Origin of the sequence: Modestobacter sp. NPDC049651, from assembly GCF_040659695.1 — a bacterium.
Classification (GTDB): domain Bacteria; phylum Actinomycetota; class Actinomycetes; order Mycobacteriales; family Geodermatophilaceae; genus Modestobacter.
Map to the genome: position 1 here is coordinate 113,537 of NZ_JBFAOG010000007.1, position 55,757 is coordinate 169,293.

A 55,757-nucleotide genomic window follows, 5' to 3' on the forward strand; every position below is an offset into this window, starting at 1 on the left:
AGCGGCATGCTGATGGCGATCCGGTTGTCCAGCACGCGGGCGACCTTGCCCATGTCCTCCACGCTGCCGGCCTCGGCCTGCACGATGCTCGCCTCGGTGACCACCGACAGCCGCTGCTCGACCGGGATCTGCAGCTCGTCGAGGGTGTGCACGGCGCGGCCGACCATGTCCTTGAGCATGTCGACCGGCTGCTCACCGGGCTCGAAGTCGTAGGTCGCCGGGAACAGGAAGCCCTCGACCAGGCCGTTGGCGTAGGGCGGCAGGCCGATCGCGGCGGTGTTCTGCGCGGCGGCCTGCAGGTCGGCCAGCGGGGTGCCGGTCTTGTCGGCCAGCAGCTGCAGCGTCTGCGCAGCGGTGAGGCCCTCCCGGACGGTCACCCGGGCGGTGATCCGGGCAGCCGGGTCCAGCAGCAGGTCCAGCGCCGCCTGCCCCGACATCTGCTGGCGCAGCCGGTAGGTGCCCGGCTGCACGCCGGTGGCGGCCGCGTTGGTCTTCGCCGCGTCGAGGAACGGGCTGGTGGAGGCGATGACGTCGGCCTCGACCATGGACGACGCGATCGCGCGCAGCGACTCGCCCTCGGTGACCTTCACGTCGACCTGGCCGGTGCCGCTGCCGGTGTAGTCCTCGGCGCCGGTGCCGAGCAGGTCCAGCAGACGCTGCCCGCCGACGACGATGCCGCCGGCGACGGCGGCCACCACGAGCAGCACGATCACCAGGGCCAGCGGACGGCGCTTGCGGCGACCGCCCCCGCTGCGGCCGCCACCACGGCGGCGACGGCCTCCGCCACCACCCCCGCCGGAGCCGGAGCCGGTGTGGTGGTCGTCGGGGTGCTCGTCGTCGACGATGACCTCCAGGCCACCGGTCTCGTCGAAGACCGGGTGCACCCGGCCGGTGTCGTCCCGGTCGGGCTCGTAGCCGTGGCGGTGGTGCTCGTCGCCCCAGCCGTCGTCCTCGTGCTCGGCGCCGTGGTGCCGGGCGTCGGCGGTGGACCAGTCGTCATCGGACCGGTCGTCGTCCGCCCACTCGTCGGCAGGGGCGTGCGCCCCGTCGTCGTAGCGGTCGTCGCCGTGCACGTCGTAGTGGTACCCGGTCGCGGCGGCGAAGGCACCACGCTCGACCACGGGACCGGTGGCGGTCTCGTCGTCGGCCGGGGCGGGTAGCGCGCGGGCGACGGGGGTCTGCGCGGCCAGCGCGGAGGTGACCGGCGCGTCGAACCCGGTGCGCGGCCGCGGGGTCACCGGCGGCGGGACGGGGAGCGGCCGGCCGGCGTGGGCGGGCTGGGCGGCGTGGGCGGGCTGGGCGGCGTGGGCGGGCTGGGCGGCGCGGCCCACGGGCACAGCCGGCGCCGCGAAGCTCGACGGCGCGCCGGGCCGGGCGCCGGGCACACCGGGGCGCAGCGCGCGGGAGGCGGCGGTGGGCAGGGCGCCGGTGGGCAGGGCGCCGGTGGCCGGTGCGGCGAGGTCCGGGCGAGCGGCCGGCAGCGCCCCGGTGGCCAGGTCGGTCAGCTCGCGGTCGACGAGGGCGTCGCCGGTGCGGGCGGGGTCGGTGAGCGCCAGGGCCAGCCCGTCGACGCCGGGCAGCCCTGCCTCGGGGGCGCGCCGGTGCCGGCGCGGCGAGGAGCCGTCGGTGTCGTCGCGCTCGAGGGTGGTGCCGCGGCCGCGGGCCAGGTCGGCGAGCAGCTCGGCGGCGGGCCGGCCGGCGCCGGGGCCGGCCACGGCGTGCCGGCCGGCGCTGCGGGACTCGGTCGGACCGGTCACGTGAGGCCCCCTCCGTCGTTCTGCACTGGGTCACGCCTGGCGCTGCTGTTCCGGGCGGTGTCGAGGTACGTCTGCAGGATGACCACGGCGGCCGCCTGGTCGATCACCGAGCGCTGCCGGCGGGCATCGATGCCGCCGGCGCGGAGGTGACTGGCTGCGGTCACGGTGGAGAGCCTTTCGTCGACCATGTGCACGGGGACCTCCCCGATGCGTCTTGCCAGTTCCTGAGCGTAGGTGGTGGCATCTTGCGCCGAACGGCCCGACGCTCCAGAGAGATGTCTCGGCAATCCCACCACCACCTCGACCACCTCGTGTGTCACAACCAGTGACGCGAGGTGGTCCAGGTCCCGCTTGTCCTTGGCTCGGCGCACCGTCTCCAGCGGGCTCGCGATCAGCCCGGTGGGGTCACTCAGCGCGACGCCCACCCGCACGGTGCCGACGTCCACGCCGAGCCGTCGTCCCCGCTGGAACGACGGCTGGGCCGCGGTCATGCCGACTCCTCCGGCGTGTCGCCGCTCTCGGGCCGGGCCGGCCGCCGCGCCGGCGGCGGCACTGGCGGGTACTGGCGCAGCTGCAGCCGGCCGGTCTCGTCCGGCGCGGGCTCGGGGGCCTCCTCCGGAGCGGCAGCCGGCAGCGGTGGCAGCGGGAAGGGCACCGCCTCGGTGCGGTGCACGCCGTCGGGCAGGTCCCCGCCGTCCCGCCGCAGCGGCGGGACGGCGGGCCGCTGCTCGACCCGCCGCTCTCCGTCCGCCCCGGTACCGGCGCCGCTGCCGCTCACGCCAGTGCCGCCCCGATCGCGGTCTCCGCGGCCGAGAGCGCCGCCGGGATGCCCGCCGGGTCGGTACCACCGCCCTGGGCGACGTCCGGCTTGCCGCCGCCGCGGCCACCGACGTGCCCGGTGGCCAGGGTGACCAGCTCGCCGGCCTTCAGCCCGCGCTGCACCGCCCCCGGGTTGAGGGCGGCGACGACCGCCACCTTGCCGTCGGCGGCCGAGGCCAGCACCACGGCGGCCGGCTTGTCGCCCAGCCGCCCCCGGACGTCGAGCGCCAGGCCGCGCAGGTCACCACCGCCCAACCCCGCCGGGGAGCCGGTGACGACGGCGACGCCCGCGACGTCCTTCGCGGCCGCGGCGAGGTCACCGGCGGCGGCGAGCGTCTGCTTCGAGCGCAGGTCCGCGATCTCCTTGTCGGCGTCCCGCAGCCGGGACAGCATGCCGCTGACCCGGTCGGCGATGCCGTCCTGCGGGGTCTTGAGCAGGTCGGCGAGCTGGCGGACCAGGTCGCGCTCGCGGGCCAGGTAGCGGAAGCCCTCCAACCCGACGGCCGCCTCGACGCGGCGGGCGCCGGAGCCGACCGAGCTCTCGCCGGTCAGCGCGAGGGTGCCGATCTGGGCGCTGCCGTGCACGTGGGTGCCACCGCAGAGCTCGCGCGACCAGGGGCCGCCGATCTCCACGACGCGTACCTGCTCGCCGTAGGTCTCGCCGAACAGCGCCAGGGCGCCGAAGTCGCGGGCCTCGGGCAGCGTCATGTACAACGCCCGCACGGCGTGGTCGGCGCGGACCGCGGCGTTGGCGACGTCCTCGATGTCGGTGCGCTGCTGCGGCGAGAGCGCGCCCTGCCAGGCGAAGTCCAGCCGCAGGTAGCCGGGGCGGTTGTACGAGCCGGACTGCAGCGCCTGCGGGCCGAGCACCTGGCGCAGCGCGGCGTGCACCACGTGGGTGCCCGAGTGCGCCTGGCAGGCCGACAGCCGCCACTCGCGGTCCACCTGCGCGGACAGCTCGACGCCGGCCCGCAGCTCGCCCTCGGTCACCCGCACCTGGTGCACGACCAGGCCCTTCACCGGGCGCTGCACGTCGACGACCTCGGCGCGGCCGCCGTCCCAGGTCAGCTCGCCGGCGTCGGCCACCTGGCCACCGGACTCGGCGTAGAACGGCGTCCGGTCCAGCACCACGCGGGTGACGCCACCGGGGCCGACCACCTGCTCGCCGTCCTCGGTCTCGCCCTCGTCGACCACGCCGAGCACCCGGGAGTCGGTGCGCAGCGTCGAGTAGGCCCGCCAGTCGGTGGGACCGAACTCGCTGAGCAGCCGGCGGTAGGCCAGCACGTCGACCGAGCCGGTGCGCTTGGCCCGGGCGTCGGCGCGGGCGCGCTCGCGCTGCTCCTTCATCAGGGCCCGGAAGCCCTCCTCGTCGACGGTCACGCCCTGCTCGGCGGCCATCTCCAGGGTGACGTCGATCGGGAAGCCGTAGGTGTCGTGCAGGCTGAACGCCTGCTCGCCCGACAGCGCCGCCGTCCCGGCCTGCCGCGCCTGGCCGACCGCGGTGTCGAACAGCGCGGTGCCGGCGGCGAGGGTGCGCCGGAACGCGTCCTCCTCGGCGTAGGCGATGCCGGAGATGCGGGCGAAGTCCTCGGCGACCTCCGGGTAGCTGGCGCTCATCGCGTCGCGGGAGACCGGCAGCAGCTCGGGCAGCGCGGCCTCGTCGACGCCGAGCAGCTTCATCGACCGGACGGCGCGGCGCAGCAGCCGGCGGAGGATGTAGCCGCGGCCCTCGTTGCCCGGGGTGACGCCGTCGCTGATGAGCATGAGCCCGCTGCGCACGTGGTCGGCGACCACGCGCAGCCGGACGTCGGCCTCGTGGTCCTTGCCGTAGGTGACCCCGGCGAGCTCGGCGGCCCGGCGCAGCACCGGGGCGACCTCGTCGATCTCGTACATGTTGTCGACGCCCTGCAGCAGGTAGGCCACCCGCTCCAGCCCCATGCCGGTGTCGATGTTCTTGTTGGGCAGCTCGCCGAGGATCGGGAAGTCCTTGCCCTCGCCCGGGCCGCGCTCGTACTGCATGAAGACCAGGTTCCAGATCTCCAGGAACCGGTCGCCGGCCTCGTCGACGGCCGGGCCGCCGTCCGGGCCGAACGCGGGGCCGCGGTCGAAGAAGATCTCCGAGCACGGGCCGGCCGGGCCCTGCGCGCCGGTCGACCAGTAGTTGGAGTCCTTGCCCAGCCGCTGGATCCGCTCCTTGGGCAGGCCGGCGATGCGGTGCCAGGCGTCGGCCGCCTCGTCGTCGTCCAGGTAGACCGTCGCCCAGATGCGCTCGGGGTCGAACCCGAGGCCGCCGTCCTCGACCTTCCCGGTGATGAGCTCCCAGGCGAACTGGATCGCCTCGGCCTTGAAGTAGTCGCCGAAGGAGAAGTTGCCGTTCATCTGGAAGAACGTGCCGTGCCGGGTGGTCTTGCCCACCTCCTCGATGTCGAGGGTGCGCACGCACTTCTGCACGCTGGTGGCCCGCGGGAACGGCGCGGGCTCGCGGCCGGTCAGGTACGGGATGAACGGGACCATCCCGGCCACGGTGAACAGCAGCGAGGGGTCGGGCGACACCAGCGAGGCGCTGGGCACCACGGTGTGGCCGCGCTTCTCGAAGTGCTCGAGGAACCTGCGGCGGATCTCGGCGGTCTGCATGGGGTGCTCTCCTGCGGGGCGCGGCCGGCGCCGGGGGTCCGGCGCCGGCCACGGGGAACGGATGGGGTGGTGCGGGCCGTCAGCGGTCGGCGGCGTGCGCGCCGCGGCGGGTGGGCAGCTGGGCGGCGCCACCCTCCGGCAGCGGGGCGTCGAGGCCGGTGCCGCTGCGCAGCTCCTCCTCGCGGTCGGCCATCGCCGAGCGCACGTCGGCGCCGAAGTCGCCGATCGCCGCGGCCAGGTCGCGCAGGCCGTCGGCGATGCTGCCGGCCATGCTCTGCGGGGTCAGCTTCTCCGCGGTCGCGGTGAGCTTGCGGACGACGAGGACGCCGATCGTGACGCCCATCCCGAGCCAGAACAACCGTCGCATCAGGCGGCCCGCCCCGACCGGCGCGCGCGCCGCTCGTCCTTGGCCGTGCGCTGGGCGTCGGCGAGCGCCTGGCCCTCGCGCTTCTTCTTGGCCGCGCTGCGGACGCCGTAGCTGAACGCGGCGACCTTGATCAGCGGGCTGCCGAGGGTGGCGGCGAACACGCTGGTCAGGGCGGCGACGTTGCTCGAGACGTTGGCGGCGTTGCCCGTGATGTCGTCGACCCGCTCGAGGTTGGAGTTCACGTGGGCGACGGTCGTCTGGGCCTGACCGAGGATCGGCATGGCCTGCTCCCGGGCCTGCCGGATGGTCAGCGTGGTCTCGTCGAGCGTGCGTCCCAGCTTCAGCAGCGGGACGGCGAGCAGCAGCACCAGCAGCGCCACGGCGATGGCTGCGACCAGCCCGGCGATCTCTCCTGCGGACACGTCGTGGGTCCCCTTCGTCGTTCGTGCCTGCGCCGGTGGGGATGCCACCGGTCGGACAACCCTAGCTGGGGGGCCTCTGTTCAGCCGCGACGACGGATGATCGCCCGCAGCCTGGCCAGCCGCGGGCCGATCTGCGCCTCCACCCCGCGGGCGGTGGGGCGGTAGTAGTCGCGGCCGACCAGGGCGTCCGGCGGGTACTGCTGCGGCACCACGCCGTCGGGGTGGTCGTGGGGGTAGCGGTAGGTCTTCCCGTGCCCGAGCTTCTTCGCGCCGGCGTAGTGCGCGTCGCGCAGCCCGGGGGGCACGGGACCGGCCAGCCCCGCCCGGACGTCGGCCACCGACTCGCCGATCGCGACGGTCAGCGCGTTGGACTTGGGCGCCGTGGCCAGGTGCGCGACGGCCTGCGCCAGCGGGAAGTGGCCCTCGGGCATGCCGATGAACGCGACCGCGTCGGCGGCGGCGACCGCGGTCTGCAGCGCGGTGGGGTCGGCCATGCCGATGTCCTCGCTGGCGGAGATGACCAGCCGGCGGGCGATGAACCGGGGGTCCTCCCCCGCCTCGACCATCCGGGCCAGGTAGTGCATCGCCGCGTCCACGTCGCTGCCGCGGATCGACTTGATCAGCGCGCTGGCCACGTCGTAGTGCTGGTCGCCCTGCCGGTCGTAGCGGACCGCGGCCTGCGCGACCGCCGTCTCCAGCGTCCGCAGGTCGATCTCGGTCGCCCCGGCGGCGATCGCCGCCCCGGCACCGGACTCCAGCGCGGTCAGCGACTTGCGCCCGTCGCCGCCGGCGATGCGGACCAGGTGCTCCTCGGCCTCGGCGCTCAGCGTCACCGCGCCGTCCAGGCCCCGGTCGCTGGTCAGCGCGCGGCGGAGCAGGGTGCGCACGTCGTCGTCGCCCAGCGGCTGCAGCTGGAGCACCAGGCTGCGCGAGAGCAGCGGGCTGACGACGGAGAAGAACGGGTTCTCGGTGGTCGCGGCGATGAGGCTGACGATCCGGTCCTCGACCGCGGACAGCAGCGAGTCCTGCTGGGTCTTGGAGAACCGGTGGACCTCGTCGATGAACAGCACGGTGCGGCGGCCGGCCATGGTCAGCTCGCGCTTGGCGGCGCTGATGACGGCGCGGACCTCCTTCACCCCGGCGTCCAGCGCGGACAGCTGCACGAACTGCCGCTTGGTCGCCAGCGAGATGACGTGCGCGAGGGTGGTCTTGCCGGTGCCGGGCGGGCCGTAGAGCACCACCGACATCGGCTCGTCGGCCTCCACCAGCCGGCGCAGCGGCGAGCGGTCGCCGAGCAGGTGCTGCTGGCCGACCACCTCGTCCAGCGACCGCGGGCGCATGCGCACGGCCAGCGGCGCACCCGGGTCGGGGGCGGCCGCCTGCTCCTCCGGTGCGTCGAACAGCGTGCTCACGGTTCCGACGCTACCCGCGGGGAAGGACAGTCCCATGCAGCAGCGACGCATCGGCAACCGGACCGTCAGTGCCGTGGGGCTCGGGGCGATGCCCCTGTCGACCAAGGACCCGCGGCCCTCCCCCGAGGACGCCGTGGCGGTCGTGCACGCGGCGCTGGACGCCGGCGTGACGCTGGTCGACACCGCCGACGCCTACGCCCGCGACGAGGCGGAGTTCGGCCACAACGAGGAACTGGTGGCCCGCGCGCTGCGGGAGTACGGCCCCGGTGCGGACGACGTCCTGGTGGCGACCAAGGGCGGGCACACCCGGAGTGGCACCGACTGGCCGCTGAACGGGGACCCGGCCTACCTGCGGCGCGCCTGCGAGGCGTCGCTGCGCCGGCTGGGCGTGGACGCGATCGGGCTCTACCAGCTGCACCGGCCCGACCCGGCGACGCCGTGGGAGGACTCGATGGGCGCGCTGCGCGCGCTGGCCGACGACGGGCTGGTGCAGCAGGTGGGTGTCTCCAACGCGGACGTCGCCCAGATCGACGCGGCCCGGGCGATCATCGGCGACGCGTTCGTCAGCGTGCAGAACCAGTTCTCCCCCGGCTACCGGTCCTCGGCCGGGGAGCTCGCGCACTGCACCGAGCACGGGCTGGCGTTCCTGCCGTGGAGCCCGTTCGGCGGGGTGGGCGCGGCCAAGGAGCTCGGCTCGTCGGCGGCCGCGTTCGGAGAGGTCGCCGAGGAGCTCGGGGTCTCGGTGTTCCAGGTGACGATCGCCTGGCACCTCGCCCAGTCCGACGCCGTCGTGCCGATCCCCGGCGCCTCCCGGCCGGCCTCGATCACCGACAGCGCGGCCGGCGTCCACGTCGAGCTCTCCCCCGACCAGCTCGCCCGCCTCTCCGCCTCCTGACGCGGTCGCTCGTCACGTCTGCGGTGGTCGATCGGTGCAGTGACTGCATCCACAGCCGCCGCGCACGTCCACAGATCGAAGCCGGCCCTGTCGCCGGGTCGGGTGCGCGCACGACCGTCGTCCCGTGGACGGGACGCCGATCGGCAGCAGCTACACGTGGGCCCGGGCGCGCGCCGCCGGGATGAGCCGCCGCCAGGTGGAGCGCGACGGCCGCCGGCTCGGTCACGGCCTCTACCTGTCCAGTGCGGCCGAACCGTCGCTGCCCGAGCTCTGCGCGGCCTGGGCGCGCGTCCTGCCGCCGGCCGCGGCCTTCGGCGGGACGACAGCGGCCGTGCTGCTCGGCGCCCCCCTGGCCGCGCCGCCCCGGTTGACGGTCGTCCTGCCCCCGGGCGTGGTCGTGCCCGCGCGCGCCCAGCTGATCCGGCACGTGCGCACGACGACCGCTGACGACGTCACCGACCTGGACGGGATCCGGGTCACCGCGGGCGCGCAGACCTTCCTCGACCTGGCCGCGCGGCTGCCGGCGCAGGAGCTGGTCGCCGTGGGCGATGCGCTCTACCGCCGGGAGCACCTCGACCACGATCGCCTGACGGCGCGGCTGGCCCGCGCCGGGCGGGTGCGCGGCGTCGTCCTCGCCCGGGCGTGCGCACCGCTGCTCGTCCGGACGTCGCACTCACGACCGGAGAGCCTGCTGCGCTACTGGCTGGTCGCCAGCGACCTCCCCGACCCTGAACCCCAGGTCGAGGTCCGTGGTCGTCATGGACGGGTGATGGTGCACGGCGACCTCGGTTACAGCCGCTGGAAGATCGCGCTGGAGTACGAGGGGCAGCAGCACGCCACCGACCGGGACCAGTTCCGCCGGGACATCGACCGGTACTCGCTGACCGCGCTCGACGGCTGGCTGGTGCTGCGCTTCGCCGACCACCACCTGGGCGGGCCGGAGACCGTGGTCGAGCGCACGCGCCGCGCGCTGCTCAGCCGCGGCTGGCAGCCCGGGCGGAGATGATCATGGGCACCTCGCCAGCGACACACCGCGCGGTGGCGTGTCATCGGGCAAGGCGCCCATGATCAACGGGAGAGGGGACTCAGGCGGTGGGCTCCGCCTGCTCCGGCTTCGCGTCGATGCCGGCCTCCTTGCGCTGCGCCTCGGTGATCGGCGTCGGGGCGCCGGTCAGCGGGTCGAAGCCGGCGCCGGTCTTCGGGAACGCGATGACCTCGCGGATCGAGTCGACACCGGCCAGCAGCGCGGTGAGCCGGTCCCAGCCGATCGCGGCACCCGCGTGCGGCGGCGGGCCGTAGTCGAACGCCTCGAGGAAGAAGCCGAACCGCTCCCGGGCCTCCTCCTTCGACATCCCGATCGCCTCGAACACCCGCTCCTGCAGCGCCGCGTCGGCGATGCGGACCGAGCCGCTCATCAGCTCGTTGCCGTTGCACACCAGGTCGTAGGCGTCCGACAGCGCGGCGCCCTTGTCCTGCTCGAACGTCTCCCGCCACTCCGGCGTGGGCGAGGTGAACGGGTGGTGCATGAACGTCCAGTCGCCGTCCTCGGTCTCCTCGAACATCGGGAAGTCCACGACGAACAGGAACGACCAGGAGCCGGGCTCGATGAGCTCCAGCCGGCGGGCCACCTCGTTGCGCGCGGCGCCCAGCAGCTCCTGCGAGGGCCGGCGGGCGCCGGCGGCGAAGAAGACGCAGTCGCCGGGCGAGGCACCCACGGCTTCGACCAGGCCGGCGCGCTCGGTCTCGGAGATGTTCTTCGCGACCGGGCCGCCGAGCTCGCCGTCCGCACCGATCGTGACGTAGGCCAGGCCCTTGGCGCCGCGCGAGCGGGCCCAGTCCTGCCAGGCGTCGAAGGCGCGGCGCGGCTGCGAGCCACCGCCGGGCATCACGATGGCGCCGACGTAGGGCGCCTGGAACACCCGGAACGGGGTCTCGGCGAAGTAGCTGGTCAGCTCGGTGAGCTCGACCCCGAAGCGCAGGTCGGGCTTGTCGGAGCCGAACCGGTCCATCGCCTCGCGGTAGGTCATCCGCGGGATCTCGGGGACGTCGTAGGAGGCGAGCTCCGACCACAGCGCGCGGATGACCGACTCCGCGACGGTCAGGACGTCGTCCCGCTCGACGAAGCTCATCTCGAAGTCGAGCTGGGTGAACTCCGGCTGCCGGTCGGCGCGGAAGTCCTCGTCCCGGAAGCAGCGGGCGATCTGGTAGTACCGCTCCAGGCCGCCGATCATCAGCAGCTGCTTGAACAGCTGCGGCGACTGCGGCAGCGCGTACCAGTGGCCGGGCTGCAGCCGCACCGGGACGACGAAGTCGCGCGCGCCCTCGGGGGTCGAGCGGGTCAGCGACGGCGTCTCCACCTCGGTGAACCCCTGCCCGGCCATGACGCCGCGGGCTATCCGGTTGATCTCGCTGCGCAGCCGCAGCGCCGCCGCCGGGCCCTGCCGGCGCAGGTCGAGGTAGCGGTACTTGTAGCGGACGTCGTCCCCGGCGGCCTGCGCGGTCTCGATCGGGAACGGCAGCGGCGCGGACGCCGACAGCACCCGCAGCTCGCTGGCGACGACCTCGATGTCGCCGGTGGGCAGCTCGGGGTTCTCGTTGCCCGCCGGGCGCTGCTGCACCTCGCCGGTCACGAGCACGCAGTACTCGTTGCGCAGCGCGTGCGCCTCCTCCTCGCGGACGACGACCTGGGCGTAGCCCGAGGCGTCGCGCAGGTCGAGGAAGACGACCCCGCCGTGGTCGCGCCGGCGGGCGATCCAGCCGGCGAGGGTGACCGTGGAGCCGGCGTCGGTCGCGCGCAGCGTGCCGGCGTCGTGGGTGCGGAGCAAGAGAGTGCCTTTCTCAGGTACGGAGCAGGAGGGGTGTCACCAGCGGTCGTGCACGTGCGGGCGGATGCGCTCGTCGTACACGCGCTCGAGGTCGGCGAGCTGGCTGTCGGACAGCGGCGGGAGCGAGGCGGCGGAGACGTTGCCGCGCACCTGCTCGACGCTGCGGGCACCGGGGATGACGGTGGTGACGCCGGCCTGGTCGATGACCCAGCGCAGCGCGAACGCCGCGGTCGGGGTGTCCCCGCCGATCTCGGCGACCTCTCGGGCGGCGGCGACGCCGACCTCGAACGGGACGCCGGAGAACGTCTCGCCGACGTCGAAGGCGTCGCCGTTGCGGTTGTAGTTCCGGTGGTCGTCCTCCGGGAACGTGGTGTCGGTGGAGTACTTGCCCGACAGCAGCCCGCTGGCCAGCGGCACCCGGGCGAGGACGCCGACCTGCGCGCGCTGGGCGGCGGGCAGCAGCTGCTCGAGCGGCTTGCGCCGGAAGATGTTGAGGATGACCTGGATGGTCTGCACGCCGGGGTGCTGCAGCGCGGTCAGGCCCTCGGCGACGGTCTCCACCGAGACGCCGTAGGCGGCGATCGCCTGCTCGGCCACCAGCTGGTCGAGGGTGTCGTAGACCCGCTCGTCGGAGTAGACGGTCGGCGGCGGGCAGTGCAGCTGCACCAGGTCGAGGGTCTCGACGCCGAGGTTGCGGCGGGACCGGTCGACCCACGCCCGCAGGTTCTCCGGCGTGTACTGCTCGGCGGTGAACGGGTCGGCGCGGCGGCCGGCCTTGGTGGCCACGAACGGCCGTTCCGACCGGGGCGCCAGCGCCTTGCGGATCCGCTCCTCCGACCGGCCGTCGCCGTACACGTCGGCGGTGTCGAGCAGGGTGACCCCGGCGTCCAGCGCGGCGTCGAGCACGGCGGCGGCGTCGTCCTCGCCGACGTCACCCCAGTCGCCGCCGAGCTGCCAGGTGCCCAGACCGATGACGGAGACGTCGGCGCCGGTGCGGCCCAGCGGCCGCTGCTCGAGAGAAGTCACGCGACCACCGTCGCACGGACCCGGTCGAACAGCTCACCCAGGGGCACGGCGACCTGCTCGTGGGTGCGCAGGTCGCGCAGCTGGCCGACGCCCTCGGCGAGGTCCCGCTCGCCGATGACGACCGCGTGCGTCGCACCGGACCGGTCGGCGGCCTTCATCGCGCCCTTGAGCCCGCGGTCGCCGTACACGGTGTCGGCGGAGACGCCGGCCTCGCGCAGCTGCCCGACCAGCCGGACGGCGTACCGCTTGGCCTCGGCCCCCAGCGGGACGACGAACGCCTGCACGCCCGGCGCGACGCCGAGGTCCAGCCCCTCCGCCTGCACCGCCAGCAGGGTGCGGTCGACGCCGACGGCGTAGCCGATGCCCGACAGGTCCGGGCCGCCCAGCGCCGCGGACAGCCCGTCGTAGCGGCCGCCGCCGCCGATCGCCGACTGCGCGCCGAGGCCGGAGTGCACGAACTCGAACGTCGTCTTCGTGTAGTAGTCCAGGCCGCGCACCAGCCGCGGCGCCTCGGTCCACTGCACGCCGAGGTCGGCGAGGTGCTCCCGCACGGCGTCGTAGTGCGCCTTGGTGGTGTCCGACAGGTGGTCGACCATCAGCGGGGCGTCGGTGAGCTGCGCCTGCACCTCGGGCCGCTTGTCGTCGAGCACCCGCAGCGGGTTGATCTCGGCGCGGCGGCGGGTCTCCTCGTCGAGGTCCAGCTTCGCCAGGAACTCGACCAGCAGCTCGCGGTACTGCGGCCGGCAGGTGCTGTCACCGAGCGAGGTGAGCAGCAGCTCGAAGTCGCGCAGCCCCAGGTCGCGGAAGCCCTGCACGGCCAGCGCGACGACCTCGGCGTCCAGCGCCGGGTCGTCGACGCCGAGCGCCTCGCAGTCCACCTGGGTGAAGTGCCGGTACCGGCCGGCCTGCGGACGCTCGTAGCGGAACGCCGAGCCGACCGCCCACAGCTTGACCGGCAGCGCGCCGGAGTACAGCCGGTGCTCGATGAACGAGCGCATCAGCCCGGCGGTGAGCTCCGGGCGCAGCGTGATCGACCGGCCGCCGCGGTCGGTGAACGTGTACATCTCCTTGGAGACGACGTCGGTCGACTCGCCCACGCCGCGGGCGAACACGGCGGTGTCCTCGAACGTCGGCGTCTCGATGTAGCCGTACCCGGCCCGGCGCAGCGGCGCGGTGAGGGTGTCGCGGACGGCGAGGAACCGGGCCGAGTCCGGGGGCAGCGTGTCGAACGTGCCCTTGGGGGCGCTGAGGGTGCTCACAGTGTCATGACTCGCTTCGCTCGCAGGTTCGTTCCGCTCCTCGCTCGCTGGCGCTCGCTGCGGTGCTCGCTCACAGGCCTCTGCTCTTCGGGGCGCTGGCGGCTTCGGCCAGGTACGGGTTGGTGGCGCGCTCGCGCCCGATCGTGGTGGCCGGCCCGTGGCCCGGGAGGACGACCGTGGCGTCGTCCAGCGGCAGGACGACGTCCTGCAGGGAGCGGAGCATGTCGTCCCACGAGCCGCCGGGCAGGTCGACCCGGCCCACGGAGCCCGCGAACAGCACGTCGCCGGCGAGCAGCCCGGGGGCCTCCTCCAGGTCCAGCGAGAAGACCACCGAGCCCTGGGTGTGCCCCGGCGCGTGCCGGACGGTCAGGTCCACGCCGGCCAGCGAGATCGTCGCGCCGTCGGCCAGCGGCAGCACGTCGGCGGGGTCGGGCAGCCGCGCGCCGGTGATCAGCGGGGCCAGCTGCGGGCCGTGCCAGGCGATCGGGTCGGCGAGCATGCCGGAGTCGGCCGGGTGCAGGTAGGCGGTGATGTCGTAGCCGTCGCACACCGGCAGCACCGAGAAGGTGTGGTCGAGGTGCCCGTGGGTGAGCACGACGGCGACCGGCTTGAGCCCGTCGGCGGCGAGCATCTCGGCCAGCGGCTCGACCGCGTCCATCCCGGGGTCGACCACCACGCACTCGGCGCGGGGCCCGGCGGCCACCGCGTAGCAGTTCGTGCCGAACGCGCCGGCGGGGAACGAGCGGATGAGCACCCGTGCAGGTTACGCGGGCACGATCCGCCCCGGCCGCGCGTCTCAGGGTCCGGACAGGCTGCCCACCTAGACTGCCGTCCGACCAGCAGGGGCCCGCCCGCCCCCGAGCAGCCGCACGCGAGGAGCCCGACGAGAAGTGCCCACGAACAAGCAGCGCCGCGAGGCCGCTCAGCGACGCCTGCAGCGACAGCTCCAGCGACGGGAGGAGCTGGCCCACAAGCGCCGGCGCAACCTCCTCGTCGTCCTCACCGTCCTGGCGGTCGTCGTGGTCGCCGGCGGCATCTCGCTGGCCGCCGGTCTCGGCGGCGACGACGACGGCACGACCGCGTCGGCCGACCCGAGCAGCAGCAGCGCCCCCGCGTCCGGCGCGGCCGCGACGAAGACCAACGCCGACGGCACCGTGGCCTGCGACTACGTCGCCGACACCTCGGGCAACACCAACCTCAAGGACGTCGGGACCCCGCCGAACGCGGCGAACACCCCGACCACCGGCACGGACACGTTGAAGATGAGCACCAGCCAGGGCGACCTGACGCTGACGCTGAACCGGGAGACCGCGCCGTGCGCGGCCGCCAGCTTCACGTTCCTGGCGCAGCAGAAGTTCTTCGACGGCAGCCCCTGCCACCGCGAGGTCAACGAGCCCACGTTCGGCGTGCTGCAGTGCGGCGACCCGACCGGCAGCGGTTCCGGCGGCCCGACCTACAAGTTCGGCCAGGAGGTCAGCGCGGACACGAAGTACCCGCGCGGCACCATCGCGATGGCCAACAGCGGTCAGCCGAACTCCACCGGCAGCCAGTTCTTCCTCTGCTTCACCGACACCCAGCTGTCCCCGGACTACACCGCGGTCGGCACCGTCGACGAGGCGGGCCTGGCCGTGCTGGACACGATCGCGGCCGCCGGCAACGACGGCAAGTTCGACCCCAGCCCCGGCGGTGGCGCCCCGAAGACCCCGGTCACCATCACCTCGATGACCGTCGTCCAGTAACCCCCGGCCACACGCAGAACGGCCCGGCTCCCCAGGGAGCCGGGCCGTTCTACGCTGCACGACCTACGCGGTGACGCGCTCCACGTCGAAGACGCCATCGATGTTGCGCACCGTCTGCAGCACGGCACCCAGGTGCGCGGGGTCGGCCAGCTCGAAGGTGAAGCGGCTGATCGCCACCCGGTCCCGGCTGGTCTGCACCGACGCGGACAGGATGTTGACCCGCTCGTCGGCCAGCGCCTTGGTGACGTCGGACAGCAGCCGGTGCCGGTCCAGCGCCTCGACCTGGATGGCGACGAGGAACACCGCCCCCGGCTGCGAGGCCCACTCGACCTCGACCAGCCGCTCGGGCTTGCTCTGCAGGTCCGCGGCGTTGGTGCAGTCGGTGCGGTGCACGCTCACCCCGCCACCGCGGGTGACGAAGCCGAGGATGTCGTCGCCGGGCACCGGCGTGCAGCACTTGGCCAGCTTCGCCCAGACGTCGGTCATCCCGTGGACGACGATGCCCGGGTCGCCGCTCGCGCTGCGGACGACGGTGCGCCGGGTCGGGATGGCGGTCTCGGCGATGTCCTCCGCCGCGCCCTCGGAGCCGCCCAGCGCGGTGAGCAGCTTCTCGACGACCGAGGCCGCCGACAGCTGGTTCTCCCCCACCGCGGCGTACAGCGCGCTGACGTCGGTGAAGTGCAGGTCGGCGGCGAGGGTGGCCAGCGCGTCCCCGCCCATCAGCCGCTGCAGCGGCAGGCCGGCCTTGCGCATCGCCTTGGTGAGCGCGTCCTTGCCCGCCTCGACGGCGTCCTCGCGGCGCTCCTTGGTGAACCACTGGCGGATCTTGGTGCGCGCCCGCGAGGAACCGACGAAGCTCAGCCAGTCCTTCGACGGGCCGGCCGTGGGCGACCGGGAGGTGAAGACCTCCACCACGTCGCCGTTGGTCAGCTTGCTGTCCAGGGACACCAGGTTGCCGTTGACCCGGGCGCCGATGCAGCGGTGCCCGACCTCGGTGTGCACCGCGTAGGCGAAGTCGACCGGCGTCGCCTCGCCCGGCAGGCTGATCACGTCGCCCTTGGGCGTGAAGACGAAGACCTCCTGCGGACCGAGGTCGTAGCGCAGCGTCTCCAGGAACTCGCCGGGCTCCTGCGCCTCGCGCTGCCAGTCCAGCAGCTGCCGCAGCCACAGCATGTCGTCGGGGCTGCCGGGCTTCACCGGGCTGGACACGCCGTTGCGCAGCTTGTCCTTGTACTTCCAGTGCGCGGCGATGCCGTACTCGGCGGTGCGGTGCATGTCGTGCGTGCGGATCTGCAGCTCGACCGGCTTGCCCTGCGGCCCGATCACCGTGGTGTGCAGCGACTGGTACATGTTGAACTTCGGCATCGCGACGAAGTCCTTGAACCGGCCGGGCACCGGCTGCCAGTGGGCGTGCATGATGCCCAGCGCCGCGTAGCAGTCGCGCACCGAGTCGACCAGGATGCGGATCCCCACCAGGTCGTAGATGTCGGTGAAGTCGCGGCCGCGCACGATCATCTTCTGGTAGATCGAGTAGTAGTGCTTGGGCCGGCCGGTGACGACCGCCTCGATCTTCGCCGACTTGAGCTGCTCGGTGACCGAGGTGGTCACCTCCGCCAGGAAGCTGTCCCGGGACGGCGCCCGCTCGGCCACCAGCCGCACGATCTCGTCGTACCGCTTGGGGTACAGCGTGGCGAACGCGAGGTCCTCGAGCTCCCACTTGATCGTGTTCATGCCCAGCCGGTGGGCCAGCGGGGCCAGGATCTCCAGCGTCTCGCGCGCCTTCTTCTCCTGCTTCTCCGGCGGGAGGAAGCGCAGCGTGCGCATGTTGTGCAGCCGGTCGGCGAGCTTGATGACCAGCACCCGCGGGTCGCGGGACATCGCCACGATCATCTTGCGGATCGTCTCGGCCTGCGCGCCGTCGCCGAACTTGACCTTGTCCAGCTTGGTGACGCCGTCGACCAGGTGCGCGACCTCCGGGCCGAAGTCGGCGGTGATCGTCTCCAGCGTGACGCCGGTGTCCTCGACCGTGTCGTGCAGCAGCGCCGCGACCAGCGTCGTGGTGTCCATGCCCAGGCCCGCCAGGACGGTCGCGACCGCGAGCGGGTGGGTGATGTAGGGGTCGCCGCTCTTCCGCTTTTGCGGGGCGTGCGCCTCCTCGGCCAGGTCGTAGGCGCGCTGCAGCAGCGCCAGGTCGGCCTTGGGGTGGTTCTGCCGGTGCAGTGCTGCGAGCGGCTCGAGCACCGGCCGGATGCCGGTGGAGCGCTGCCCGGCCACGATCCGGCGGGCCAGCCGGTCGCGCACCCGGCGGCGCGGTACGGCCTCGTGCTCCGACGGCGGCTCGGGCGCGACGTCGTCCGGACGGCGGACCGCCGGCCGCTCGGGCAGCGGGGCACGCGCCGGGGCGTCGGCGGCAGACCCCTGCGCCGGGACCTCCTGGACGACGGGCGCGCCGGAGCCCTGCGGGGTGACGACGTCTGAGGCCACGGCGACTCCTGCTCTGTCGAGGAGGTCAGGTTCCCTCCATGCTAGTCGCGCCGCGGCACCGCGTGCCGGGCGTGCCACCCGCAGGGGTGTCCCGGTCAGGCCTCCGGCACCCCGGACCGCAGCTCGTCCAGCCACACCCGCGCCGAGGCGTCCGACGGCGCCCGCCAGTCGCCGCGCGGCGACAGCGAGCCGCCCGCGGAGACCTTCGGCCCGTTGGGCATCGCCGAGCGCTTGAACTGGCTGAACGCGAAGTAGCGCTGGCAGAACACCTCCAGCCAGTGCCGGATGTCGCCCAGCCCGTAGGCGGCCCGGCGGTCGGCGGGGAACCCCGGCGGCCACTCCCCCGCCTCGGCGTCCGCCCAGGCGTGCAGCGCGAGGAAGGCGATCTTCGACGGCCGCATCCCGTGGCGCAGCACGTGGAAGAGGGTGAAGTCCTGCAGCGCGTAGGGACCGACCTTCGCCTCCGTGCTCTGCACCGGCTCGCCCGTGTTCGCCGGCACCAGCTCCGGGCTGATCTCGGCGCCGAGGATGCGCTCCAGGGTGGCCAGCACGTCGGCGTCGAACTGCCGGGAGGAGACCACCCAGCGGATGAGGTGCTGGATGAGCGTCTTGGGCACCCCGCCGTTGACGTTGTAGTGCGACATCTGGTCGCCGACGCCGTAGGTCGACCAGCCCAGCGCGATCTCCGACAGGTCACCGGTGCCCAGCACGATGCCGCCGCGCTGGTTGGCCAGCCGGAACAGGTAGTCGGTGCGCAGCCCGGCCTGCACGTTCTCGAACGTCACGTCGTAGACCGGCTCGCCGCGGCCGGCGGGGTGGCCCATGTCGGTGAGCAGCCGGGTGGCCGCCGGGCGGATGTCGATCTCCTCGAACGTCACCCCGAGCGCGGTGGCCAGCGCGACGGCGTTGGCCTTGCTCTCGGTGCCGGTGGCGAAGCCGGGCATGGTGAACGCCAGGATGTCGCTGCGCGGCCGGCCGGCCCGGTCCATCGCCTGGGCGGCGACGATCAGCGCGTGGGTGGAGTCCAGCCCACCCGAGACGCCGATCACGATCGTCGGCCAGCCGATGGCCCGCAGCCGCTGCTCCAGCCCGACGACCTGGATGTTGTAGGCCTCGTAGCAGTCCTGGGCCAGCCGCGCGGGGTCGGCGGGCACGAACGGGAAGCGGGCGATCCGCCGGCGCAGCCCGATGTCGCCGGTCGGGGGTGCGAGCCGGAACTCGACCCGCCGGTGGTGCAGCCGGCCGGCCAGCGCGCGCCGGTTGTCGTCGAAGGTGCCCATCCGGGCGCGCTCGCCGCGCAGCAGGTCCAGGTCGACGTCGGCCACCGACCGGCGCGCGCCGTCCGGGAAGCGGTCGGTCTCGGCGAGCAGCACCCCGTTCTCGTAGACCATCGTCTGCCCGTCCCAGGACAGGTCGGTGGTCGACTCGCCCTCGCCGGCCGCCGCGTACACGTAGGCCGCCAGGCAGCGGATCGACGTCGCCTGGGCCAGCGTCCTGCGCTGGTCGGCGCGGCCGACGGTGATCGGGCTGCCGGACAGGTTGGCCAGCACCGTGGCGCCGGCGAGCGCGGCCTCGGCGCTGGGCTGCACCGGCACCCACATGTCCTCGCAGATCTCCACGGCGAGCACGAGGCCGGGCACGTCGACGGCGTCGAACAGCAGGTCGGGGCCGAACGGGGCCGTCTGGCCGGCGACGGTGTGCGTCTCCCCCGCCGCGTCGACACCGGCGGCCAGCTGCCGCGCCTCGTAGAACTCGCGGTAGGTGGGCAGGTAGGACTTCGGGACGACGCCGAGCACGGTGCCGCGGTGGACGACGACCGCGGTGTTGTAGACCCGGTTGCGGTGCCGCAGCGGCGCGCCGACCACGAGCACCGTGGACAGCTCCGCGGAGCCGGCGACGACGTCGGCGACCGCGGCCTCGACCGCGTCGAGCAGCGGGTCCTGCAGCAGCAGATCCTCGATCGAGTACCCCGACAGGCACAGCTCCGGGTACACGGCCACGGCCACGCCGTCGGCGGCGCACTCCCGGGCCTGGGCGAGCACCGCCTCCGCGTTGGCCCGCGGATCGGCGATCGCCACCGGGAGGGTGACGGCCGCGACCCGGGCGAACCCGTGGCGGTAGGCCGAGCGGAACTCGTCGATCGTCGGGGCGGACACCCGACGATCATGTCATCCGGGCGCGCGGGCCTCAGGTCGTCCAGAGGGCGTGCACCGGGTGCGGCGCCACCCGCTGCCGGCCGCCGAGCGCCGACAGCTCGATGACCACCGACACCCCGGCCACGATCCCGCCGAGCCGCTCGACCAGCGCGATCGCCGCCTCGAGCGTGCCGCCGGTGGCCAGCACGTCGTCGACGAGCAGCACCCGCTGCCCGGGACGCACCGAGTCGGTGTGCAGCTCGAGGGTAGCCGTCCCGTACTCCAGCGTGTACTCGGCGGCCACCCGCTCGCGCGGCAGCTTGCCGGCCTTGCGCACCGGCACGACGCCGGTGCCGGCGGTGAGCGCGACCGCCGCGGCCAGCAGGAACCCGCGCGCCTCGACGCCGGCGACGACGTCGAAGTCGCGGGGGATGCCGCTGCCGCCGAGCGCGGCGACCCGGGGGTCCTCCGCGCCCGGGGCGGCGGCGAGCGCGTCGACCATCCGCCGGAAGGCCGTGCCATCGGCGAACACCGGCGTCAGGTCGCGGAAGACGACCCCGGGCTCGGGGAAGTCCGGCACGTCGACCGCGATCGACGCGATGAGCTCCTCGACCGGCACCTCCGGGGCGTCCGGCTCGGCGACCGGCGGATGCGCGGTCACCGGCGCTTCCTGCCCGCGGGCCGGTTGGGTCGCTGGCCCGGGCGCGGCGCGGCGGTGGCACCGCTGGGCCGCACCGTCGCCGGGGACTCCACCTGGACGTCGGCCGCCGGGCGCTCGGCCAGCGCCGTCGAGGACCGCTGCGCCGACGCGGCGCGGGACCGCCGGGCGCTGGCCACCGGGCCCTCGGCGCGGCGCGGGCTCCCGGTCGCGGCCTGGCGGGCCTCGGCGGCGCGGCGGGCGAGCACCCGCTTGCGCAGCGCCTGCTGTTCCGGCTCGCGCTCCTTGAGCTCGGCCAGCACCGGCGTGGCCAGGAAGATCGAGCTGTAGGTGCCGGCGGCGAGACCGACGAACAGCACCAGGGCGAGGTCCTTGAGCGTGCCGACGCCCATCAGCCCGGCGCCGACGAACAGCAGCCCGCCCACCGGCAGCAGCGCGATGACCGAGGTGTTGATCGAGCGCATCAGGGTCTGGTTGACCGCGAGGTTGGCCGCCTCGCTGTAGGTGCTGCGCGCGCCGTTCTTCAGGCCCTTGGTGTTCTCCTCCACCTTGTCGAACACCACGACGGTGTCGTAGAGCGAGAAGCCGAGGATGGTCAGCAGGCCGATGACGGTCGAGGGGGTGACCTCGAATCCGATGAGCGCGTAGATGCCGGCGGTGACGATGATGTCGTGCAGCAGGGCGACGATCGCGGCGATCGCCATCTTCGGCTGGAAGCGGATGGCGAGGAACAGCACCACGGCGACCAGGAAGACCACCAGGGCGACCAGCGCCTTGTTGGTGACGTCCTTGCCCCAGTCGGCGCTGACGTTGTCCTGGCTGACCTGGTCCTGGTCGACCCCTGCGGCGTCGGCGATCGCGGCCTCGACCTTGTCGGCCTCGCCGGTGCTCAGGTCGCCGGTGCGCACCAGCACCGAGTTGCCGCCGACCACCTGCACGCTGGCCACGTCGGCCCCGGCGTCCTCGGCGGCGCTGCGCACGTCGCTGATCTCCGCCGAGGTGCCGGGCACCCGGAAGCTGTTGCCGCCGGCGAAGTCGATGCCGAAGTTGAAGCCGCGGAAGACCATCGACAGCACGCAGACCAGCACGATGACGCCGACGATCTTGAACCACATGCTGCGGCGGCCGACGACGTCCAGCCCGGCCTCGCCGTTGTACAGCCGGTGGGCCAGCGAGACCTTCGGCTGCGGGCGGGCGACCGCGCCCTCGGCGGGCAGGCCGGCCTCGGCCAGCGCCTCGTCGTTCGCGCTGTCGCCGGCGGCCTCGGTGCGCACCGAGGCCTCGTCCTCGACGACCTCGTCGGCCGGGCCGCCGGTGGGCACCGGCTGCTCGTCGGGCGTGCGGGGGGTGCCGGTCATCGGGTGCTCCCGTTCGGAGTGCCGGCGCCGACGAGCTCGCGCCCGCCTGCGGCCGGTGCGGCCGGCTTGCGGCCGCGGTGGTCGACGCGCCCGAGGCCGGACCAGCGGTTGGAGCCGAAGCTCTTCGACCGGCTGAGCACGGCCAGCAGCGGGTGGGTGAAGAGGAAGACGATGATCAGGTCGAGCACCGTCGACAGGCCCAGCGTGAACGCGAAGCCCTTCACGTCACCGATGGCCAGCAGGTAGAGGATCGCCGCGGCCAGGAAGCTCACCGCATCGGCGGACAGGATGGTCCGCCGGGCGCGCACCCAGGCCCGAGGCACGGCGCTGCGCAGCGTCCGGCCCTCGCGGATCTCGTCCTTGAGGCGTTCGAAGTAGACGACGAACGAGTCGGCGGTGATGCCGATCGAGACGATGAACCCGGCGACGCCGGCGAGGCTCAGCGCGAAGCCGATCTGCCGGCCCAGGATCACCAGGCTGGCGTACACCAGCAGCGCGGAGGCGACCAGGCTGACGATCAGCACCACACCGAGCAGCCGGTAGTAGATCAGCGCGTAGACGAACACCAGCGCGATGCCGATGGCGCCGGCGATGAGGCCGGCCTTCAGCTGCTCGGCGCCGAGCTCGGTCGACACCGACTGCGCGTTGGCCTGGCTGAACGTCAGCGGCAGCGCACCGTACTTGAGCTGGTTGGCCAGCTCCTGCGCCTCGGTCTGGCTGAAGTTGCCGGTGATCTCGGTCGAGCCGCCGTTGATCGCCCCGTTGATGGTCGGGGCGGAGACGACCCGGCCGTCGAGGGTGATGCCCACGGCCTTGCCGACGTTGGCGGCGGTGAACGTCGCCCACGCGCTCGAGCCCTTGCCGTTGAGGTCCAGGGTGACGATCCACTCGCCGGTGCCCTGGCGGGTGCCGGCGGCGGCGTCGGTGACCTGGGTGCCCTCGACCACGGCGGGGCCGAGCAGGTACTTGGCCGTGCCGTCGTCCGAGCAGGCGGCGATGTAGTCCTGCGACCGGTCGACCGCGGTGCTGTCCGACGTGCCGTCGGTGGTGCAGGTCAGCGTCGCGTAGGTCGCGGCGGCCTGCTCCTGGGTGACGGCGGGCGCCTGGGGGTCGGGCACCGTCTCGGCCGCCGAGCCGGTGGCGACGGCGGAGCCGCTGGCCGGCGCGCCCGACGACGCCGCGGCCGAGCCGGTCGGCGCAGCCGAGCTGGGGGCCGCGGAGCCGCTGGGGGCCGCCGAGCTCGGCGAGGCGCCGGCGGAGCTGTCGGCCGGGGCCGGGGTGGCCGCCTCGGGGCCCTGGACGACGGGGCGGAAGCGCAGCTGCGCGGTCGCCCCGAGCTCGCGGGCCCGGTCACCGTTCTCGCCCGGCACCGAGATGACGATGTTGCTGCTGCCCTCGGTCACCACCTCGGCCTCGGAGACGCCCAGGCCGTTGACCCGCTGCTCGATGATGCGGCGGGCCAGCTCCAGGTCCTCCTGCGACGGCGCCTTCCCGTCGGGCGTGCGGGCGGTGAGGGTCACCGTCGTCCCGCCCTGCAGGTCGAGGCCGAGCTGCGGGGTGCGGGAGTCCCCGGTGAGGAAGACCAGCGCGTACAGGCCGGCAAGGATGACGATCAGCGCGGCGAAGTACCGCCGCGCGCGCAGCTGTCGGGCAGCCATGACTCTCCGGGACCTCAGCCTCTCCGCGCCGTCAGCGGGTGCTGTCGGGGGTGTCGCCGGTGCCGTCGAAGCCGGTGGTGCCGGTCGCGCCACCGGTCTCGGTGGGCGACTCGGCGGCGGCCTCGGCCGGCACGACCTCACGGACGGCGGCGAGCAGCCAGGTGGTGACCACGCCGGGGGCGATCTCGAGGTCGACGCTGGTGTCGGTCACCGAGACGACGGAGGCGTACATCCCGCTGGTGGTCATGACCCGGGTACCGGGGAGCATCGACTCGCGCATCGCCTGCTGCTTCGCGGCCATGTTCTTGCGCTGCCGCTGGGGCAGCACGACGAAGACGACCAGCGCGAGCGCGATCAGGATGAGCAGGGGCAGCGATTCCACGACGAGTGAGCCTCTCTTCCGCGCAGTGGCGCGCGGTGGGTGCGGTCCGGGTCGGACCGCTCGGGTACATCGGCACCGACGCTGGCACGCGTGGGGCCGCTCCGGGGCGTGGCGCGACCCCGACGCAGCCGAGTTGCGCGCCAGCGCCCCGCAGTCTAGGCGTCGAACAGCGTCTGTGACGAAGACCCGGGGGGTGTGGCGTCACCCGTTCCCCCACCGAGGGGGAGGCCGCCGTGCGGCAGCGGGTGGCCCAGGTGGCGGAACGCGGCCTCGGTGGCGACCCGGCCGCGCGGGGTCCGGGCCAGCAGCCCGGCGCGCACGAGGAACGGCTCGCAGACCTCCTCGACGGTGTGCGGCTCCTCCCCCACCGCGACCGCCAGCGTCGCGACGCCGACGGGGCCGCCGCCGAACTTCGTCACCAGCGCGTCGAGCACCGAGCGGTCCAGCCGGTCCAGGCCCAGCTCGTCGACGTCGTACAGCGCCAGCGCCGCGCGGGCGACGTCCCGGGTGACCCGGCCGTCGGCGCGCACCTCGGCGTAGTCGCGCACCCGGCGCAGCAGCCGGTTGGCGATCCGCGGCGTGCCGCGGGACCGGCCGGCGATCTCCGCGGAGCCCTCGTCGGTCAGCTCGACCCCCAGCAGGTCGGCGCTGCGGGCGATGACCCGCTGCAGCTCCGCCGGCTCGTAGAACTCCATCTGGCCGACGAAGCCGAACCGGTCGCGCAGCGGGCCGGTGAGCAGCCCGGCCCGGGTGGTCGCGCCGACCAGGGTGAACGGGTTGATCTCCAGCGGGATGGCGGTGGCGCCGGGGCCCTTGCCGACGACGACGTCGACCCGGAAGTCCTCCATCGCCATGTACAGCAGTTCCTCGGCGGGGCGGGCGATCCGGTGGATCTCGTCGATGAACAGCACGTCGCCGGGGGCGAGGTTGGACAGCATCGCGGCGAGGTCGCCGGACCGCTCGATCGCCGGACCGCTGGTGATCTTGACCGCGGTGCCCAGCTCCGAGCCGATGATCAGCGCGAGGCTGGTCTTGCCCAGCCCGGGCGGGCCCGACAGCAGCACGTGGTCCGGCGGCCGGCCGCGCCGCTTGGCGCCCTCGAGCACGAGGTCCAGCTGGCGGGCCACCTTCGGCTGGCCGATGAAGTCGGCCAGCGAGTGCGGGCGGAGCGCCGACTCGACGACCCGCTCCTCGTCCCCGGCGGCGGCCGAGACGGAGAAGTCCCGCTGGTAGCCGTCGGCCGGCTCCGCCGACAGCCCGCGGTCGAAGGGCGCGCTCACGAGCGGCTCCTCACGACCGGCCCAGCATCTGCAGCGCCTGCCGGAGCAGGACGGCCACCTGGACGCCGCCGTCCGCGGCCTGCTCCTCGGCCACCGGCTCCAGCGCCGCGACCGCGGTGTCGGCCTCCCGGCCGCTCCAGCCCAGACCCACCAGCGCGGCGGCCAGCTGGTCGCGCCACGGCGCCACCGGGGTGAGCGGCGGCAGCCCCGCGGCGGCCGGCCCGTCGAGCTGGGTGTCGGTGGCGGTGACGCCCAGCCGGTCGCGCAGCTCCAGCACCAGGCGCTCGGCACCCTTCTTGCCGATGCCGGGCACCTGCATGAGCGCCTTGAGGTCGCCGGTCGAGACGGCGCGGCGCACCTCGCGGGGCGGGTGGATCGCCAGCACCGCCTGGGCGAGCCGCGGGCCGACGCCGTTGGCGGTCTGCAGCAGCTCGAACAGCTGCCGCTCGTCGTCGTCGGCGAAGCCGTACAGGGTCAGCGAGTCCTCGCGGACGACGAGGCTGGTGGCCAGCCGCGCCTGCTCCCCCACCTGCAGCCGCGCGATGGTTCCCGGCGTGCACTGGACGGCGAGGCCGACCCCGCCGACCTCGACCACGGCGCCGTCCGGGCTGACGGCGGCCACCCGGCCGTTGACGCTGGCGATCATCGCGGCGCCACCCCGGTCCAGCGGGGCAGCGTGCGCTGCGCGGGCATGGGCGCGCCGATGCCGCCGGCGAGCGCCGCGGTCCGCAGCCGCTGCTGCGCGGGGGCGCGCCAGGTGTGGCAGATGGCCAGCGCCAGCGCGTCGGCGGCGTCGGCCGGCTTGGGCGGGGTGGTGAGCCCCAGCACCCGGGTGACCATCAGGGTGACCTGCTCCTTGTCCGCACGGCCGCTGCCGGAGATGGCGGCCTTGACCTCGCTCGGGGTGTGCCAGGCGACCGGCACGTCGGCCTGGGCGGCGGCCAGCGCGGCGACGCCGGCGGCCTGGGCGGTGCCCATCGCCGTCCCCTTGTTGTTCTGGGTGAACACCCGCTCGATGGCGACCGCGGCCGGCCGGTGCTCGCGCAGCAGCGCGGTGACCGCGGTGTGCACCTCCAGCAGCCGCAGCTCCAGGTCGAGGTCCTGGTGGGTGCGGATCACCCCGACGCCCAGCGCCGTGGGCCGGCCACCGGGGCGCCCCTCGACCACACCCCACCCGCACCGGGTGAGGCCCGGGTCGATGCCGAGCACCCGCATGGTCACGCTCCTACCATCGCACGAACACCTGTTCGACGGAACGCTAGCCCGGCGAGTCGGGCACCCGGGCCCGCGACACGCGCGCCGGTGGCTCAGCCCACCCCGATGGCGATCACGGGCGACGCCGAGGGCGCCAGCCAGCGCAGCAGGGCGGTCAGGTCGGCCCGGCCGATCGCGACGCAACCGGCGGTCGGGGCGCCGTTGCTGACGTGCAGGAAGAACGCCGACCCGGCGCCCGGCCGGCCGCCGCGGTTGTAGTCGATCACCACCGCGTTGTCGTAGACGCCGTCGGGGCGCAGCAGGTTCTCCCCGGCCCGCTCGTCGAAGTCGCAGCTGCCCGGCACGCACTGCGCGTACCGGTTGTACCGCGGGCTGGCGACGTCGGAGACCCACCAGTCGTCGCCGTCGACCACCCGGTACGGCAGCGCGGTGCCCGGGTCGCCGCGGCCGAAGGCCTCGGTGAGGGAGAAGGTGCCGGCCGGGGTGCGGCTGGTCGACTCGCTGGCCTGGCCCACGCCGGCGGCGCCCACCGTCGCGGTCACCGGGCCGAGGACGGCCACCCACCCGTCGCCGCGCCGCTCCCAGGCGGTGAGCTTCGCGCTGGTGGCCCGGGCGGACGCCGCGACCACCGTGACCACCTGGCTGCCGGGCGGCCGCACGCCCAGCGGCAGGACCGGGGGCGGCGCCGGGGCGGGAGAGGGCGCGACCGCGGCGACGGCAGCCGCGGGGCTGCGGGCCGGCGCCGTGCTGGGCGCGGGGCGGGTGCTCGCGGCGGCCGGGCGCGGGGCGCTGGTCGTCGGGGACGCGGTGGGGCCGGGCGCCGGCGTCACCCCGGCCCGGTGCGCGACCGGCTCGGTGGGCACGGCGGCCAGCGCGGCCTCCTCGGCCGCGGACAGCGGGGCGAGGGTGATCGGCGCCTGCGCCACGCCGGCGTCGGCGACGGGGGTGGTCCAGGCCGCGCTCACGTGGCCGGGCAGCTGGGTGGCCACCAGCGGCAGCCCGCCGGCCACGAGCAGCAGCGGCAGGACCGGCAGCAGCAGGCGGGCGCGCCCGCGCGTGCTCCGCATCCAGCCACCCCCGTGGACCGCGCCGGGCGGGGTGCCCGGCCGGGCGAGGTTAGGCAGCCGGGAGCGCCGGCCGGGGAAGGTCCGCTCCCTCCCGGGACTGCTGGGACGGGCGGGACGACGGTCCGGCGCGCCGCCACGGAACGCAACGGCCCGGATCGCTCAGTGAGCGTCCGGGCCGTCCGGGGCTCCTTCCTCAGGCGTCGGCGGCGACCTTCTCCATGACGTCGTCGGGGACGTCGTAGTTCGCGTAGACGTTCTGCACGTCGTCGAGGTCCTCGAGGGCGTCGATGAGCCGGAAGACCTTGCCCGCGCCGTCCTCGTCGAGCTCCACCTGCACGCTGGGCACGAAGCCCATGTCGGCGGAGTCGTAGTCGATGCCGGCGTCCTGCAGGGCGGTGCGGACGGCGACCAGGTCACCGGGCTCGCAGACCACCTCGAAGGTGTCGCCGAGGTCGCGGACCTCCTCCGCGCCGGCGTCGAGGACGGCCATCAGCACGTCGTCCTCGGTGTTGCCGGCCGACGGGACCACCACGACCCCCTTGCGGGAGAACAGGTAGGACACCGAGCCCGGGTCGGCCATCGAGCCGCCGTTGCGGGTCATGGCGGTGCGGACCTCCATGGCCGAGCGGTTCTTGTTGTCGGTGAGGCACTCGATGAGCACCGCGACACCGCCGGCGGCGTAGCCCTCGTAGGTGATGCCCTGGTAGTCGACACCGCCGGCCTCGGCCCCGGAGCCGCGCTTGACCGCGCGGTCGATGTTGTCGTTGGGCACCGAGCTCTTCTTCGCCTTCTGGATGGCGTCGTAGAGCGTGGGGTTGCCGGACGGGTCACCCCCGCCGGTGCGGGCCGCGACCTCGATGTTCTTGATCAGCTTGGCGAAGAGCTTGCCGCGCTTGGCGTCGATCCCGGCCTTCTTGTGCTTGGTCGTCGCCCACTTGGAATGGCCGCTCACGGTGCTCCTCCTCGACTGCCGACGCCCACGACGGCGTCGTCCGAACTCTGGTCCCGGGCACGGGCTGCTCGCACCAGTTCCACGAACATCGCGTGCACGCGCGGGTCCCCCGTGAGCTCCGGGTGGAAGCTGGTGGCCACCAGGCGACCCTGGCGGACGGCGACGATCTTACCGTCGGCCGGACCGCCCACGACCCGGCCGAGGACCTCGACGTCCGCGCCGGCCGCCTCGACCCACGGCGCGCGGATGAAGACCGCGTGCACCGGGCCGCCGGCGACCCCGGTGAGCTCGACGTCGGACTCGAACGAGTCGACCTGCCGGCCGAACGCGTTGCGGCGCACCGTGACGTCCAGCCCGCCGATGGTCCGCTGGCCCGCGGGGGCGTCCAGCACCCGGTCGGCCAGCATGATCATCCCCGCGCAGGAGCCGTACACCGGCAGCCCGCCGCGGACGGCGGCGCGCAGCGGCTCGAGCAGCCCTGACCGGGCGGCGAGGTTGGCCATCGTCGTCGACTCACCGCCGGGGACGACCAGGCCGTCGACGGCGGCGAGCTCCGCGGGACGCCGGACGGGGACCGCCTCCGCGCCGCCGGCGCGCAGCGCGGCCAGGTGCTCCCGGACGTCGCCCTGCAGCGCCAGCACCCCGACGAGCGGGGTGCTCACCAACCCCGGGTCGCGTAGCGCTCGGACTCCGGCAGCGTGCTCACGTTGATGCCGACCATCGGCTCGCCGAGCCCCCGGGACACCTTGGCGATCACCGCCGGGTCGTCGAAGAAGGTCGTGGCCTGCACGATCGCGGCCGCGCGCTGCGCCGGGTCGCCGGACTTGAAGATGCCCGAGCCGACGAACACGCCCTCGGCGCCCAGCTGCATCATCATCGCCGCGTCGGCGGGGGTGGCGATGCCGCCGGCGGTGAACAGCACGACCGGCAGCTCCCCGGCGCGGGCGACCTCGACGACCAGGTCGTGCGGGGCGCGCAGCTCCTTGGCGGCGACGAACAGCTCGGTCTCGTCGAGGGTGGTCAGCCGCTTGATGCCGGCGCGCAGCGCGCGCATGTGCCGGGTGGCCTCCACGACGTTGCCGGTGCCGGCCTCGCCCTTGGAGCGGATCATCGCCGCACCCTCGGCGATCCGGCGCAGCGCCTCGCCCAGGTCGGTGGCGCCGCAGACGAACGGCACGGTGAACGCGTTCTTGTCGATGTGGTGCGCCTCGTCGGCCGGGGTGAGCACCTCGGACTCGTCGATGTAGTCGACGCCGAGCGCCTGCAGCACCTGGGCCTCGACGAAGTGGCCGATGCGGGCCTTGGCCATCACCGGGATGGAGACGGCGTCGATGATGCCCTGCACCATGTCCGGGTCGCTCATCCGCGCGATGCCGCCCTGGGCGCGGATGTCGGCGGGCACCCGCTCCAGCGCCATGACGGCCACCGCTCCGGCGTCCTCGGCGATGCGCGCCTGCTCGGGCGTGACCACGTCCATGATCACACCGCCCTTGAGCTGCTCGGCCATGCCGCGCTTGACGGTGGTGGTGCCGGTCTGGTTCTCGGCCACGGGTTCCCTCGATCTGCTGGTTGTGCGGGACGCCCGATCGTACGGCGGGGCGGAGACGGCCCCTCCGGTCAGCCGACCGGGCGGCCGGTGACCACCGCGTCCAGCCCGTCGTCGATGTCGAAGAACCGGGGCTCGGGACGCCGGGCGTGCAGGCGCAGCAGCCGCGGGAGCCGGCGGCGGCGCAGCGCCCGGGTGTCCCGGACTGCGTCGTTGTAGAACCGCCGCGCCAGCCCGACCCGCACTCCGGCGTCGTCGAGCTCCGGCGGCACCAGGCCGGCGGGCACCCGGCGCAGCGCCCGGCCCAGGGCGTTCTCGGCGGCCTCCCGGTCGCCGGCCGCCGGGTCCCGGGCACCGGCCGCGCGCTCGGCGAGCTCCCCGGCCAGGCCGGGCCCCAGGTCGTCCGGGTGCTCCCGGGCCAGCGCCGCGGCGAGCTCGGCGCGCCGCAGCAGGGCGCCGTCGAGCACCCCCTGGGCCCGGCGCACCCGGCCGGCCAGCCGGCGCAGGCGGGTGAGCGTCCAGGAGACCCACGCCAGCAGCAGGACCAGCACGGTCCCCGCCGCGAGCAGCAGCCAGGTCCCGGTGGTCACGAGGAGTCAGGCTAGCGCCGCACCCGCCGGCGGAAGGGCCCCGACGTCCCGGGGCCGAACAACGCCGCGTCGTCCTCGGCGCTGGCGGTCACCCCGCTGCCGCCCGGGGCGGCCACCGTCTCGTAGACCGCGAGGATGCGCCGGGCCAGCACGTCCCAGTCGTAGCCGGCGACCGCCGCCGCGCCGGCGGCGGTGAGCTCGGCCCGACGGACCGGGTCGGCCAGCAGGTCGGCGAGCGCCCGGCCGAGGGCGGCCGCGTCGCCGCGCCGCACCAGCACGCCGGCCGCGCCGTCCTCCAGCACCCGGGCGAAGGCGTCCAGGTCGCTGGCGACCACGGGGGCGCCGGCGGCCATCGCCTCCAGCAGGACCACCCCGAAGCTCTCGCCCAGCAGGTTGGGCGCGCAGTAGACGTCGACCGAGCGGAGGAACGCGGCCTTCTGCGCCTCGTCGAGCACGCCGAGCACGGTCACCGCGCCGGCCAGCTCCGGGGGGAGCTGACGGTGCAGCTCGTCGGGGTCGCCCCGCCCGGCGACCAGCAGCTGGGCGCCGGGGTGCTCGCGGACGACGGTGGCCATCGCCTCCAGCAGCACCGGCAGGCCCTTGCGCGGCTCGTCGTAGCGGCCGAGGAACCCGATGGTGGGCGCCGCTCCCCCGCGCTGCCGGCCCGGCAGCGCCGGGCCCTCGGCGAAGGCGCGCACGTGCACGCCGTTGGGGATGACGACCGCGTCGCCGCCGAGGTGCTCGACCTGCACCCGGCGGGCGAAGTCGGAGACCGCGATCCGGCCGCTGATCCGCTCCAGCCACGGCCGCACCCACGGGCCCCAGGCCGCCAGCCACTTGGACCGGGTGGTCGCCGCGTGGAAGGTCGCCACGATCGGCCCCTTGGCGATCATGCAGACCAGCAGCGACACCGACGGCGGCGCCGGCTCGTGCACGTGGACGACGTCGAACCGCCCCTCGCGCAGCCAGCGGCGCACCCGCGCCGCCGACACCAGACCGAACTGCACGCTGGCCATCGAGCCGTTGTACGGGATCGGCACCGCCCGGCCGGCGTAGGTGACCCCGGGCGGCAGCGCGTCCTCGTGCTCGGCGGGGGTGAGCACCTCGACGTGGTGGCCCATCGCGCGCAGCGTCCCGGCCAGGTCGCGCACGTGGTACTGGACGCCGCCCGGGACGTCCCACAGGTACGGGCAGACCAGGCCGATGCGCATCAGCCGCGCTCCCCCGGCAGGGGGTCCGGGCCGACGTCGGGCCAGATGCGGCCGAGCACGTGCCAGTCCTCGGGCTGCGCGGCGATCGAGGTCTCGAAGGCGGCCGCGACCTGCTGCATCGCGCCGGTGACCCGGTCGCGCAGCCGGGGTGAGCCGTGCGTGCCGGCGTCCAGCGGGACCTCCGGGTGGACGACGAACCGCCAGCCGTCGCCGGCGAACTGGCAGACGGCGGGCACCAGGGCGGCCCCGGTCTGCGCGGCCAGCAGCGCGGCGCCGCCGGGCATCCGGGCCGGCCGGCCGAAGAAGGTGACGGGCAGGCCGCTGCCGCCCAGGTCCCGGTCGACGAGCAGGCACGCCGAGCGGCCGGCCCGCAGCCAGTCGGTGAGCTCGGCGGTGCTGGAGCGCTCGCCGCCGGTGAGGGGCACCACCCGCATGCCCAGCGACTCGCGGAACTCGACGAACCGGCGGAACAGCGACTCGGGCCGCAGCCGCTCGGCGACGGTCATGAAGGGTCCCTGCAGCCAGTCCAGCAGCCAGACACCGGCGGCGTCCCAGTTCCCGGAGTGCGGCAGCGCGAGGACCAGCGGGCGGCCCTCGGCGCGCACGCGCTCCAGGTGCTCCCGGCCGACCATCGTCGACCGCTGCAGCACGCTCTCGGTGCGCATCACCGGCAGCCGGAACGCCTCCTGCCAGTAGCGGGCGTAGGACTGCACCGCCCGCCGGGTGAGGTCGTCCAGCGCGGCGTCGTCCAGCCGGCCGCCGGTGGCCACGCGCAGGTTGGCCCGCAGCTGGCGCACGCCCCGGCCGCCGCGGCCGGCCGCCCAGCCGCCGACGCCGGTGAACGCGGCCCGGGCCACCGGCTCGGGCAGCAGCCGGACGGCCCGCCAGCCGGCCGCGTAGCCGGTGTCGGCGAGCCGGTCGCGCAGGTCGACCGCGACGGTCACGGGGCCGGTTCGGCCGGCGTCGGCTGACCGGACGGTGGGAGCGCGCGGCCGCGCGACTGCTGGTGCACCGCGTGGAACCGCTGGCCGACGGTGACCGCGCTGCCGACCAGCAGCACCCACAGGCACACGTGCAGCGCGTACGGGATGCCCAGCCCCGCGAAGCCGGTGCCGACCAGCACGAGGATCAGCCGCGGGGTGCGCTCGACGATGCCCACGTCGGCGGTCAGCCCCATGCCCTCGGCGCGGGCCTTCACGTAGGAGGTGAGGACGCCGAGCACCAGGCAGACCAGCGACAGCAGCACGACGAGCCGGTTGTCGCCCTCGCCGGAGTACCACCAGGCCAGCGCGGCGAAGATGGCCGCGTCGGCGGCCCGGTCTCCGGTGGAGTCGAGCACCGCGCCGAACACCGAGCCGCCGCCACGGGCCCGGGCGAGCGCCCCGTCGAGCATGTCCAGCAGCACGAACAGGGTGACCGCGACGCCGCCCCAGAACTGCCAGCCGTTGCCGATGAGGAACACCGCGGACAGCACGGCGCCGAGGGTGCCGGTGAGCGTGATGCCGTTGGCGGTCACCCCGGCCCGGACCAGGAACCGCACCACCGGGGCCCAGAACCGGCCGACGGCAGGGCGCAGGTTGGCGCCGAGCACGTCAGGCCCCCTGCCCCTGCGGCCAGGCCTCGGCCAGCAGCGCGCGGGTCTCGGTGAGCACCTGGGGCAGCACCCGGGTGAGGCCGACGACGGGCATGAAGTTGGTGTCGCCGCCCCAGCGGGGGACGACGTGCTGGTGCAGGTGGTCGGCGATGCCGGCCCCGGCGACCGAGCCCTGGTTCATGCCGACGTTGAAGCCGTGCGCACCGGACACCTGCCGCACCACCCGCATCGCCGTCTGGGTGAACCAGCCGAACTCGGCGACCTCGGCGCTGGTGAGGTCGGTGTAGTCGGGCACGTGCCGGTACGGGACCACCATCAGGTGGCCGGCGTTGTACGGGTACAGGTTGAGCACCGCGTAGACGGACTCCCCGCGCGCCACGACCAGGCCCTCGGCGTCGGTCAGCTGCGGGATGCGGTCGAACGGGCAGTCCTCGGCGGCGCTGGTGACCGGCTTGTTCTCGCCGCGGATGTAGGCCATCCGGTACGGCGTCCAGAGGTGCTCGAACGCCGCCGACGGGCCCCCGTCGTCGTTGTCGACGGGGACCCGCAGCTCTGCCTGCTCCCCCGCCCTGCCCCCCTGCGTCACTGGGCCGGCTCGGCGGTGGGGTCGGTGTTGTGCCGGGCGGCCACCCACGCGGTGACCTGCTCGACGGCCTCGGCCACCGGGACGCCGTTGCGCTGGCTGCCGTCGCGGTAGCGGAAGGAGACCGCGCCCGCCTCGGCGTCCGTGGCTCCGGCGATCAGCACGAACGGCACCTTCTGCTTGCTGGCGGTGCGGATCTTCTTCTGCATCCGGTCGTCGGAGTCGTCGACCTCCACCCGGATCCCGCGCTGCCGCAGCTGCAGGGCGACGTCCCGCAGGTAGGGCACCTGCTCGTCGGTGACCGGGATGGCGGTCACCTGCACCGGCGCGAGCCACGCGGGGAAGGCGCCGGCGTAGTGCTCGGTGAGCACGCCGAAGAACCGCTCGATCGAGCCGAACTTCGCCGAGTGGATCATCACCGGCTGCTGCCGGGTGCCGTCGGCCGCGCTGAACTCCAGGCCGAAGCCGGCCGGCTGGTTGAAGTCGTACTGGATGGTCGACATCTGCCAGGTGCGGCCGATCGCGTCCCGGGCCTGGACGGAGATCTTCGGCCCGTAGAAGGCCGCGCCGCCCGGGTCGGGCCGCAGCTCCAGCCCGGTCTCCCGGGCTGCCTCCTCCAGCACCGCGGTCGCCTTCGCCCAGTCCTCGTCGGACCCGACGAACTTCGACTGCTTGGCCGGGTCGTCGCCGCGGGTGGACAGCTCCAGGTAGTAGTCGTCCAGGCCGAAGTCGCGCAGCAGCCCCAGCACGAACGCCAGCAGGTGCCGGATCTCACCGGGCGCCTGCTCGGGGGTGACGTAGCTGTGCGAGTCGTCCTGGGTGAGGCCGCGCACGCGGGTGAGGCCGTGCACGACGCCGGACTTCTCGTACCGGTACACCGACCCGAACTCGAAGAAGCGCAGCGGCAGCTCGCGGTAGGACCGCCCGCGCGACCGGAAGATCAGGTTGTGCATCGGGCAGTTCATGGCCTTGAGGTAGTACTGCGCGTTCTCCAGCTCCATCGGCGGGAACATGGTGTCGGCGTAGTACGGCAGGTGGCCGGACAGCTCGAAGACGTGCGCCTTGGTGATGTGCGGGGTGCCGACGTAGTCGAACCCCTCCTCGATGTGACGGCGGCGGACGTAGTCCTCCATCTCCCGCTTGACCACCCCGCCCTTGGGGTGGAACACGGCCAGCCCGGAGCCGATCTCGTCGGGGAAGCTGAACAGGTCGAGCTCCACGCCCAGCCGGCGGTGGTCGCGCCGCTCGGCCTCGGCCAGCTGCTCGAGATGGGCCTTGTGGGCGTCCTTGCTCTCCCAGGCGGTGCCGTAGACCCGCTGCAGCTGCGGGTTCTTCTCGCTGCCGCGCCAGTAGGCGGCGGCGCTGCGGGTCAGGCTGAACGCCGGGATGCTCGAGGTCCGCGGCACGTGCGGGCCGCGGCACAGGTCGGTCCACAGCCGCTCGCCGGTGCGCGGGTCGAGGTTGTCGTACATGGTCAGCTGCGCGCCGCCGACCTCGACGTCCGCGCCCTCGGCCGCGTCGCCGGCACCCCCCTTGAGGCCGATCAGCTCGAGCTTGTACGGCTCGTGCGCCAGCTCCGCGCGGGCGTCGTCGTCGCTGATCTCCCGGCGGCTGAAGTGCTGCCCCTGCTTGACGATCGCCTGCATGCGCTTCTCCAGCGCCTGCAGGTCCTCCGGGGTGAACGGCCGCTCGGGGTCGAAGTCGTAGTAGAAGCCGTTCTCCACCGGCGGGCCGATGCCCAGCCGGGTGCCGGGGAACAGGTCCTGCACGGCCTGCGCGAGGACGTGCGCGGTCGAGTGCCGGATCACCGCGCGGCCCTCGGGGCTGGCGGCGATGACCGGCTCGACCTCGGCGTCGGCGTCCGGCGCCCAGGCGAGGTCCTTGAGGTCGCCGGTGGCGGTGTCGCGGACGACGACGGCGCCGTCGGCCCCCTTGAGCGGGACCCCGGCGTCCTTGAGCGCCTGCTGGGCCGTCGTCCCGGCCGGCACCAGGACCGTGGTGGCGGTGGACGGCGAGGGCGGCGCGGACACGAGCAACTCCTGGGGTCGAGCGGATGGGCGTCGCTTGACACGACGTGTGCGCGTCCGAGCCTAATGGCCCGCTGCGCCCGGACCGGTCAGCCAGGGACGACCACGAGCCCGGCGGCGGCCGCACCTCGCGCGTCGAGCACCGCGGTGACCCGCTCGGTGGTGGCCGAGTCGGCGGGCAGCAGCCGGACGGCGTCGGCGCCCAGGTCGATCCGCACCGGCACCGCCTCCGCCGCCGTCGCGGTGAACCGGCCGTCGGGCTGCTCGGTGAAGGTGACCCGGGCGATCACCGAGTCCTCGGTGTCCTGGCCGCGGGTGCTGTGCTGGGCGAGGGAGTTGCCCAGGCCGTAGAACGCCCACTTCTCCCCCACCCGCTCGGCGGGCTGCACGACGTGCGCGTGGTGGCCGAGCACCAGGTCCACGTCGGGCGAGGCGAGCAGCGCGTGCACGGCCTGCTGCTGGGCGGCGGTGGGCTCGTGGTCGTACTCCCGGCAGCAGTGCAGGCTGACGACGACGACCCGCGCGCCGGCCGCGCGGGCCGCGGCGGCGTCGGCGAGCACCCCGCGGACGTCGGGCACCGCGGCGGTGTCGACGGCCCACGGCGCCCCGGGGGGCAGCGGCACGCCGTTGAGCGAGAAGGTCGCCGACACCGAACCGACCCGGACCCCGCCGACGTCGACCACCGTCGGTGGTTCGCCGGGCCCGCGGTGGGTGCCCGCGTGCGCGATGCCGGCCGCGTCGAGGGCGTCCAGGGTGCGCACCAGCCCGTCGCGCCCGGCGTCCAGCGAGTGGTTGGACGCCGTCGAGCACAGGTCGTAGCCGGCGCCGGCCAGCGCGTCGACGATCTCCGGCTGCACCGCGAACGCCGGGTAGCCGGAGTACGGGCCCCCCGCCGGGGCGACCGGGGTCTCCAGGTGGCAGATCGCGAGGTCGGCGGCCTGCAGCACGGGCGCGATCCCGGCGTAGACGCCGGTGAAGTCGTAGGTGCCGTCGGGCTGCCGCGCACCGGCGGTCAGCGAGCCGCCCTGGTGCACGAGCACGTCACCGGTGGCGACCAGGGTGAACGACCGCGGCGCGGGCGGGGAGCCCGGCGCCGGCGAGGTGACCGGCGGGGGAACCGGCGCGGGTGCGGTGGACGGCGCGGCGCCCGGCCCGCACCCGGCGAGCAGCGGACCGCCGAGCAGCACGGGACCGAGCAGCAGGGCACCGGTCCGGCGACGCACGGGCGGCACGCTACCGCCCGGGAGCCGGTCAGCCGAGCAGCTGGACCGGGTCGCCGGCGGCCACCCGGCCGGGCACCCGCACCTCGGCGTAGACGCCCAGGCAGTGCTTCGGCGTCCGGACCACCTCGAGCTCGACCTCGCCCACGCGCACCCGCCGGCCGACCCACGCCCGCTCGTCGCCGTCACCGGGCAGCGAGAGCAGCAGGTTCGCGCGGGGGTCGTCGGCCGAGCAGCCCTCGGGGACGTCGCCGGCCTCGGCGCGGTCGATGGCCTGCCGGGAGACCAGGTGCACGGCCGCGGCGTCGACCTGCGGCGCGTCGGCCCGGTCCAGCCGCACCGGCCGGCCGAGCACCTCGGTGAGCGTGATCGTGTCGGCCTCGAGGTCGCCGGTGGCCACGACCTCGCGCATCGCGGGGGTGCTCTTGACGGTCACCTGCTCACCGCTGCCGGCGTCGACCACCCGGTAGGCGCGGTCGCCGACCAGCCCGGCCGGCTCGACCCGGGCCTCGGCCACGGTGCGCCCGCCGAGGGACTTCACCGGGTAGACGGAGACCTGGTCGACGGTGCCCACGCGCTCGCTGGTCATGGTGCCGACGCTACCGCCGGGTCACGCGGCCAGCCCGCGGCGCCGCAGCCGGCGCAGCTGGGCGTCCAGGTAGGGCCGGGCGCGCCGCTGCCCGCCGCGGACGGCGATCGCCGCCGCCAGCGCGGTGAGCACCCGGACCAGCCGCTCCTCGTCGGGCTGCCAGCCGCGGCGCCGGCACTCCTCCAGCCAGTCGACCGGGCCGGCGTGGCCGCGGGCGCCGTTGCAGCGACCGCAGGCGGCCACCTCGTTCTCCAGCCACGACGGGCCGCCCTTGACCCGGGGGACGACGTGCTCGGTGGTGGCCCGGACCTGCCCGCCGAGCTCCCGGGCGCACCAGATGCAGGTGGGCCCGTCGCGGTGCATCGCCGCGGTCAGCCGGGCGGCGCGGTCGGGCTGCACACCTGCCGAGTGTCCCCGCGATCGGTCAGTCGCGCTCCCGGCGCCGCCGCTCCCCCGCGACGTCCGGACGGCGCGGCTGCAGCATCGAGACCGCCCGGCGGAGCCGCTCCCGGGTGCGGCGCGGTGAGCTGGCCGACCAGACCAGCTCGGTCTCCGGGGCCGGCGGCGCACCGGGGTCCTCGTCGGCGGCCGCGCGCATCCGCTCGTGCAGCCGGGCGAGGACGCGGTCGGCGAGGTCGTCGTCGGCGAGCAACCGGACGCCGTCCGGGTCGCCCTCGGCGTCGAGGGCCTCGACGTACCAGGCCTGCCAGCCGGCGCCGAAGGCGTGCGCGGCCAGATCGCTGACCACCGCGTACGCGGCGTCCAGCTCGGCACCGGCCTCGAGGCCGGCCGCCAGCTCGGCGATGGCGCGGAGGGTGTACCCGTCGGGCCCGGGGATGGTCACGGCGCCATGCTCGCAAACGGCCCAGGAACGGCGACGGCCCCCGACCTGATCAGGTCGGGGGCCGTCGGAGGTGGGCGATACTGGGTTCGAACCAGTGACCTCTTCGGTGTGAACGAAGCGCTCTACCACTGAGCCAATCGCCCGTGCAGGACAGAGTCTAGGGGATGGTCACCGCCACAGCGGCACCCACCCCGGCACCCACCCCGGAACGCCGAGGACGTGCAGCGCGACCTCGAGGGCGGCGACCACGAAGGCGAGCGTCACCAGGCCCACGGCGAGCCGCACGAGCAGCGGCTGGCGGCCCAGCCACTCGGTCCACCGGCGCACGTTGCGGCGGGTGAACTCCAGCAGCCGCTCGGCCCAGGTGAACTCGGTGGCCAGCACGAACAGACCGGCGATGACGGTCAGCCAGCCGGGGCCGGGCAGGGGGATGGTGACCAGCCCGAAGGCGACCACGACCGCGCCCACGACGCCGACCGCGACCCGGTAGGCGGTGTCGACGGTGCGGCTGCGGGCCAGCCGCCGCCGCCACTGGGTGTCGGCCACGCGCTCGCGGAGGCCGTGCGGGACGTGCTCCTCCACCTGCGCCGGGCCCTCCCCTGCCGATCCGGTGGCCGGCACGGGGGCCCCGGGACCGAGCGGCGGTTCGCCTGCCAGGGTGTCTGTTCCGCTCAGCTGGTCACCTGCCCGGTCGCGACGATGTCCGTCGGTGCCGACGGAGCCTGCCGGCCGGGCTCGCGGCTGATGCCGTAGCTGTCGAAGTCGTCGGACCCGGCCGCCGACGAGCCTACGGTCCGGAGGTCGATCCGGGGAGAGACCACGTCGAACGTCCCGAGGGCGACGGGCGACTCGTCGCCGATCCCCCACAGCACGTACACGGCGTCGCGCTGGTCGTTGACCGCGAGCCCGTTGGACACCACCTGCACCCCGTCGCGCCGGGCGACGACGGTGGCCACCGGGGGCCCGTCGGGCTCCTCGGGGTCGCTCAGCGGGGCGACCGTCGCCGGGCCGTCCTGCAGCACCGCGCGCAGCACCTGCTCCTGCCGGGCGGCCGTCGCCTCGGCGGCGTCCCGGTCACCGGCGATCACGACGTTCCAGGTGCCCAGCGCCAGGATCGCCGCCACCGCGGCGGCCACCAGGGCGCCGGGCAGCACCCGCCGCCAGGCCGGGCGCAGGTCCGGGTCGCGCGGGGGGCGGGGGCGGTGCAGACCGTCGAGGGCGCCCGGACCGGGCACCGGCGCGGACGAAGGCCGGGCCGGGCCCGTGCGCGGCGCAGCCGGCGGGGTCGACGGCCGGTTCGACGGCCGGTTCGACGGCACGGCCGGCGGCACCGGGGAGGGCGGAGCCGCCGACTGCTGCTCGGTCTCCTCCACCGCGGCGCGCAGCCGGTCGCGCAGCCCGTCGGACGGCTCTGCCTCCGGCAGGTCCGAGGCCAGCGCCGCCATCACCTCCTGGGTGTCGGCGACGGTCCGCGTGCACTGGGCGCAGCCGCCCAGGTGGGCCGCGAAGAGGGCCTCGTCCTCCGGCTCGAGCGCGTGCAGCGCCCAGCCGACGGCGAGCTCCTCGAACTGCTCGTGCCCGGCGGGGCCGGGACGTCCGGTCGGTGCGCTCACCGGGCACTCCCCCCGGCGGGCTGGGAGCCGGGCACGCCGTCGAGGGCGTCCTTGAGCCGGCGCATGCCCGCGAGCATCCGCGTCTTGACGGTGCCCAGCGGGGCGCCGGTCAGCGCGGCCACCTCCCGCTGGGTGTAGCCGCCGTAGTAGGCCAGGGCGAGCGCCTCGCGCTGGGCGTCGGGGAGCCCGCGCAGCGCCGTCCGCACCCGGTCGGCCTCGAGCCGACCGGACACCTCGTCGTCCACCTCCGCCTCCTGCACGGGGGCGGCGAGGGCGAGCTCGTCCTCGGCGCGCGCCCGGCGCCGCCGGTGCGACTCCTCGCGCCGCACGGCGTCGACCGCCTTGTGGTGCACCAGGGTCAGCACCCAGGACGCCGCGCTCCCCCGCGCCCGGTCGAAGCCGGACGGGTCGCGCCAGATGCTGAGGAAGACGTCCTGCAGCACGTCCTCGGCGAGGGTGTCGTCGGCCAGCACCCGCCGCGCGAGCGCGAAGGCCGGACGCCGGAAGCGCTGGTACAGGTCATCGACCGCGCGGCGGTCGCCGGCGGCCACCCGGGAGAGCAGCTCGGCGTCCGCCGCGCCGTCCTCCTGCCGGGTCGGTCGACTCACGAGGCCCATCGTCACACGCGGTCTTCGTCGCGCCCAACCCATCCGGTTCATCCCGGCAGCCCCGGTTCCCCGCGCTCCTCCGCCCCAGGTCGACTGCGCCGGGTGGTGCCCGTGTGACTCGCGGTGCGAATGAGGCGCGACACGCCGAAGTCATGCGTGACTTGGGGTCGAACTGGGTCGTTAACAGGACATGGCGCGCTCTCCCCGGTCCGGTTGCACTGCCCGCACGACGCTCCACCTGGTCGGCCCCCAGTCGTGGACCGCCGTCCCGGCGGCCCTCGTCTACGACTCGACCGACCCGTTCGCCGTCCGCGTGCGCTTCGGCGACGACACCGCCGACGAGCGCGACCCCGGCTTCGAGGACGCCGTGGACGCCGAGGACGACGGCGGTGTGGAGTGGCTGTTGAGCCGGGAGCTGCTGCGCGCCGGGCTGAGCGCCCCGGTCGGCGACGGCGACGTGCGGATCTGGCCCGCGCGGGCCGCGCTCGACGTCCTCTACCTGCAGCTGCGCGCCCCGTCGGGCGAGGCGCTGTTCGAGCTGTCGAGCAGCGTCGTCGACGACTTCCTGCGGGAGACCGAGCGCCTGGTCCCCGCAGGCACCGAGAGCGACGCGCTGCACGTCGACGCCGAGCTGCTCGCCCTGCTGCACGACGGCGGCTCGGACAACCCCTCGGCGCACTGACGCGGGGGCGCTGACCTGCGGCGTCACCCCCGCCGGCCACCGGGCGGACCCCCGGTGTTGGAGCGGGGGGACCCGTCGGTTAGTGTTCTTCCTGCACCGCGGACCTGGTCCGCAGCGCGGACGTGGCTCAGTGGTAGAGCATCACCTTGCCAAGGTGAGGGTCGCGGGTTCGAATCCCGTCGTCCGCTCGGAACTCCCGGGCGCTGGTCATCGACCGGCGCCCGGCGTGCGGTGGAGTGGCCGAGAGGCGAGGCAACGGCCTGCAAAGCCGTCTACACGGGTTCAAATCCCGTCTCCACCTCGGCGCTCCCCCACGGGAAGTCGACGGGGAGACGGACACGGGCGATTGGCGCAGCGGTAGCGCGCTTCCCTGACACGGAAGAGGTCACTGGTTCGATCCCAGTATCGCCCACGCACCACGAAGGCCCCAGGTCCACCGACCTGGGGCCTTTCTCGTTCCACGGGGTCCTTCGGTGCCCCGCGGGCACCGGGGGGTGGTGACCGGCGGCGGAACGGGATCCGCTAGAGTTCTCCCCGTTGCGCGGACCTGGTCCAGCACGCGGACGTGGCTCAGTGGTAGAGCATCACCTTGCCAAGGTGAGGGTCGCGGGTTCGAATCCCGTCGTCCGCTCGGAACTCCCGGGCGCTGGTCATCGACCGGCGCCCGGCGTGCGGTGGAGTGGCCGAGAGGCGAGGCAACGGCCTGCAAAGCCGTCTACACGGGTTCAAATCCCGTCTCCACCTCGGCGCTCCCCCACGGGAAGTCGGCGGGGAGACGGACACGGGCGATTGGCGCAGCGGTAGCGCGCTTCCCTGACACGGAAGAGGTCACTGGTTCGATCCCAGTATCGCCCACGCACGACGAAGGCCCCAGGTCCACCGACCTGGGGCCTTCGTCGTCCCTCGGACCCGCTCACCCGACGGGCACACCGTCCGCGGCGGCGCGCAGGGCGGCGACGTCCAGCTTGCGCATGCCGAACATCGCCTGGACCGCCCGGCGGACCCGCGCGGGGTCGGGGTCGGCGAACAGCTCCTCCATGCCCTCCGGCACGACCTGCCAGGACAGCCCGTAGCGGTCCTTGAGCCAGCCGCACTCGCTCTCCACTCCCCCGTCGGCGAGCAGCGCGTCCCAGTACCGGTCCAGCTCGGCCTGGTCGGCGCAGGTGATCTGGAAGAAGACGGCCTCGGAGAACGTGAACACCGGCCCGCCGTTGATGCCGACGAAGCGCTGGCCGTCCAGCTCGAACTCGACGGTCATCACGCTGCCGGCCGGCCCGGGGCCCAGGTCGGTGTAGCGGGCGACCGAGACGATGCGGGAGTTCGGGAACACCGAGCAGTAGAACTCGGCGGCCTCCTCGGCCTGGGTGTCGAACCAGAGGTTGGGGATGATCGGCGCGACGGGCATCGCGGGTCCTCTCGTCGGCGGACGCCGGTCGCCCGCACTGCAGGGAGGACGCCCGCCGGACGCCGAACTCATCGGTCGGCGGCGCCCGCCACCCGCTCGGCCCAGAACCGGTCGACCTGAGCCGCCAGCCCGTCGCGGTCGCCGTCGTTGGTGAGCACCGCGTCGGCGACCGCGCGGCGCTGCTCGTCGGTGGCCTGGCTGGCGATCCGGGCCCGGGCGTCGGCCTCGGCCAGCCCGCGGCCGACCAGGCGGCGCACCCGGGTCTCCAGGTCGGTCTCCACGACCAGCACCAGGTCGAAGCTGCCGGCCTGCCCGGTCTCCACCAGCAGCGGCACGTCCTGGACGACGATGCCGTCAGCCGGCGCCTGCGCGGTCAGCTCGGCGGCGCGGGCGCGCACCAGCGGGTGGACGATGCCGTCCAGCCGGGCGCGGGCCGCCGGGTCGGCGAAGACGATCGCCGCGAGCGCCGGCCGGTCCAGCGCCCCGTCGGCGGTCAGCACGCCGTCCCCGAACGCCTCGACGACGGCGGCCAGCCCCGGGGTGCCCGGCTCGACCACCTCCCGGGCGATCCGGTCGGCGTCCACCACCAGGGCACCGCGTTCGGCGAGCAGCGCGGCCACGGTGCTCTTGCCCGACCCGATGCCGCCGGTCAGCCCGATCCTCAGCACGGCACGACCCTAGTCACCGGACCTTCCTGCCCCCTGGCACTCGCGCCGGGCCCCCGCAGGAGGGCCGGAGCGAGCGGGTACGGACAGTGAGGACGAGCGGTGCCCGGAGGTCTCGGGAAGGTCACGGCGGGCGCGGCACCGGCGCGTCGCACCAGTCACAGCTGTCCCACGAATTAGCTTTCGTCCCGGTGGACCTCCCCCGCCACAGCAGCAAGAGAGGTGTGACCCGACGATGTCCCGATCCCAGCTCGCCGACGTGCCCGCGACGACCGTCGGTCAGCGCCGCGGCCGGCACCGGACCGACCGTCCGTCCGGGGTGCGCTGCGCCGACCTGCCCGCCGTCCGCGAGCGCCTGCAGCAGAAGCAGCGCGGTGGCCTGGGTGCGGCACTCCTCCGGGCGCTCCTCCCGACCGCTCCCGCGGGCCGGCACACCTGGGACTTCCTGGCCAACGCCGGCGGTCGCCCACGCAGCGCGTTCGCCATCATCCTGAGCCTCTGAGCGCTCCCCGCGCTCGCGCGCGGCCCACGGCAGCCAGGTCACGGACGACCTCGCGCTGACCCGGTCACGGACGTACCGGGCACCGGCCCGCGCGCACCTCCGGGCAGGGCCCCGCCGACCACGTGGTCGGCGGGGCCCTGCCCTTCACCGCCCTCCTCCGGACGCGGCAGTGGCCGCCCACCCCGGAGGGTGGACGGCCACTGTCAGGTGCTGCAGCGCTGCTCGGCCGAGCAGCTCAGCGGAGCGGAGAGGTCACTCCCCGCCGGCGAGCTTGGCGCGGAGGGCGGCCAGCGCCTCGTCCGACGCCAGCGTGCCACCGCCCGTGCCGGTCTCCGGCGCGGCCGGCTCGCTGCTGTAGCTGCCACCGGCCGCAGCCTCGGCGTCGGCCTCGCGGGCCGCGGCGATCTGCTTGCGGTGCGCCTCGAAGCGGGCCTGGGCCTCGGCGTACTGCCGCTCCCACGTCTCGCGGGCCTCGTCGTAGCCCTCGAGCCACTCGCCGGTCTCCGGGTCGAAGCCCTCGGGGTAGATGTAGTTGCCCTGCTCGTCGTACGAGGCGGCCATGCCGTAGGCGGCCGGGTCGAACTGCTCCTCGTCGCCGACGACGCCCTCGTTGGCCTGCTTCAGCGACAGCGAGATGCGGCGGCGGTCCAGGTCGATGTCGATGACCTTGACCAGCAGCTCGTCGCCGACCTGGACGACCTGCTCCGGGATCTCCACGTGGCGCTCGGCCAGCTCGGAGATGTGGACCAGGCCCTCGATGCCCTCGTCGACGCGGACGAACGCACCGAAGGGCACCAGCTTGGTGACCTTGCCGGGCACGACCTGGCCGATCTGGTGGGTCCGGGCGAACTGACGCCACGGGTCCTCCTGCGTCGCCTTCAGCGACAGCGAGACCCGCTCACGGTCCAGGTCGACGTCGAGGACCTCGACGGTGACCTCCTGGCCGACCTCGACGACCTCGGACGGGTGGTCGATGTGCTTCCAGGACAGCTCGGAGACGTGCACCAGGCCGTCGACGCCGCCCAGGTCCACGAACGCACCGAAGTTGACGATCGAGGAGACGACGCCCGTGCGGACCTGGCCCTTGGCGAGCTTGTTGAGGAACTCGCTGCGGACCTCGGACTGGGTCTGCTCCAGCCACTGCCGGCGGGACAGCACGACGTTGTTGCGGTTCTTGTCGAGCTCGATGATCTTCGCCTCGAGCTCGCGGCCCACGTAGGGCTGGAGGTCGCGGACGCGGCGCATCTCGACCAGTGAGGCGGGGAGGAACCCGCGCAGGCCGATGTCGAGGATGAGGCCGCCCTTGACGACCTCGATGACGGTGCCGGTGACGACCTCGTCGGCTTCCTTCTTGGCCTCGATCGTGCCCCAGGCGCGCTCGTACTGCGCGCGCTTCTTGGACAGGATCAGACGCCCTTCCTTGTCCTCCTTCTGGAGGACCAGGGCTTCCACCTCGTCGCCGACGTGGACGACCTCGGTCGGGTCGACGTCGTGCTTGATGGACAGCTCACGCGAGGGGATGACGCCCTCGGTCTTGTAGCCGATGTCCAGCAGCACCTCGTCCCGGTCGACCTTGACGATGACGCCTTCGACGATGTCGCCGTCGTTGAAGTACTTGATCGTCTGGTCGATCGCCGCGAGGAAGTCCTCGGCCGTGCCGATGTCGTTCACGGCGATCTGGGGGGTGCTGTCGGGACGGACCTGGGTGGAGGTCATGTGGTCGAGTGCTCCGGACGGGGGGTGCGTAGGGACCGGTGACCCGGACGGGTCATCGGGAGGTGCCACGGGAGGGGTCGAGGGGGACTCCCTCCGACTGCGGAGAGAACACACCACACCCCTGGCGCCATTCCATGGTACGGACGCCGGAGGGTACGGGTCCACCTGGGTGCCCGGCCGCCGGGGCCCGGGCGGCGTGTCACGATCGGCGTGTCATGAGCAGCTCCTCCGGACCCTCCTCCTCCGCCCCCGGTCTCCCGCTGGCGTCCGACGGGTACCCCGCGGCGGGTGGTGTCGCCCGCCGTCCGGCCGGGGCCGACGAGTCCGCCCGGGCCAACCGGGGGTGGTGGGACGCCGCCGCGCCCGCCTACCTCGCCGAGCACGGCGACGACCTCGGCGACGTCGACTTCCTCTGGTGCCCGGAGGGGCTGCGCGAGGCCGACGCGCACCTGCTCGGCGACGTCGCCGGACGGCGGGTGCTCGAGGTCGGCTGCGGCTCGGCGCCCTGCTCCCGCTGGCTGCGCACCGCCGGCGCCGTCCCGGTGGCCTTCGACGTGTCCGGCGGGATGCTCGCCCGGGCGGCGGAGCTCAACCGGGCGACCGGCGTCGACGTGCCGCTGTTCCAGGCCGACGCCGGCCGGATCCCGCTCGCCGACGCGAGCGTCGACCTGGCCTGCTCGGCGTTCGGCGGGCTGCCGTTCGTCGCCGATGCGCAGGCGGTGCTCGCCGAGGTGGCCCGGGTGCTGCGGCCGGGCGGGCGGTTCGTCGCCTCGGTGAACCACCCGATGCGCTGGCCGCTGCCCGACACCCCCGACCCCGACGACCTGCGGGTCGTCGCCTCCTACTTCGACCGGCGCCCCTACGTCGAGACCGACGAGGCCGGGCGCACCGTCTACGTCGAGCACCACCGGACCGTCGGCGACTGGGTGCGGGCGGTGGTCGGCGCCGGCTTCCGGCTCACCGACCTGCTGGAACCCGAGTGGACGCCGGGCCGGACGCAGACCTGGGGCCAGTGGTCGCCCGAGCGCGGCGCGCTGGTGCCCGGGACGCTCGTGCTCGTCGCCGACCTGCCCGGCTGACCCCGGGCCCGGTCAGCGCCGGCGGCGCAGCTGCCGGGAGAGCACGACCGCGACCACCAGCGCGGCGCCGTAGAACAGCTGCTGGACGTAGTTCTGCGCGCCGAGCAGCTGCAGCCCGTTGACCCCGGTGGCCAGGAAGAACACCGCGATACCGGTGCCGATCGCGTTGAACCGGCCGGGCTTGATGCTGGTCGCCCCGAGGAACACCGCCGCGTAGGCCGGGAGCAGGAAGCCGCCGGTGGCCGTGGGGTCGGCCGAGCCGGTCGTGCCCAGGAACAGCACGCCGGCGAGCCCCGCCACGAGGCCGCCGAGCACGAAGCCGCCCCAGCGCAGCCGGTTCACCCGGATGCCGCTGAGCCGGGCGACGTCGCGCGACTGGCCGACGAACAGCGCCCGCAGCCCGATCGGGGTGAACGAGGAGACATACCAGACGACCAGCAGCAGGACGAGCGCGTACCAGAACTCGAACGACAGCCCGAACAGGCGGGTGGTGAACGTCGCCGTGGACAGCGCCCGGTCGATGCCGACGATCGTGTTCGAGCCGGCGAGCCAGAAGATCGCGCCGGTGAAGACCGTGCCCATGCCGAGGGTGACGATGAGCGGGTCGGTGTCGAAGTGGACGACGAACAGCCCGTTGAGCGCACCGGCCACCACGGCGACGACCACGCCGATCAGGCACGCCGTCCAGATGCCCACCCCGTGCTGGACGTTGAGCACCCCGGCGGTCATCGCCGTCAGGCCCATGATCCCGCCGAGGGACAGGTCGAAGTCCCCCACGAACGACGGCATCAGCGCGGCCAGCGCCAGGACCAGCAGCACCACCTGGGCGCTGAGCACGTTCGAGACGTTGGCCCAGGTCAGGAACGTCTCCGGGGTGGCGACGCCGAAGACGACGATCAGCGCGAGCCAGGCGACCGGCAGCGCCAGCCGCTCGGCCCACACACCCCACCCTCCGCCGCCGTGGGTGGAGGACAGCTTCTTCTCGTCCGGGTCGGGCTGCCCGGTGGCCTGCGGTGCGACGTCCGTCGTGGACATGTGGGTCTTCCCTCGGGTGCGGGTCGGGTGGGGTCAGGGGGTGGGCTGGCCGGCCAGGACGGCGGCGGCGTCGGTCGACCAGTGGTAGACGGCGGCGCTGATCGCCTCCTCGGTGATCTCGCCGTCGACCAGCTCGGCGCGGACCGCGCCGTCGGCGACGACGAGCACCCGGTCGCACACGGTGGCCAGCTCCTCGAAGTCGCTGGACACCCAGACGGTCGTGGTGCCGCGGGCGGTGGCCTCGCGGACCAGCCGGTAGATCTCCGCGCGGGCGGCCACGTCGACGCCCTGGGTGGGCTCGTGCAGCAGGAGCAGCCGCGGCTCGATCTCCAGCCACTTGGCGAGCACGACCTTCTGCGCGTTGCCGCCGGAGAGGTTGCCCATCAGCACGTCGGGGTTGCGCGGCCGGACGTCGAAGGTCTCCACCATCCGCTTGACCAGCCCGCGCAGCCGGCCGCCCTGCAGCCGGCCCAGCCGGGTGTAGGAGTCGTTGACCAGGATGGTCGCGTTCTCCCCCACCGACAGGGTCGGCGCGACGCCGTCCCGCCGGCGGTCGGCGGGGACCAGCGCGATCCGGTGCCGCACCGCCGACGTCGGGTCCAGCGACGGGACGCGCAGCCGCTCGCCGTCCAGGGTCAGCGTGCCGGCGGTCGAGCGGTGCGCGCCGAACAGCAGGTAGGGCACCTCCTCGGCGCCGGAGCCGAGCAGGCCGGCCAGCCCGACGACCTCCGTCGGCCGCACCGAGAAGGTGACGTCGACGGCGCGGCCGCCCCGCAGGCCCTCGACGGCCACGCGCGGCTCCAGCGTGGCGATGTCCACGTCGGACGACCGCCGGTGCGCCAGCCCGACGAGCTTGCCGCTCGCCGGGCCGACGATCATGTCGACCAGCTGCTGGTCGTCGACGTCGCTGATCGCGGCCCCGCCGGCCAGCTGCCCGTCGCGCAGCACGACCACGCGGTCGCACAGCTCGCGGACGGCGGCGAGGTCGTGGGAGATGAACACGACGCTGGCGCCGTCGGCCACGACCCGGCGGACCAGGGCGAACAGGAACGCGACCTCCCCCTCGGGCAGGAAGACGGTCGGCTCGTCCAGGAACAGGATCGACCGGGCGACCTCGCTGCGCTCGCGGTAGGCCTTGAGCTCCTCGGCCGCGCGGACGATCGCCACCAGCGCCTGGCCGACCGGCGGCAGCTGGTTGATGATCGCGTCGGGCTCGACGTCCACGCCGTAGGACCGCAGCAGCGCACGGGTGCGCGCCCGCTGCGCCCGCCAGTTGATCGGCCGGCGCGAGGACGCCGCGCCGGTCTGGCCGACCATCAGGTTCTCGGTGACCGTCAGCGTGCGGGCGAGGCCCAGGTCCTGGTGCACGAAGCTCAGCCCCAGGTCGCGGAACTGCCCGGGCGCCAGCGGCAGGTCGACCGGCTGGCCGTCGACCAGCAGCTCACCGCCGGGGTCCGGGTGGTTGACCCCGGCCAGCACCTTGACCAGCGTCGACTTGCCGCACCCGTTCTCGCCGAGCAGCCCGACGATCTCCCCCTGGTCGATCCGCACCGAGACGTCCGACAGCGCCCGGAAGGCGCCGAAGTGCTGGGTGATGTGCCGCAGCTCCAGGGCGGGGACCGCCCCCGCCGGGGGGACGGACGTCCCCCCGGCGGAGCTGCGGACCGGGTCGCTCAACCCAGACCCCAGAGCTTCTTGTACTGGGTCTCGAAGTCGGTGCCGAACCCGTCGTTCGGGCCGTTGACGTCGTCCTTGTTGTCCAGCGTCCACAGCCGGTGCGGGTCCATCGCCTTGTTCGGGTCGACGGCACCGGCCTTGGTCAGCACCCGCAGCATCTGGTCGGTGGTCGCGTAGGCCCGCCAGAGGTGGGTCGGCCCCGTGTCGGAGTGCATCGGGATGGTCGTGCCCATCTCCTTGATGTACGCCGGCGTGCCGCCGTAGTCGCCGTACAGGTAGACGCCGCTCTTGCCGGACCCGGTCACGGCCGCCGCGGCGGGCGGGACCATGCCGTCGAAGATCGGGATGACCGCCTTGATCTTCGGGTTGGCGAGCAGCGCGGAGTTCACCGCCGGCTGCACCTTGGTGGCCCAGTCCGGCACCGCGACGCTGGTCGAGGTCAGCTTGCAGCCGGGGCAGTACTTCTTGAACTCGTCGGTCACGGCCTTGGCCATCACGACGCTGGAGGGCACCTCGTTGGAGGTGACCATGTAGGCGTCGAACGGGCTGCCCTTGTGGTCCAGGATCGCCACGTCCACCGACCGCCGGATGGACTCGGCGTTGGGGATGTTGGTCTGCGCGGTCACCAGCGGGTCGGTGCCGCCGTCCTCGGTGTCGCCGAGGCCGGAGTCGATGACCGCGATGCCGGCGTCGGTCGCCGCCCGGACCTGGGGGGTGATCAGGTTCGGGTCGATGCCGCAGACCAGCACGATCGCGTCGTAGTGCTGGCTGACGGCCTGCTGCATGCCCGGGATCCAGCCGCTGGCGCCGCCGCTGTTCTGGAAGTAGGTGCCGGTCATCCCGACGCTCTCGGCCAGGCCGACGATGTCCTTGCCGATCTGGTCGCACACCGGGAGCTGGCTGGCCGTCGGGATGACCATGACCTTCTTGCCCTTGACCGACGAGACGTCGAAGGCCGGCCCGGGCGCCTGGAACGTCGGCACCGCCTGGGCGTCGGACACCAGCTTCTTGAGCTCCGTGAGCTGCGCGTCGGACGGCCCGCCGGCCTTGCTGCCGGACGAGCCGGACGAGCCGGAGTCGCTGGAGTCGGTGCTGGAGCTGACCGCACCGCAGCCGGTGAGGGCCAGGGACAGGCCCACCGCGGAGACCGCGATCATCGCCAGGGAGCGGGAGGCGACGGTCCGGGGGACCGCGCGGGAGCGTCTCGTCATCGAGTTCTTCCTCGCCGTGGGAGGGGGCGGGGGCCGGCTGGCCCGCACGCCGGTGCAGGTGACCTGCCCGCACCGGGGTCCACCGGCGGCTCGGGCGACGAGGGCTGCGGTGTGACCGCCACCACTCGTGGCGGGGACTATCGCCACGAGGATGGTTACTTGTCAACAAGCCCGCTGAGCAGTGACGCCTTCGTGATGCGGAACGGCGCCGGCAGGTTCGGGGACGGTTCGCATCCGTCTTCCGGACCGTGGAACGAGCCGCTCACCCCGCCGCCGGGCCGCTACCGTCGGCGGCCACCGACCCGGGTCGCACCGGCCGCCGGGATCGTCGTCGCGGAGGAGCTCTCGTCATGGGCATGCGGGTCACGGTTGGGCCGACGACCAGCGGCGGACGCCGGTGAAGGCCGTCGTCTGCGTGCCCGGGGGCACCGAGCTGACCGAGCTGCCCGACCCCACCCCGGCGCCCGACGGGGTCGTCGTCGAGGTGGCTGCGTGCGGGCTGTGCGGCAGCGACGTCCACGCGGTGGAACAGGGCATGACCACCGAGGGCCAGGTGCTGGGGCACGAGTTCGGCGGCCGGGTGGTCGCGCTCGGCCGCGAGGTCACCGGCTGGCAGCTGGGCCAGGCGGTCGCCGTCGACCCGCTGGGCTCGTGCGGCAGCTGCCGCGACTGCCGGCGGGGGCTGCCGTTCCGCTGCGCGGCGCTGCCGAACATCGGCATCACCGCGCCCGGTGCGTACGCGGAGTTCGTCGCGGTGCCCGCGGCGCAGCTGGTCGCGCTGCCCGAGGGGGTGCCGGCCGAGTGGGGCGCGCACGCGGAGCCGCTGGCCGTGGCCCGCCGGGCGGTCGCGCTGGCCGGGGTCGGGCCGGGGGACGCCGTCCTGGTGCTCGGGGTCGGCACCATCGGGCTCAACGCGGTGATCGCGCTCAAGGCCGCCGGGGTGGACCACGTCGTCGGAGCCGGCCGCTCGGCCGGCCGGCGCCGGGCGGCGGCCGCGGCCGGCGCCGACGTCGTCATCGACACCCGCGAGGTCTCCCTCGCCGAGCACGTCGCGCGGACCGGGCGCCGGTTCGACGCCGTGCTGGAGTGCTCGGCCGCGCCCGGCGCGGTCACCGACGCGATGGCGGTGCTCGCGCCGGGCGGCACCTGCGTGGAGGTCGCGCTCTCCGGGGAGGCCGCCGCGGTGCCGCTGGGCCCGCTGGTCGGCGAGGGGCTCACCCTCACCGGCAGCTGCGCCTTCCGGCACAGCGACTACACCGCCGCGGTCGCGCACGCCGCCACCGGCGACCCCCTGCTCACCGGGCTGGTCAGCGAGCGGGTCGCCCTCGCCGACGTGCCCGACGCGCTGGTCCGGCTGCAGCGGCCGGGTGACCTGGTGCGCGTGCTCGCCGTCCCGCGCTGACCCCGCTCCCCGCAGATCCCGCTCCCCCGCAGACAGGAGTTCCGAGGATGGACCAGTTCGAGGGCCGGGTGGCCGTGGTCACCGGAGCCGGCAGCGGCATGGGCCGGGCGTTCGCCCGGCGATGGGCCGCCGAGGGCATGCGGGTGGTGGCCGCGGACGTCCAGCAGGACGCGCTGGACCGCACCGTCGCCGAGATCGCCGCCACCGGCGCCGACGTGGTGGGCGTGCGCACCGACGTCGCCGACCCCGCCGCGGTCGAGCACCTGGCGGAGGAGGCGACCGGCCGGTTCGGCGCGGTGCACCTGCTGTGCAACAACGCCGGGGTCGAGGGCTACCTGGACGGCGCGATCTGGGAGGCCACCGACGCGGACTGGCGCTGGACGGTCGACGTCAACTTCTGGTCGGTGGTGCACGGCGTGCGGGCGTTCGTCCCGCGGATGCTCGCCCACGGGGAGCCGGCGCACGTGGTCAACACCTGCTCGATGACCTCGGTCATCGCGGCGTCCAACATGTACGGGATCACCAAGCAGGCGGTGTTCGCGCTCACCGAGGTGCTCGCCGCCGACCTGCGCGGGCGCGGCGCCCCGATCGGCGTCACCGCGCTGTGCCCGGGCACGATCGCCACCGAGCTGTTCCACGGCAGCCGCAACCGGCCGGCCCACCTGCGCAACGCGACCGAGACCGAGGGCGCCCGCGCCGGGGCCGAGCTGCGGGAGCGGATGCACGCCACGCTCAGCGCGGGCATGTCACCGGACACCGTCGCCGACCTGCTGGTGGACGCGGTCCGCCGGGACGCGCCGTACCTGCTGACCGACCACGACTGGGACCACCTGGTGCAGGCCCGGCACGAGGCGGTGCTGGCCGGCGCCGTCGGGGAGCCGGCGACCGACCGCTGACCGGGGCCGGGGCCGGGGACGACGCCACCCCGGTCCGCAGGGGGCGCAGGACCGGGGTGGCAGCTCGTCGGGCGGCCCGTGGCCGCCGGGTGGGGACTCCTCAGGTGGCGATGTCCGGGTAGGGCATCGAGATGTGCTCCATCGCCTTGCCGTAGGCCTTCTGGTACTCCAGCGGCCCGTGGTCGCGCTCGAACATGGCGATGAACAGCGTGAGGGTCAGGAACGGGTGGGCACCGAGGGAGAACAGCGCCACGTGGTCGTGCCCGGCCAGCGCCCGCCGCTCCTCGTCGGTGAACGACAGCCACGTCGTCCGCTCGTCGACCAGGCAGTTGAGGATGACGCCGGCCCGCTCGGCCTCCCACCAGGCGACCGTGCCGGCCGGGTCCTCGCGGTAGCGCTCCACCAGCTCCGGGTCGCGGTCGACGGTGTAGAGGAACTTGTCCACCAGGTACTTGCTCATCGGGGGTCCCCTCCCGGGTACCAGGTGAAGTAGGCCTCCATGGTGTGGAACAGGTCGAGGGTGTCGACGTGGTCGGCCTTCCGGCCCTCGCCGGCCACGCCCATCATCAGCATGAAGTCCATGAACCCGTGGGTGGCGTTGCCCGGGTGGTGCAGGCTGTCGAGGGTCACCTCGGACAGGCAGCCCTCGATGTCGCCGGAGGCGATCCAGTCGACGGCCTTGCGGTCGAACTCCGGGTCGGGCCCGTGCTCGCCGAACTGGCGCGGGCCGCCGAGCTCGAGCGAGAGGTGGCCGGTGCCGATGACCGCCACCCGCTTGTCCGACTCCCAGGACTCCACCCAGTGCCGCAGCGCCTGCCCGAGCTGGACGAAGCGCTTGGGCTGCGGCAGCGGCGGGGCGAAGATGTTCGTGTAGACCGGCACGATCGGCAGGTCCGCCTGCGGCCGCAGCGTGATGATCGGGCAGGTGATGCTGTGGTCGATCCGCAGCTCGTTGCTGAACGCCAGGTCGAAGCCGTCGTCCAGGCCGGTGCGGAGCACGTGCGCGGCGAGGTCCTCCTCCCCGCGCAGCGTCATCTTCGGCAGGCCGAACTCGCGTTCCTCGTTGTACCAGTTGGCGTCGAAGAACGGCGCCTTGCCGACCAGGAACTGCGGCATGTTGTCCAGCCACAGCTGGTGGAAGTGGTCACTGCCGACCATCACCAGGACGTCGGGCTCGGCCGCCGTGAGCGTCTCGCGGAACCGCTCGATCTTGGCCACCCACTCGTCGGCGAACGGCGGGCGGTCGGCGCCGGTGGAGGTGCTGGCGCGGTAGTAGAAGGGGTGGTGCGTGGACGCGATGACCGCGGCCAGTTCAGCCATGACGACCTCCGTTGGTCTTCTGGTCGGGCACGTAGGGGTCAGGATCGACCGAGCGGTTGCTGAGGTCCACCGAGAGGAACACGTCGTTGCCGACCGGGTGCCGGATCTCCTCGGCGAGCTGCCCGATCAGCCCCGCGGTGCGGGCCAGCAGCGCGAAGCCGCGCAGCAGCTCCAACGGCAGCCCGAGGTCGGCGAGCGCGGCGCCGCAGACGCCCGCGCCGTTGAGCGGCAGCGTCCGGCCCAGCACCTGGGGGTGCACCCGGCCGATCGCGGCGAACAGCGCCAGGTGCGGGCCGACCAGCCCCTCCTCGGTGGCGATCTCGAACAGCCGCGGGGTGCGCGGGTCACCCTCCTTGTGCACGTGGTGCCCCAGCCCCGGCACGAACCGCTTGGCGGCCCGCTGCGCGGTGACCGTCTCCAGCGCGAGCGCGTCCCAGCCGGCGTCGTCGGTGGGCAGGTCGCCCTCGACGCCGGTGAGGACGTCGTGCAGGAAGCGGCCGCAGTCCTCGGTGACGCCGAGGAACCGGGAGCCGCCGCCCAGCAGCCCCGCGGCCAGCGCGCCCTGCACCGAGTCCGGTGCCGACAGCCAGGTGAGGCGGGTGACGATCGCGGTGGGCGTGAACCCGTGGTCGGCCAGCGCGGCGAGCACCGCCTCGAACACCCGGGTCTCCCCCGGGGTGGGCCGGCGCTGGGTGGCCAGCCAGAAGGCGAGCTCGCCGAAGCCGACCGAGCCCATCACGTCGCGGGCGAGGTCGGTGCCCAGCAGCGTGATCGAGTGCAGGCTCGACGCGCCGAGCGCGGTCGGGTACTCCGGCGTGGTCCCGTCGGTCACGAGGCGTCCTCCTGCGGGGTGGCGAGCCAGCTGCGGATCTCGGCGCCGTGCTCGTCGAGCGCCGGCGGCGGCAGCCGGTAGGCGGCGGGGGTGGCGGAGAAGGTGATCGGGTTGCGGACCATCGGGACGCCCGAGCCGCCCTCCCCCACCTGGACGACGGGGTCCAGGCCCACCTCCTCGGCGAAGGCGACGCCCTGGTCGACGGTGTTGATCGGCCCGCACGGCACGCCGGCGGCGATGATGTCGCGGAACCACTCCAGCTTGGTCCGGGTGCGCAGCCGCTCGACCAGCAGCGGGCGCAGCTCGTCGCGGTGCGCCGTCCGGTCCTCGTTGCGGCTGAACCGCGGGTCGTCGGCGAGCCCGGGCACCCCGAGCACCTCGACCAGGCGGCGGAACTGGCCGTTGTTGCCGGCGGTGATGATCAGCTCGCCGTCGGCGCAGGGCAGCGGCTCGTAGGGGAAGAGGCTCGGGTGGCTGTTGCCCATCCGGAACGGCACCACGTCGCCGGCGACGACCGCGCTGGCGTGGTTGACCAGCCCGGACAGCGCCGAGGAGAGCAGGTTCAC

General features: G+C 74.3%; 55 protein-coding genes and 7 tRNA genes (2 of these 62 running past the window's edge). 14 read left to right on the forward strand and 48 right to left on the reverse strand.

Annotation, left to right across the window (positions count from 1 at the left end; translation table 11 throughout):
* From mltG to AB0J00_RS12405, 7 genes are all read right to left on the reverse strand, one after another.
* A protein-coding gene (mltG, locus tag AB0J00_RS12375) for an endolytic transglycosylase MltG (protein ID WP_357744514.1) crosses the window boundary here: on the reverse strand, positions 1-1,757 show its 5' portion. It extends 301 nt beyond the left edge of the window; only the first 1,757 of its 2,058 coding nucleotides appear in the window; the start codon lies at positions 1,755-1,757; its stop codon lies beyond the left edge, outside the window.
* Positions 1,754-2,248: a Holliday junction resolvase RuvX gene (gene ruvX, locus AB0J00_RS12380; RefSeq protein WP_357744517.1), complete on the reverse strand. Its 495-nt coding sequence runs from the start codon at positions 2,246-2,248 to the stop codon at positions 1,754-1,756. Before ruvX ends, mltG begins: the two co-directional genes overlap by 4 nt.
* Positions 2,245-2,535, reverse strand: coding sequence for a hypothetical protein (locus AB0J00_RS12385; protein ID WP_357744520.1), 291 nt, complete (start codon positions 2,533-2,535; stop codon positions 2,245-2,247). Before AB0J00_RS12385 ends, ruvX begins: the two co-directional genes overlap by 4 nt.
* Positions 2,532-5,210 carry an alanine--tRNA ligase gene (gene alaS, locus AB0J00_RS12390; RefSeq protein WP_357744522.1) on the reverse strand — a complete coding sequence of 893 codons (2,679 nt, stop codon included), beginning with the start codon at positions 5,208-5,210 and terminating at the stop codon, positions 2,532-2,534. Before alaS ends, AB0J00_RS12385 begins: the two co-directional genes overlap by 4 nt.
* A gap of 79 nt (positions 5,211-5,289) precedes the next feature.
* On the reverse strand, positions 5,290-5,577 hold the full coding sequence (locus tag AB0J00_RS12395; RefSeq protein ID WP_357744525.1) for a hypothetical protein: 288 nt from the start codon (positions 5,575-5,577) through the stop codon (positions 5,290-5,292).
* Positions 5,577-5,999: a DUF948 domain-containing protein gene (locus tag AB0J00_RS12400; RefSeq protein ID WP_357744528.1), complete on the reverse strand. Its 423-nt coding sequence runs from the start codon at positions 5,997-5,999 to the stop codon at positions 5,577-5,579. The genes AB0J00_RS12395 and AB0J00_RS12400 overlap by 1 nt, the downstream gene beginning before the upstream one ends.
* A gap of 80 nt (positions 6,000-6,079) precedes the next feature.
* Positions 6,080-7,411: a replication-associated recombination protein A gene (locus AB0J00_RS12405; RefSeq protein ID WP_357744531.1), complete on the reverse strand. Its 1,332-nt coding sequence runs from the start codon at positions 7,409-7,411 to the stop codon at positions 6,080-6,082.
* A gap of 34 nt (positions 7,412-7,445) precedes the next feature.
* Between AB0J00_RS12405 and AB0J00_RS12410 the strand changes: the two genes are divergently transcribed.
* A complete protein-coding gene (locus tag AB0J00_RS12410) occupies positions 7,446-8,306 on the forward strand; it encodes an aldo/keto reductase (protein WP_357744533.1) in 861 nt (286 codons plus the stop codon).
* 124 nt (positions 8,307-8,430) lie between these two features.
* Positions 8,431-9,312 carry a hypothetical protein gene (locus tag AB0J00_RS12415; RefSeq protein WP_357744536.1) on the forward strand — a complete coding sequence of 294 codons (882 nt, stop codon included), beginning with the start codon at positions 8,431-8,433 and terminating at the stop codon, positions 9,310-9,312.
* A gap of 79 nt (positions 9,313-9,391) precedes the next feature.
* On the opposite strand, the gene aspS is transcribed toward AB0J00_RS12415, so the two are convergent.
* The 4 genes from aspS to AB0J00_RS12435 all read right to left on the reverse strand — a co-directional run bounded on the left by aspS (position 9,392) and on the right by AB0J00_RS12435 (position 14,170).
* Entirely contained in the window at positions 9,392-11,131 is a 1,740-nt protein-coding gene (gene aspS, locus AB0J00_RS12420) for an aspartate--tRNA ligase (protein ID WP_357744538.1), read from the reverse strand.
* A gap of 36 nt (positions 11,132-11,167) precedes the next feature.
* A complete protein-coding gene (locus tag AB0J00_RS12425; protein WP_357744541.1) occupies positions 11,168-12,157 on the reverse strand; it encodes an aldo/keto reductase in 990 nt (329 codons plus the stop codon).
* Entirely contained in the window at positions 12,154-13,416 is a 1,263-nt protein-coding gene (hisS, locus tag AB0J00_RS12430; protein ID WP_357744544.1) for a histidine--tRNA ligase, read from the reverse strand. Before hisS ends, AB0J00_RS12425 begins: the two co-directional genes overlap by 4 nt.
* 70 nt (positions 13,417-13,486) lie before the next feature.
* Positions 13,487-14,170: an MBL fold metallo-hydrolase gene (locus AB0J00_RS12435; protein ID WP_357744547.1), complete on the reverse strand. Its 684-nt coding sequence runs from the start codon at positions 14,168-14,170 to the stop codon at positions 13,487-13,489.
* A 136-nt stretch (positions 14,171-14,306) separates the two neighbouring features.
* Here AB0J00_RS12435 and AB0J00_RS12440 point away from each other — a divergent pair, with 136 nt between their 5' ends.
* Complete coding sequence (locus AB0J00_RS12440) at positions 14,307-15,155, forward strand: peptidylprolyl isomerase (protein WP_357744549.1); 849 nt, start codon at positions 14,307-14,309, stop codon at positions 15,153-15,155.
* 63 nt (positions 15,156-15,218) lie between these two features.
* Here the strand turns inward: AB0J00_RS12440 and AB0J00_RS12445 are convergent, their stop codons facing one another.
* The 27 genes from AB0J00_RS12445 to AB0J00_RS12575 all read right to left on the reverse strand — a co-directional run bounded on the left by AB0J00_RS12445 (position 15,219) and on the right by AB0J00_RS12575 (position 40,778).
* Positions 15,219-17,639 carry a bifunctional (p)ppGpp synthetase/guanosine-3',5'-bis(diphosphate) 3'-pyrophosphohydrolase gene (locus AB0J00_RS12445; RefSeq protein WP_357744552.1) on the reverse strand — a complete coding sequence of 807 codons (2,421 nt, stop codon included), beginning with the start codon at positions 17,637-17,639 and terminating at the stop codon, positions 15,219-15,221.
* 95 nt (positions 17,640-17,734) lie between these two features.
* Positions 17,735-19,795: an NAD(+) synthase gene (locus tag AB0J00_RS12450; protein ID WP_357744555.1), complete on the reverse strand. Its 2,061-nt coding sequence runs from the start codon at positions 19,793-19,795 to the stop codon at positions 17,735-17,737.
* Positions 19,796-19,826: 31 nt separating this feature from the next.
* The gene (locus AB0J00_RS12455; protein WP_357744693.1) at positions 19,827-20,393 is read right to left on the reverse strand and encodes an adenine phosphoribosyltransferase; all 567 of its coding nucleotides are present in this window, start codon (positions 20,391-20,393) and stop codon (positions 19,827-19,829) included.
* A gap of 38 nt (positions 20,394-20,431) precedes the next feature.
* Positions 20,432-21,790 carry a protein translocase subunit SecF gene (gene secF / locus AB0J00_RS12460; protein ID WP_357744558.1) on the reverse strand — a complete coding sequence of 453 codons (1,359 nt, stop codon included), beginning with the start codon at positions 21,788-21,790 and terminating at the stop codon, positions 20,432-20,434.
* A complete protein-coding gene (gene secD / locus AB0J00_RS12465) occupies positions 21,787-23,448 on the reverse strand; it encodes a protein translocase subunit SecD (protein ID WP_357744560.1) in 1,662 nt (553 codons plus the stop codon). The genes secF and secD overlap by 4 nt, the downstream gene beginning before the upstream one ends.
* A 31-nt stretch (positions 23,449-23,479) precedes the next feature.
* Positions 23,480-23,830: a preprotein translocase subunit YajC gene (gene yajC / locus AB0J00_RS12470; RefSeq protein ID WP_357744563.1), complete on the reverse strand. Its 351-nt coding sequence runs from the start codon at positions 23,828-23,830 to the stop codon at positions 23,480-23,482.
* A 155-nt stretch (positions 23,831-23,985) separates the two neighbouring features.
* A complete protein-coding gene (gene ruvB / locus AB0J00_RS12475) occupies positions 23,986-25,110 on the reverse strand; it encodes a Holliday junction branch migration DNA helicase RuvB (RefSeq protein WP_357744566.1) in 1,125 nt (374 codons plus the stop codon).
* A 10-nt stretch (positions 25,111-25,120) separates the two neighbouring features.
* Entirely contained in the window at positions 25,121-25,756 is a 636-nt protein-coding gene (gene ruvA, locus AB0J00_RS12480) for a Holliday junction branch migration protein RuvA (RefSeq protein ID WP_357744569.1), read from the reverse strand.
* Positions 25,753-26,325, reverse strand: coding sequence for a crossover junction endodeoxyribonuclease RuvC (gene ruvC, locus AB0J00_RS12485; RefSeq protein ID WP_357744695.1), 573 nt, complete (start codon positions 26,323-26,325; stop codon positions 25,753-25,755). The genes ruvA and ruvC overlap by 4 nt, the downstream gene beginning before the upstream one ends.
* A gap of 92 nt (positions 26,326-26,417) precedes the next feature.
* Positions 26,418-27,392 carry a L,D-transpeptidase family protein gene (locus AB0J00_RS12490; protein WP_357744571.1) on the reverse strand — a complete coding sequence of 325 codons (975 nt, stop codon included), beginning with the start codon at positions 27,390-27,392 and terminating at the stop codon, positions 26,418-26,420.
* A 193-nt stretch (positions 27,393-27,585) separates the two neighbouring features.
* Positions 27,586-28,344, reverse strand: a complete 759-nt coding sequence (locus tag AB0J00_RS12495) for a YebC/PmpR family DNA-binding transcriptional regulator (RefSeq protein ID WP_357744573.1) — start codon at positions 28,342-28,344, stop codon at positions 27,586-27,588.
* The gene (gene pdxT / locus AB0J00_RS12500; protein WP_357744575.1) at positions 28,341-29,006 is read right to left on the reverse strand and encodes a pyridoxal 5'-phosphate synthase glutaminase subunit PdxT; all 666 of its coding nucleotides are present in this window, start codon (positions 29,004-29,006) and stop codon (positions 28,341-28,343) included. Before pdxT ends, AB0J00_RS12495 begins: the two co-directional genes overlap by 4 nt.
* Positions 29,003-29,893 carry a pyridoxal 5'-phosphate synthase lyase subunit PdxS gene (gene pdxS / locus AB0J00_RS12505; protein ID WP_357744578.1) on the reverse strand — a complete coding sequence of 297 codons (891 nt, stop codon included), beginning with the start codon at positions 29,891-29,893 and terminating at the stop codon, positions 29,003-29,005. The genes pdxT and pdxS overlap by 4 nt, the downstream gene beginning before the upstream one ends.
* Positions 29,894-29,961: 68 nt before the next feature.
* Positions 29,962-30,480 carry a hypothetical protein gene (locus AB0J00_RS12510; RefSeq protein ID WP_357744581.1) on the reverse strand — a complete coding sequence of 173 codons (519 nt, stop codon included), beginning with the start codon at positions 30,478-30,480 and terminating at the stop codon, positions 29,962-29,964.
* A gap of 11 nt (positions 30,481-30,491) precedes the next feature.
* The gene (locus tag AB0J00_RS12515; protein WP_357744583.1) at positions 30,492-31,691 is read right to left on the reverse strand and encodes a glycosyltransferase family 4 protein; all 1,200 of its coding nucleotides are present in this window, start codon (positions 31,689-31,691) and stop codon (positions 30,492-30,494) included.
* The gene (locus AB0J00_RS12520) at positions 31,691-32,635 is read right to left on the reverse strand and encodes a phosphatidylinositol mannoside acyltransferase (RefSeq protein WP_357744586.1); all 945 of its coding nucleotides are present in this window, start codon (positions 32,633-32,635) and stop codon (positions 31,691-31,693) included. The genes AB0J00_RS12515 and AB0J00_RS12520 overlap by 1 nt, the downstream gene beginning before the upstream one ends.
* Entirely contained in the window at positions 32,632-33,282 is a 651-nt protein-coding gene (gene pgsA / locus AB0J00_RS12525) for a phosphatidylinositol phosphate synthase (protein WP_357744589.1), read from the reverse strand. Before pgsA ends, AB0J00_RS12520 begins: the two co-directional genes overlap by 4 nt.
* Before the next feature lies 1 nt (position 33,283).
* A complete protein-coding gene (locus AB0J00_RS12530) occupies positions 33,284-33,871 on the reverse strand; it encodes an HIT domain-containing protein (RefSeq protein WP_357744592.1) in 588 nt (195 codons plus the stop codon).
* Positions 33,868-35,898 (reverse strand): threonine--tRNA ligase, encoded by a 2,031-nt coding sequence (gene thrS / locus AB0J00_RS12535; RefSeq protein WP_357744595.1) that lies wholly within the window; start codon positions 35,896-35,898, stop codon positions 33,868-33,870. The genes AB0J00_RS12530 and thrS overlap by 4 nt, the downstream gene beginning before the upstream one ends.
* Before the next feature lie 86 nt (positions 35,899-35,984).
* On the reverse strand, positions 35,985-37,118 hold the full coding sequence (locus AB0J00_RS12540; RefSeq protein ID WP_357744598.1) for a CapA family protein: 1,134 nt from the start codon (positions 37,116-37,118) through the stop codon (positions 35,985-35,987).
* A gap of 28 nt (positions 37,119-37,146) precedes the next feature.
* Positions 37,147-37,704 carry an MOSC N-terminal beta barrel domain-containing protein gene (locus tag AB0J00_RS12545; RefSeq protein ID WP_357744602.1) on the reverse strand — a complete coding sequence of 186 codons (558 nt, stop codon included), beginning with the start codon at positions 37,702-37,704 and terminating at the stop codon, positions 37,147-37,149.
* A gap of 21 nt (positions 37,705-37,725) precedes the next feature.
* Entirely contained in the window at positions 37,726-38,103 is a 378-nt protein-coding gene (locus tag AB0J00_RS12550; protein ID WP_357744605.1) for an HNH endonuclease, read from the reverse strand.
* Between the two features lie 25 nt (positions 38,104-38,128).
* Positions 38,129-38,548, reverse strand: a complete 420-nt coding sequence (locus AB0J00_RS12555; protein ID WP_357744608.1) for a hypothetical protein — start codon at positions 38,546-38,548, stop codon at positions 38,129-38,131.
* Between the two features lie 71 nt (positions 38,549-38,619).
* Positions 38,620-38,691 (reverse strand) — tRNA-Val (locus tag AB0J00_RS12560).
* Positions 38,692-38,716: 25 nt separating this feature from the next.
* Positions 38,717-39,130 carry a TIGR02611 family protein gene (locus AB0J00_RS12565; protein WP_357744611.1) on the reverse strand — a complete coding sequence of 138 codons (414 nt, stop codon included), beginning with the start codon at positions 39,128-39,130 and terminating at the stop codon, positions 38,717-38,719.
* A gap of 89 nt (positions 39,131-39,219) precedes the next feature.
* Positions 39,220-40,161, reverse strand: a complete 942-nt coding sequence (locus AB0J00_RS12570; RefSeq protein ID WP_357744614.1) for an anti-sigma factor — start codon at positions 40,159-40,161, stop codon at positions 39,220-39,222.
* Positions 40,158-40,778: a sigma-70 family RNA polymerase sigma factor gene (locus AB0J00_RS12575; RefSeq protein WP_357744617.1), complete on the reverse strand. Its 621-nt coding sequence runs from the start codon at positions 40,776-40,778 to the stop codon at positions 40,158-40,160. Before AB0J00_RS12575 ends, AB0J00_RS12570 begins: the two co-directional genes overlap by 4 nt.
* 181 nt (positions 40,779-40,959) lie before the next feature.
* On the opposite strand from AB0J00_RS12575, the gene AB0J00_RS12580 reads away from it, so the two are divergent.
* From AB0J00_RS12580 to AB0J00_RS12610, 7 genes are all read left to right on the forward strand, one after another.
* A complete protein-coding gene (locus AB0J00_RS12580; RefSeq protein WP_357744620.1) occupies positions 40,960-41,451 on the forward strand; it encodes an SsgA family sporulation/cell division regulator in 492 nt (163 codons plus the stop codon).
* A gap of 116 nt (positions 41,452-41,567) precedes the next feature.
* Positions 41,568-41,639, forward strand: a tRNA-Gly gene (locus AB0J00_RS12585).
* 42 nt (positions 41,640-41,681) lie between these two features.
* Positions 41,682-41,752: transfer RNA gene (locus AB0J00_RS12590), tRNA-Cys, on the forward strand.
* A 39-nt stretch (positions 41,753-41,791) separates the two neighbouring features.
* A tRNA-Val gene (locus AB0J00_RS12595) sits at positions 41,792-41,863 on the forward strand.
* A 147-nt stretch (positions 41,864-42,010) separates the two neighbouring features.
* Positions 42,011-42,082: transfer RNA gene (locus AB0J00_RS12600), tRNA-Gly, on the forward strand.
* Between the two features lie 42 nt (positions 42,083-42,124).
* Positions 42,125-42,195: transfer RNA gene (locus AB0J00_RS12605), tRNA-Cys, on the forward strand.
* 39 nt (positions 42,196-42,234) lie between these two features.
* Positions 42,235-42,306 (forward strand) — tRNA-Val (locus tag AB0J00_RS12610).
* A 58-nt stretch (positions 42,307-42,364) separates the two neighbouring features.
* On the opposite strand, the gene AB0J00_RS12615 is transcribed toward AB0J00_RS12610, so the two are convergent.
* On the reverse strand, positions 42,365-42,856 hold the full coding sequence (locus tag AB0J00_RS12615) for a VOC family protein (protein WP_357744623.1): 492 nt from the start codon (positions 42,854-42,856) through the stop codon (positions 42,365-42,367).
* 68 nt (positions 42,857-42,924) lie between these two features.
* Complete coding sequence (gene coaE / locus AB0J00_RS12620) at positions 42,925-43,524, reverse strand: dephospho-CoA kinase (RefSeq protein WP_357744626.1); 600 nt, start codon at positions 43,522-43,524, stop codon at positions 42,925-42,927.
* 232 nt (positions 43,525-43,756) lie between these two features.
* On the opposite strand from coaE, the gene AB0J00_RS12625 reads away from it, so the two are divergent.
* Positions 43,757-44,023 (forward strand): hypothetical protein, encoded by a 267-nt coding sequence (locus AB0J00_RS12625; RefSeq protein WP_357744629.1) that lies wholly within the window; start codon positions 43,757-43,759, stop codon positions 44,021-44,023.
* 252 nt (positions 44,024-44,275) lie between these two features.
* Here AB0J00_RS12625 and rpsA read toward each other — a convergent pair whose 3' ends face one another.
* Positions 44,276-45,739: a 30S ribosomal protein S1 gene (rpsA, locus tag AB0J00_RS12630; protein WP_357744632.1), complete on the reverse strand. Its 1,464-nt coding sequence runs from the start codon at positions 45,737-45,739 to the stop codon at positions 44,276-44,278.
* Positions 45,740-45,954: 215 nt separating this feature from the next.
* Here rpsA and AB0J00_RS12635 point away from each other — a divergent pair, with 215 nt between their 5' ends.
* Positions 45,955-46,818, forward strand: a complete 864-nt coding sequence (locus AB0J00_RS12635; protein WP_357744635.1) for a class I SAM-dependent methyltransferase — start codon at positions 45,955-45,957, stop codon at positions 46,816-46,818.
* 12 nt (positions 46,819-46,830) lie between these two features.
* Here the strand turns inward: AB0J00_RS12635 and AB0J00_RS12640 are convergent, their stop codons facing one another.
* Genes AB0J00_RS12640 through AB0J00_RS12650 form a run of 3 tightly spaced genes read right to left on the reverse strand, consistent with a single transcriptional unit; the run spans position 46,831 to position 50,741 of the window.
* On the reverse strand, positions 46,831-47,853 hold the full coding sequence (locus AB0J00_RS12640; protein WP_357744638.1) for an ABC transporter permease: 1,023 nt from the start codon (positions 47,851-47,853) through the stop codon (positions 46,831-46,833).
* A 33-nt stretch (positions 47,854-47,886) separates the two neighbouring features.
* Complete coding sequence (locus AB0J00_RS12645; protein ID WP_357744640.1) at positions 47,887-49,530, reverse strand: sugar ABC transporter ATP-binding protein; 1,644 nt, start codon at positions 49,528-49,530, stop codon at positions 47,887-47,889.
* Positions 49,527-50,741, reverse strand: a complete 1,215-nt coding sequence (locus AB0J00_RS12650; RefSeq protein ID WP_357744643.1) for a substrate-binding domain-containing protein — start codon at positions 50,739-50,741, stop codon at positions 49,527-49,529. Before AB0J00_RS12650 ends, AB0J00_RS12645 begins: the two co-directional genes overlap by 4 nt.
* A gap of 397 nt (positions 50,742-51,138) precedes the next feature.
* Here AB0J00_RS12650 and AB0J00_RS12655 point away from each other — a divergent pair, with 397 nt between their 5' ends.
* Together AB0J00_RS12655 and AB0J00_RS12660 are read left to right on the forward strand one after the other, a co-directional pair.
* Entirely contained in the window at positions 51,139-52,143 is a 1,005-nt protein-coding gene (locus tag AB0J00_RS12655) for an alcohol dehydrogenase catalytic domain-containing protein (RefSeq protein WP_357744646.1), read from the forward strand.
* Between the two features lie 47 nt (positions 52,144-52,190).
* A complete protein-coding gene (locus tag AB0J00_RS12660; protein WP_357744648.1) occupies positions 52,191-53,039 on the forward strand; it encodes an SDR family NAD(P)-dependent oxidoreductase in 849 nt (282 codons plus the stop codon).
* 100 nt (positions 53,040-53,139) lie between these two features.
* Here the strand turns inward: AB0J00_RS12660 and AB0J00_RS12665 are convergent, their stop codons facing one another.
* The 4 genes in view from AB0J00_RS12665 to AB0J00_RS12680 are tightly spaced (each overlapping or abutting the next) and all read right to left on the reverse strand, a layout consistent with a single transcriptional unit that may run on beyond the window.
* Positions 53,140-53,499, reverse strand: coding sequence for a hypothetical protein (locus AB0J00_RS12665; RefSeq protein WP_357744651.1), 360 nt, complete (start codon positions 53,497-53,499; stop codon positions 53,140-53,142).
* Positions 53,496-54,359, reverse strand: a complete 864-nt coding sequence (locus AB0J00_RS12670) for an extradiol ring-cleavage dioxygenase (RefSeq protein ID WP_357744654.1) — start codon at positions 54,357-54,359, stop codon at positions 53,496-53,498. Before AB0J00_RS12670 ends, AB0J00_RS12665 begins: the two co-directional genes overlap by 4 nt.
* Positions 54,352-55,191, reverse strand: a complete 840-nt coding sequence (locus AB0J00_RS12675) for a citryl-CoA lyase (protein ID WP_357744656.1) — start codon at positions 55,189-55,191, stop codon at positions 54,352-54,354. The genes AB0J00_RS12670 and AB0J00_RS12675 overlap by 8 nt, the downstream gene beginning before the upstream one ends.
* A protein-coding gene (locus AB0J00_RS12680; RefSeq protein ID WP_357744659.1) for a CaiB/BaiF CoA-transferase family protein crosses the window boundary here: on the reverse strand, positions 55,188-55,757 show its final stretch. 618 nt of this gene lie beyond the right edge of the window; the window shows 570 of its 1,188 coding nt (coding positions 619-1,188); its start codon lies beyond the right edge, outside the window; it ends in the stop codon at positions 55,188-55,190. The genes AB0J00_RS12675 and AB0J00_RS12680 overlap by 4 nt, the downstream gene beginning before the upstream one ends.

Coding starts and splice junctions, on each gene's coding strand:
- ruvX (WP_357744517.1), bottom strand. CDS start 2,248: ATGACCGCGGCCCAGCCGTCGTTCCAGCGGGGACGACGGCTCGGCGTG.
- alaS (WP_357744522.1), bottom strand. CDS start 5,210: ATGCAGACCGCCGAGATCCGCCGCAGGTTCCTCGAGCACTTCGAGAAG.
- AB0J00_RS12395 (WP_357744525.1), bottom strand. CDS start 5,577: ATGCGACGGTTGTTCTGGCTCGGGATGGGCGTCACGATCGGCGTCCTC.
- AB0J00_RS12410 (WP_357744533.1), top strand. CDS start 7,446: ATGCAGCAGCGACGCATCGGCAACCGGACCGTCAGTGCCGTGGGGCTC.
- secF (WP_357744558.1), bottom strand. CDS start 21,790: ATGACCGGCACCCCCCGCACGCCCGACGAGCAGCCGGTGCCCACCGGC.
- secD (WP_357744560.1), bottom strand. CDS start 23,448: ATGGCTGCCCGACAGCTGCGCGCGCGGCGGTACTTCGCCGCGCTGATC.
- ruvA (WP_357744569.1), bottom strand. CDS start 25,756: ATGATCGCCAGCGTCAACGGCCGGGTGGCCGCCGTCAGCCCGGACGGC.
- ruvC (WP_357744695.1), bottom strand. CDS start 26,325: ATGCGGGTGCTCGGCATCGACCCGGGCCTCACCCGGTGCGGGTGGGGT.
- AB0J00_RS12490 (WP_357744571.1), bottom strand. CDS start 27,392: ATGCGGAGCACGCGCGGGCGCGCCCGCCTGCTGCTGCCGGTCCTGCCG.
- AB0J00_RS12515 (WP_357744583.1), bottom strand. CDS start 31,691: ATGCGCATCGGCCTGGTCTGCCCGTACCTGTGGGACGTCCCGGGCGGC.
- AB0J00_RS12545 (WP_357744602.1), bottom strand. CDS start 37,704: ATGACCAGCGAGCGCGTGGGCACCGTCGACCAGGTCTCCGTCTACCCG.
- AB0J00_RS12575 (WP_357744617.1), bottom strand. CDS start 40,778: ATGGGCCTCGTGAGTCGACCGACCCGGCAGGAGGACGGCGCGGCGGAC.
- AB0J00_RS12580 (WP_357744620.1), top strand. CDS start 40,960: ATGGCGCGCTCTCCCCGGTCCGGTTGCACTGCCCGCACGACGCTCCAC.
- AB0J00_RS12615 (WP_357744623.1), bottom strand. CDS start 42,856: ATGCCCGTCGCGCCGATCATCCCCAACCTCTGGTTCGACACCCAGGCC.
- AB0J00_RS12625 (WP_357744629.1), top strand. CDS start 43,757: ATGTCCCGATCCCAGCTCGCCGACGTGCCCGCGACGACCGTCGGTCAG.
- rpsA (WP_357744632.1), bottom strand. CDS start 45,739: ATGACCTCCACCCAGGTCCGTCCCGACAGCACCCCCCAGATCGCCGTG.
- AB0J00_RS12635 (WP_357744635.1), top strand. CDS start 45,955: ATGAGCAGCTCCTCCGGACCCTCCTCCTCCGCCCCCGGTCTCCCGCTG.
- AB0J00_RS12640 (WP_357744638.1), bottom strand. CDS start 47,853: ATGTCCACGACGGACGTCGCACCGCAGGCCACCGGGCAGCCCGACCCG.
- AB0J00_RS12650 (WP_357744643.1), bottom strand. CDS start 50,741: ATGACGAGACGCTCCCGCGCGGTCCCCCGGACCGTCGCCTCCCGCTCC.
- AB0J00_RS12660 (WP_357744648.1), top strand. CDS start 52,191: ATGGACCAGTTCGAGGGCCGGGTGGCCGTGGTCACCGGAGCCGGCAGC.
- AB0J00_RS12665 (WP_357744651.1), bottom strand. CDS start 53,499: ATGAGCAAGTACCTGGTGGACAAGTTCCTCTACACCGTCGACCGCGAC.
- AB0J00_RS12670 (WP_357744654.1), bottom strand. CDS start 54,359: ATGGCTGAACTGGCCGCGGTCATCGCGTCCACGCACCACCCCTTCTAC.